The sequence below is a fragment of the Centipeda periodontii DSM 2778 genome (assembly GCF_000213975.1).
In the GTDB taxonomy this organism is placed as follows: Bacteria; Bacillota; Negativicutes; order Selenomonadales; family Selenomonadaceae; genus Centipeda; species Centipeda periodontii.
The window spans coordinates 1050905-1108575 of sequence record NZ_GL892076.1 but is presented as its reverse complement, the minus strand read 5'-3'; the positions used below and the strand labels follow the sequence as shown (position 1 = coordinate 1108575).

At 56.3% G+C, this 57671-nt stretch carries 48 protein-coding genes, 1 pseudogene and 1 riboswitch (1 of these 50 cut by a window edge); of the genes and pseudogenes, 15 read left to right on the top strand and 34 right to left on the bottom strand.

Annotation, left to right across the window (positions count from 1 at the left end):
• The 3 genes from uvrB to leuS form a co-directional block, all read right to left on the bottom strand.
• Nucleotides 1-1999, bottom strand: the 5' portion of a protein-coding gene (uvrB, locus tag HMPREF9081_RS04855) for an excinuclease ABC subunit UvrB (RefSeq protein ID WP_006305918.1). Its footprint begins 44 nt before the window's first position; only the first 1999 of its 2043 coding nucleotides appear in the window; it begins with the start codon at nt 1997-1999; its stop codon lies off the left edge, out of view.
• Between the two features lie 116 nt (nt 2000-2115).
• Nucleotides 2116-3264: an HD-GYP domain-containing protein gene (locus tag HMPREF9081_RS04850; protein WP_006305917.1), complete on the bottom strand. Its 1149-nt coding sequence runs from the start codon at nt 3262-3264 to the stop codon at nt 2116-2118.
• A gap of 42 nt (nt 3265-3306) precedes the next feature.
• On the bottom strand, nt 3307-5781 hold the full coding sequence (gene leuS, locus HMPREF9081_RS04845; protein WP_006305916.1) for a leucine--tRNA ligase: 2475 nt from the start codon (nt 5779-5781) through the stop codon (nt 3307-3309).
• A 252-nt stretch (nt 5782-6033) separates the two neighbouring features.
• On the opposite strand from leuS, the gene HMPREF9081_RS04840 reads away from it, so the two are divergent.
• Nucleotides 6034-6786: a sulfite exporter TauE/SafE family protein gene (locus HMPREF9081_RS04840; protein WP_006305915.1), complete on the top strand. Its 753-nt coding sequence runs from the start codon at nt 6034-6036 to the stop codon at nt 6784-6786.
• A 52-nt stretch (nt 6787-6838) separates the two neighbouring features.
• On the opposite strand, the gene HMPREF9081_RS04835 is transcribed toward HMPREF9081_RS04840, so the two are convergent.
• Together HMPREF9081_RS04835 and HMPREF9081_RS04830 are read right to left on the bottom strand one after the other, a co-directional pair.
• A complete protein-coding gene (locus HMPREF9081_RS04835; protein ID WP_006305914.1) occupies nt 6839-8941 on the bottom strand; it encodes a methyl-accepting chemotaxis protein in 2103 nt (700 codons plus the stop codon).
• A 62-nt stretch (nt 8942-9003) separates the two neighbouring features.
• On the bottom strand, nt 9004-10353 hold the full coding sequence (locus HMPREF9081_RS04830) for an amino acid permease (RefSeq protein ID WP_006305913.1): 1350 nt from the start codon (nt 10351-10353) through the stop codon (nt 9004-9006).
• 153 nt (nt 10354-10506) lie between these two features.
• Here HMPREF9081_RS04830 and HMPREF9081_RS04825 point away from each other — a divergent pair, with 153 nt between their 5' ends.
• Both HMPREF9081_RS04825 and HMPREF9081_RS04820 read left to right on the top strand, forming a co-directional pair.
• A complete protein-coding gene (locus tag HMPREF9081_RS04825) occupies nt 10507-11133 on the top strand; it encodes a polysaccharide deacetylase family protein (protein WP_006305912.1) in 627 nt (208 codons plus the stop codon).
• A gap of 2 nt (nt 11134-11135) precedes the next feature.
• Nucleotides 11136-11786, top strand: coding sequence for an IMPACT family protein (locus HMPREF9081_RS04820; RefSeq protein WP_006305911.1), 651 nt, complete (start codon nt 11136-11138; stop codon nt 11784-11786).
• Nucleotides 11787-11833: 47 nt separating this feature from the next.
• Here HMPREF9081_RS04820 and HMPREF9081_RS04815 read toward each other — a convergent pair whose 3' ends face one another.
• Nucleotides 11834-12514, bottom strand: a complete 681-nt coding sequence (locus HMPREF9081_RS04815; RefSeq protein ID WP_040395501.1) for a Crp/Fnr family transcriptional regulator — start codon at nt 12512-12514, stop codon at nt 11834-11836.
• A 196-nt stretch (nt 12515-12710) separates the two neighbouring features.
• Between HMPREF9081_RS04815 and HMPREF9081_RS04810 the strand changes: the two genes are divergently transcribed.
• The 11 genes from HMPREF9081_RS04810 to aroH all read left to right on the top strand — a co-directional run bounded on the left by HMPREF9081_RS04810 (nt 12711) and on the right by aroH (nt 27399).
• Nucleotides 12711-14060: an MFS transporter gene (locus HMPREF9081_RS04810; protein ID WP_040395500.1), complete on the top strand. Its 1350-nt coding sequence runs from the start codon at nt 12711-12713 to the stop codon at nt 14058-14060.
• A 140-nt stretch (nt 14061-14200) separates the two neighbouring features.
• Nucleotides 14201-15526, top strand: a complete 1326-nt coding sequence (locus tag HMPREF9081_RS04800; protein WP_040394547.1) for a threonine/serine exporter family protein — start codon at nt 14201-14203, stop codon at nt 15524-15526.
• A 121-nt stretch (nt 15527-15647) separates the two neighbouring features.
• Nucleotides 15648-16976, top strand: coding sequence for a threonine/serine exporter family protein (locus HMPREF9081_RS04795; protein WP_040395499.1), 1329 nt, complete (start codon nt 15648-15650; stop codon nt 16974-16976).
• Nucleotides 16977-17271: 295 nt separating this feature from the next.
• Complete coding sequence (gene ald / locus HMPREF9081_RS04790; protein WP_006305906.1) at nt 17272-18393, top strand: alanine dehydrogenase; 1122 nt, start codon at nt 17272-17274, stop codon at nt 18391-18393.
• Between the two features lie 152 nt (nt 18394-18545).
• On the top strand, nt 18546-19925 hold the full coding sequence (locus HMPREF9081_RS04785) for an amino acid permease (RefSeq protein ID WP_006305905.1): 1380 nt from the start codon (nt 18546-18548) through the stop codon (nt 19923-19925).
• 333 nt (nt 19926-20258) lie between these two features.
• On the top strand, nt 20259-21365 hold the full coding sequence (alr, locus tag HMPREF9081_RS04780; protein WP_006305903.1) for an alanine racemase: 1107 nt from the start codon (nt 20259-20261) through the stop codon (nt 21363-21365).
• A 199-nt stretch (nt 21366-21564) separates the two neighbouring features.
• Nucleotides 21565-22851 (top strand): hypothetical protein, encoded by a 1287-nt coding sequence (locus tag HMPREF9081_RS04775; RefSeq protein ID WP_006305902.1) that lies wholly within the window; start codon nt 21565-21567, stop codon nt 22849-22851.
• 23 nt (nt 22852-22874) lie between these two features.
• The gene (locus HMPREF9081_RS04770) at nt 22875-23651 is read left to right on the top strand and encodes a glucosaminidase domain-containing protein (protein WP_040394544.1); all 777 of its coding nucleotides are present in this window, start codon (nt 22875-22877) and stop codon (nt 23649-23651) included.
• A 17-nt stretch (nt 23652-23668) separates the two neighbouring features.
• A complete protein-coding gene (locus tag HMPREF9081_RS04765) occupies nt 23669-25294 on the top strand; it encodes an ABC-F family ATP-binding cassette domain-containing protein (RefSeq protein ID WP_006305900.1) in 1626 nt (541 codons plus the stop codon).
• 143 nt (nt 25295-25437) lie between these two features.
• Nucleotides 25438-27036, top strand: a complete 1599-nt coding sequence (locus HMPREF9081_RS04760) for an ABC1 kinase family protein (RefSeq protein ID WP_006305899.1) — start codon at nt 25438-25440, stop codon at nt 27034-27036.
• Nucleotides 27037-27039: 3 nt separating this feature from the next.
• Nucleotides 27040-27399: a chorismate mutase gene (gene aroH, locus HMPREF9081_RS04755; RefSeq protein WP_006305898.1), complete on the top strand. Its 360-nt coding sequence runs from the start codon at nt 27040-27042 to the stop codon at nt 27397-27399.
• 69 nt (nt 27400-27468) lie between these two features.
• Here aroH and HMPREF9081_RS04750 read toward each other — a convergent pair whose 3' ends face one another.
• The 25 genes from HMPREF9081_RS04750 to dapB all read right to left on the bottom strand — a co-directional run bounded on the left by HMPREF9081_RS04750 (nt 27469) and on the right by dapB (nt 54584).
• Nucleotides 27469-28506 carry a zinc-binding dehydrogenase gene (locus HMPREF9081_RS04750; protein WP_006305897.1) on the bottom strand — a complete coding sequence of 346 codons (1038 nt, stop codon included), beginning with the start codon at nt 28504-28506 and terminating at the stop codon, nt 27469-27471.
• A gap of 83 nt (nt 28507-28589) precedes the next feature.
• A complete protein-coding gene (locus HMPREF9081_RS04745; protein ID WP_006305896.1) occupies nt 28590-29864 on the bottom strand; it encodes a PTS galactitol transporter subunit IIC in 1275 nt (424 codons plus the stop codon).
• Nucleotides 29865-29942: 78 nt separating this feature from the next.
• Nucleotides 29943-30236: a PTS sugar transporter subunit IIB gene (locus HMPREF9081_RS04740; protein ID WP_040394541.1), complete on the bottom strand. Its 294-nt coding sequence runs from the start codon at nt 30234-30236 to the stop codon at nt 29943-29945.
• Nucleotides 30237-30265: 29 nt separating this feature from the next.
• Nucleotides 30266-30736 carry a PTS sugar transporter subunit IIA gene (locus HMPREF9081_RS04735; protein WP_040394539.1) on the bottom strand — a complete coding sequence of 157 codons (471 nt, stop codon included), beginning with the start codon at nt 30734-30736 and terminating at the stop codon, nt 30266-30268.
• Nucleotides 30737-30922: 186 nt separating this feature from the next.
• Nucleotides 30923-32842 carry a BglG family transcription antiterminator gene (locus HMPREF9081_RS04730; protein WP_040394536.1) on the bottom strand — a complete coding sequence of 640 codons (1920 nt, stop codon included), beginning with the start codon at nt 32840-32842 and terminating at the stop codon, nt 30923-30925.
• 232 nt (nt 32843-33074) lie between these two features.
• The gene (locus HMPREF9081_RS04725) at nt 33075-33728 is read right to left on the bottom strand and encodes a class II aldolase/adducin family protein (RefSeq protein ID WP_006305892.1); all 654 of its coding nucleotides are present in this window, start codon (nt 33726-33728) and stop codon (nt 33075-33077) included.
• A gap of 96 nt (nt 33729-33824) precedes the next feature.
• Nucleotides 33825-34007: an HTH domain-containing protein gene (locus HMPREF9081_RS04720; protein ID WP_006305891.1), complete on the bottom strand. Its 183-nt coding sequence runs from the start codon at nt 34005-34007 to the stop codon at nt 33825-33827.
• Nucleotides 34008-34204: 197 nt separating this feature from the next.
• Nucleotides 34205-34648, bottom strand: coding sequence for a ribose 5-phosphate isomerase B (gene rpiB, locus HMPREF9081_RS04715; RefSeq protein ID WP_006305890.1), 444 nt, complete (start codon nt 34646-34648; stop codon nt 34205-34207).
• A 38-nt stretch (nt 34649-34686) separates the two neighbouring features.
• On the bottom strand, nt 34687-35940 hold the full coding sequence (gene ftsZ / locus HMPREF9081_RS04710; protein ID WP_006305889.1) for a cell division protein FtsZ: 1254 nt from the start codon (nt 35938-35940) through the stop codon (nt 34687-34689).
• Nucleotides 35941-36052: 112 nt separating this feature from the next.
• The gene (locus HMPREF9081_RS04705) at nt 36053-37330 is read right to left on the bottom strand and encodes a PepSY-associated TM helix domain-containing protein (protein ID WP_006305888.1); all 1278 of its coding nucleotides are present in this window, start codon (nt 37328-37330) and stop codon (nt 36053-36055) included.
• Nucleotides 37331-37445: 115 nt separating this feature from the next.
• Nucleotides 37446-39692, bottom strand: a complete 2247-nt coding sequence (locus HMPREF9081_RS04700; protein ID WP_006305887.1) for a TonB-dependent receptor — start codon at nt 39690-39692, stop codon at nt 37446-37448.
• Nucleotides 39693-39883: 191 nt separating this feature from the next.
• Nucleotides 39884-40058, bottom strand: a riboswitch (cobalamin riboswitch).
• Nucleotides 40059-40148: 90 nt separating this feature from the next.
• A complete protein-coding gene (locus HMPREF9081_RS04695; protein WP_006305886.1) occupies nt 40149-40499 on the bottom strand; it encodes a small basic family protein in 351 nt (116 codons plus the stop codon).
• Nucleotides 40496-41197 carry a DUF881 domain-containing protein gene (locus HMPREF9081_RS04690; protein ID WP_006305885.1) on the bottom strand — a complete coding sequence of 234 codons (702 nt, stop codon included), beginning with the start codon at nt 41195-41197 and terminating at the stop codon, nt 40496-40498. Before HMPREF9081_RS04690 ends, HMPREF9081_RS04695 begins: the two co-directional genes overlap by 4 nt.
• Nucleotides 41198-41929, bottom strand: a complete 732-nt coding sequence (locus HMPREF9081_RS04685; RefSeq protein ID WP_006305884.1) for a cell division protein FtsQ/DivIB — start codon at nt 41927-41929, stop codon at nt 41198-41200. It lies immediately after the preceding gene.
• Nucleotides 41926-44256 (bottom strand): UDP-N-acetylmuramate--L-alanine ligase, encoded by a 2331-nt coding sequence (gene murC / locus HMPREF9081_RS04680; protein ID WP_006305883.1) that lies wholly within the window; start codon nt 44254-44256, stop codon nt 41926-41928. The genes HMPREF9081_RS04685 and murC overlap by 4 nt, the downstream gene beginning before the upstream one ends.
• Nucleotides 44257-44310: 54 nt before the next feature.
• Nucleotides 44311-45423 (bottom strand): undecaprenyldiphospho-muramoylpentapeptide beta-N-acetylglucosaminyltransferase, encoded by a 1113-nt coding sequence (gene murG, locus HMPREF9081_RS04675; protein WP_006305875.1) that lies wholly within the window; start codon nt 45421-45423, stop codon nt 44311-44313.
• Nucleotides 45420-46802: a UDP-N-acetylmuramoyl-L-alanine--D-glutamate ligase gene (gene murD, locus HMPREF9081_RS04670; protein WP_006305873.1), complete on the bottom strand. Its 1383-nt coding sequence runs from the start codon at nt 46800-46802 to the stop codon at nt 45420-45422. The genes murG and murD overlap by 4 nt, the downstream gene beginning before the upstream one ends.
• A 31-nt stretch (nt 46803-46833) precedes the next feature.
• Nucleotides 46834-47817, bottom strand: coding sequence for a phospho-N-acetylmuramoyl-pentapeptide-transferase (gene mraY, locus HMPREF9081_RS04665; protein ID WP_006305871.1), 984 nt, complete (start codon nt 47815-47817; stop codon nt 46834-46836).
• Nucleotides 47817-49223 (bottom strand): UDP-N-acetylmuramoyl-tripeptide--D-alanyl-D-alanine ligase, encoded by a 1407-nt coding sequence (locus HMPREF9081_RS04660; RefSeq protein ID WP_006305870.1) that lies wholly within the window; start codon nt 49221-49223, stop codon nt 47817-47819. The genes mraY and HMPREF9081_RS04660 overlap by 1 nt, the downstream gene beginning before the upstream one ends.
• Nucleotide 49224: 1 nt before the next feature.
• Entirely contained in the window at nt 49225-50709 is a 1485-nt protein-coding gene (locus HMPREF9081_RS04655; protein ID WP_006305867.1) for a UDP-N-acetylmuramoyl-L-alanyl-D-glutamate--2,6-diaminopimelate ligase, read from the bottom strand.
• Between the two features lie 6 nt (nt 50710-50715).
• On the bottom strand, nt 50716-51084 hold the full coding sequence (locus tag HMPREF9081_RS04650) for a cell division protein FtsL (RefSeq protein ID WP_006305866.1): 369 nt from the start codon (nt 51082-51084) through the stop codon (nt 50716-50718).
• A gap of 35 nt (nt 51085-51119) precedes the next feature.
• On the bottom strand, nt 51120-52055 hold the full coding sequence (gene rsmH, locus HMPREF9081_RS04645; RefSeq protein ID WP_006305865.1) for a 16S rRNA (cytosine(1402)-N(4))-methyltransferase RsmH: 936 nt from the start codon (nt 52053-52055) through the stop codon (nt 51120-51122).
• The gene (gene mraZ / locus HMPREF9081_RS04640; protein WP_006305864.1) at nt 52052-52495 is read right to left on the bottom strand and encodes a division/cell wall cluster transcriptional repressor MraZ; all 444 of its coding nucleotides are present in this window, start codon (nt 52493-52495) and stop codon (nt 52052-52054) included. Before mraZ ends, rsmH begins: the two co-directional genes overlap by 4 nt.
• Nucleotides 52496-52751: 256 nt before the next feature.
• Nucleotides 52752-53783 (bottom strand): aspartate-semialdehyde dehydrogenase, encoded by a 1032-nt coding sequence (locus HMPREF9081_RS04635; protein WP_006305861.1) that lies wholly within the window; start codon nt 53781-53783, stop codon nt 52752-52754.
• A gap of 12 nt (nt 53784-53795) precedes the next feature.
• Nucleotides 53796-54584 carry a 4-hydroxy-tetrahydrodipicolinate reductase gene (gene dapB, locus HMPREF9081_RS04630; RefSeq protein ID WP_040394530.1) on the bottom strand — a complete coding sequence of 263 codons (789 nt, stop codon included), beginning with the start codon at nt 54582-54584 and terminating at the stop codon, nt 53796-53798.
• Between the two features lie 109 nt (nt 54585-54693).
• On the opposite strand from dapB, the pseudogene HMPREF9081_RS14430 reads away from it, so the two are divergent.
• Nucleotides 54694-54859: pseudogene (locus HMPREF9081_RS14430) on the top strand (secretion protein HlyD).
• Here HMPREF9081_RS14430 and HMPREF9081_RS04625 read toward each other — a convergent pair.
• The 3 genes from HMPREF9081_RS04625 to recG all read right to left on the bottom strand — a co-directional run bounded on the left by HMPREF9081_RS04625 (nt 54830) and on the right by recG (nt 57587).
• On the bottom strand, nt 54830-55249 hold the full coding sequence (locus HMPREF9081_RS04625; RefSeq protein ID WP_006305859.1) for a type II toxin-antitoxin system HicB family antitoxin: 420 nt from the start codon (nt 55247-55249) through the stop codon (nt 54830-54832). The pseudogene HMPREF9081_RS14430 and the gene HMPREF9081_RS04625 overlap by 30 nt on opposite strands.
• Before the next feature lie 10 nt (nt 55250-55259).
• Complete coding sequence (locus HMPREF9081_RS04620) at nt 55260-55454, bottom strand: type II toxin-antitoxin system HicA family toxin (protein WP_040394528.1); 195 nt, start codon at nt 55452-55454, stop codon at nt 55260-55262.
• Between the two features lie 66 nt (nt 55455-55520).
• Nucleotides 55521-57587 (bottom strand): ATP-dependent DNA helicase RecG, encoded by a 2067-nt coding sequence (gene recG / locus HMPREF9081_RS04615; protein WP_006305857.1) that lies wholly within the window; start codon nt 57585-57587, stop codon nt 55521-55523.
• Nucleotides 57588-57671 lie beyond the last annotated feature (84 nt).

Genomic DNA, 57671 nt, shown 5'->3' with positions numbered 1-57671 from the left:
TGTCGCGCAGTTCTGCCGCACGCTCGAACTCGAGCGCACGCGATGCCTGCTGCATTTCGCGCAGGAGGCTCTTGACGAGGTTCTCGCGCTCCTTCTTGCCGAGTTTCTTCTTCGCCTTGCCGTCCTTTTTGCCGTAGGGTGCGGTACTCTCGGCGGCGACAAGCGTCATCTCAATCAGCGGCACAATGGGTTTTTCGATGGTCTTCGGCGTGATGCCGTGCGCCTCGTTGTATTCGTTCTGTATCGTGCGGCGGCGCTCCGTCTCGTCGATGGCGCGCTGCATCGAGCCCGTGATCACATCGCCGTACATGATGACATGACCGCCTGCGTTGCGCGCAGCACGTCCAATGGTCTGGATGAGTGCGGTATCGGAGCGCAGAAAGCCCTCCTTGTCCGCGTCGAGGATGGCGATGAGCGACACCTCGGGCATGTCCAGCCCCTCGCGCAGGAGGTTGATGCCGACAAGCACATCAAACTCGCCCGCGCGCAGGTCGTGAATGATCTCCGCGCGCTCGATGGTCGCAATGTCCGAATGGAGGTAGCGCACCTTGACGCCCGCCTCGCGCAAGTACTCGGTCAGGTTTTCCGCCATCCGCTTCGTGAGTGTCGTAACGAGCACGCGCTCGTTGCGGTCAATACACACGCGAATCTCCGAGAGCAAATCGTCGATCTGTCCGTCGAGCGGGCGCACCTCGACCACGGGGTCGAGAAGTCCCGTCGGACGGATGATCTGCTGCGCGACCTGCTGTGCCTGCTGCATCTCGTATTTGCCGGGCGTTGCGGAGACGTAAACGATCTGGTTGACACGCGCGGCAAACTCCTCAAACGTCAGCGGTCGGTTATCGAACGCAGACGGCAGACGGAAACCGTTGTCGACGAGCGAGACCTTTCGGCTGCGGTCACCGCCGTACATGGCGTGAATCTGCGGCAGTGTCACATGGGACTCGTCGATCATGATGAGGAAGTCCTCAGGGAAGTAGTCGAGGAGCGTGTACGGCGTGTCGCCCGCCTTGCGGTGCGTCAGGTGACGCGAGTAGTTCTCGATGCCGGAGCAGTATCCCATCTCCTCGATCATCTCAAGGTCGTAGTTCGTGCGCTGCTCAAGCCGCTGCGCCTCAAGCAGTTTGCCCGCGCCCTTGAGTTCGCCCAGACGCTCTGCAAGCTCTGTGCGGATGTCCGCCATCGCAATCTTCATGTCCTCATCGTCCGTGACATAGTGGGACGCGGGAAAGACCATGGAATGCAGGCGCTCGCCGTAGACCTCGCCCGTCATCGCGTCAAACTCGATGATGCGCTCCACCTCGTCGCCGAACATCTCGATGCGCACGCCACGATTGTTGTAGCCCGCAGGAAAGATTTCAACAACATCGCCGCGCACGCGGAAGCGCCCGCGCTCGAATGCAATGTCGTTGCGCTCGTAGCGGATGGAAACGAGCTTTTGGAGAATCGCCTCGCGCGGGATCGTCTGTCCCTTGTGCACGGAGAGCACCATCTCGTGATAGCTCTCAGGTGAGCCGAGACCGTAGATGCATGACACGCTCGCAACGATGATGACATCGCGCCGCTCGAACAGCGAACAGGTCGCAGAGTGGCGCAGTTCATCGATCTCGTCGTTGATGGACGCATCCTTCTCGATGTAGGTATCTGTCTGCGCGATGTATGCCTCCGGCTGATAGTAGTCGTAATAGCTGACAAAGTAGCCGACGTAGTTGTCGGGAAAGAACGACTTGAACTCGCTTGCGAGCTGTGCGGCAAGCGTCTTGTTGTGCGCAATGACGAGCGTCGGACGCTGCACGCGCTCGATGACCTTTGCCATCGTATATGTCTTGCCCGTACCCGTCGCGCCGAGGAGCACCTGCGCCGTCATGCCGTTCTCGATGCCGCCCGCGATGTCCGCAATCGCCTGCGGCTGATCGCCCATCGGCTCAAAGGGCGCAATGACCTTGAACGGGATCTCCTTCTCGAAGATCGTCGTATTCAGTTTCGGAACCATCGCCATCGCGCACCCTCCCTGTCATTCTCGAAAAATCATTCTGTCATTATAGCGCATTCAACGTGGGTTGGAAATACTCACGCATAAAAAAGCACCCCGCAGGGTGCTTTTTATCATTGCAATTAGAGCTTGCTGACCTCTGCCGCAGTCATGATCTCAACGACGGTAATGTCCTTCACCGTATTGAGGTCGATAAAGCCGCCGTCCACGAGCTGCACAACGGGCATCGCCGTAACGCGCGACTCGTCGATGTAGACGATGCGCCCTGCAGTACCGTCGGAGAGACGCAACCAGCAGCCATTGAGCGCAGCATTGAGCTTACGCATAAAGAGCACAGCGTATTCGGAGTCGAGTTTTCCGTCCAGAACGTCGGCATAGAGAATCTTGAAGACCTCGAACGGCGAACGCTTCTCCGCATAGCTGCGGCTCGATGCCATCGCATCGTAGCTGTCGAGCACGGCGAGCACTCTGCCAAACGTCGAGATCTGATCGCCCTTAAGTCCGGACGGATAGCCAGAGCCGTCGTTGCGCTCGTGATGCTGGATGACTCCGTTCATGAGGTCGGTCCGTCCCGAGAGTTCGCTGCCCTCGAGGAGCTTGAAGCTGTCCACCACATGATTTTTGAGGATGTCGAACTCCTCCTCCGTGAGGCGTCCCTTCTTCTCAAGCAGCTCCTTATCGATGAACTGCTTGCCAATGTCGAGAAAGAGCCCTGCGAGCACGAGGTTCTGGCGGTCAATGCCGCCCAGCCCCATCCACTTTGCCATAAGTCCGCTGAGGATGGCGAGATGGACGCAGTGATGGAGGTTGTAGTCACCCTCCTGATTCATCGTGTAGATCATGGAAACCGCCGTCGCGCCCTCCTTGTAGAGATCGCGCAGACGTCCGCCCGCCATCACGGGCTGCAGAATGTCCATGTTGAGTTTTCCGGTGACGGCTGCCTCCTGAAAGAGTTTTTCCATCTCGCTGTAAACGTAACGATAATCCTCTGCATATTTGTCGTCCAGCTTCGCATCGCGCTCCGGAGCCGGTGCAAAGAGATCCGTCGATTCTGCTGCCGTTTTCGAACTTTTTTCCTTCTCCACGGCAGCAAGGATGCTGTCCTCATCGACATAGACGGATGCAATTCCCTTCTCATTGAGCAGCTTGATCGTCTCCCGATCCAGAACCGTACCGCCCTCAACGAGAACAACTTCCGTTTCCCCATCGTAGACCGTACGCCCGATGAGCATTTCCGGCAGGAGGCTCCGAACAGCAAACGCTTTTAACATAATGTTTTCTCTCCCTTTTCTTCCTTGAACAGAGTGTCCTGATTATCCCTTGACAACGATATTGACGAGCTTGCCCGGAACGCAGACAACCTTCACGATCGTTTTTCCCTCTGTGAGCTCCTTCGCGCGCGGCAGTTCGGTGACCAATTGCTCCATCGCCGCCTTGTCAAGATCAGCGGCAATCTTCACACGGTCGCGTACTTTTCCGTTGATCTGCAGTACCACCTCGATTTCGTCCTGCGTGAGCGCAGACTCGTCATATGTCGGCCATTTCTGAACGTGAACGCTGCCCGTAAAGAGGCGCGCCCAGAGTTCCTCCGTGATGTGCGGCGCAAACGGCGCAAGTAGGCGCAACAGCACACTTGCCGTTTCACGCGCAAGCGCGGGGCTGAGTTCCTTATCTTGAAATGCGTAGAACGCATTGACCAGTTCCATGATGGCAGAGATTGCCGTATTGAACATGAAGCGGTCGCGCACATCCTCGGTGACCTTCTTCGTAGTCATGTGCAGGACGCGGCGCAGTTCGCTCTCCTCCGACGTGAGCACTGCGGGATCGTAGGATCCCGGCGCGCCCTTGATCGCATCCTCGAACTGAAGCAGGATGCGCCAGACGCGGTTCAGGAAGCGGAACGCCCCCTCGACGCCCTGATCGCTCCAATCCAGATCGCGCTCCACGGGAGCCGCAAACAAGATGAAGAGGCGCGCCGTATCCGCGCCGTACTTTTCGATGATCTCCTCAGGCGATACGACATTGCCGAGCGACTTCGACATCTTCGCCCCGTCCTTGATGACCATGCCCTGCGTGAGGAGGTTCGTGAACGGCTCATCGAAGTCGAGCATCCCCGCATCGCGCAGCACCTTTGTGAAGAAGCGGGCATAAAGGAGATGCAGGATCGCGTGCTCGATGCCGCCGATGTACTGATCGACGGGTGCCCAGTAGTTCACCTTGTCGCGATCAAATGGACGCTCCGTATTGTGCGGGTCGGCGTAGCGGTAGTAGTACCACGAAGAGCAGATGAAGGTGTCCATCGTATCTGTCTCGCGTATCGCCGGTCCGCCACACTTCGGGCATTTACAGTGGAGGAAGTGTTCGCTCGAGGAGAGCGGCGATACCGCCCCCTGCTCGAAGGACACATCCTCTGGCAGACGCACGGGCAGCTCCTCCTCGGGGACGAGCACCTCACCGCACTTCTCGCAGTTAATGATCGGAATGGGTGCGCCCCAGTAACGCTGACGTGAGATGAGCCAGTCGCGCAGGCGGTAGTTGACACGGCGTTTGCCGTACCCCTGTGCCTCCGCCTCGTCGATGATCGCGCCCATCGCCGCGTGCATCTCCATCCCTGTGAACTTGCCGGAGTTGATCAGGATGCCTTCCTTCTCAACGTATGCCGCTGTCATGTCCTCGAGGCGAAGTTCTCCTTCGGGCGGGCGGATCGTGAGGATCTTGCGGATGCCGTATTTCGTCGCGAACATCCAGTCACGCTGATCCTCGGACGGCACTGCCATAACTGCGCCCGTGCCATACTCAAAGAGCACATAGTTCGTTACCCAGATCTCGACCTGCTCCCCATTGAACGGATTCGTGCAGTAGAGCCCCGTGAAGATGCCTTCCTTCTCCGACTCACTCGAAGCGCGCTCAATGTCGGACTGCTTGCGGACACGCATGCAGAACGCGCGAATCTCGTCTGCCTTGTCGCTGACCGTGCAGATCTTCTCCACAAGCGGATGCTCGGGCGCAAGCGCGACGAAGGTCATGCCGAAGACAGTATCGGGGCGCGTCGTATAGACGGGAATCTCCGTGTTGAGTTTGGGCAGGGGCAGACGGAACTCAAGACCCTCGCTGCGTCCGATCCAGTTCTCCTGCATCGTCTTGACGCGCTCGGGCCAGCCCGGAAGTTTGTCAAGGTCTTCAAGAAGTTCGTCCGCGTAGTCCGTGATCTTAAAGAACCACTGTGCGAGATTCTTCTTGTGAACCTCGGACTTGCAGCGCCAGCACTTGCCGTCTTCGACCTGCTCGTTCGCGAGCACCGTGCCGCAGGTATCGCACCAGTTGACGGACGCCGCCTTCTTATATGCAAGGCCCTTTTTATAGAAGAGCTCAAAGAGCCACTGTGTCCAGCGGTAGTAGTCCTCACGGCAGGTGATGACCTCGCGCGCCCAGTCATACGCGAGCCCGAGCGCACGCTGTTGCCGCTCCATGTTCTCAATGTTCGCATACGTCCACTTCGCAGGGTGCACCTTGTTCTGGATTGCCGCGTTCTCTGCGGGCATGCCAAAGGAATCGAACCCCATCGGGTGCAGGACGTTGTAGCCTTCCATCGTCCGGAAACGCGCGACTACGTCTCCAATCGAGTAGTTGCGGACATGACCCATGTGGAGTTTTCCTGACGGATATGGAAACATCTCAAGCACGTAGTATTTCGGCTTCGTGTCGTCCATCTCCGTATGGCAGCTGTGCTCTGTTTCCCAGATCTTCTGCCACTTCGTCTCGATCTCCTGCGGGTTATATCTCTCCACTATACTCCTGCTCCTCCCAATATTTCAATCATCATACGGTTATTTCACATAATCTATCCTTAATAATTATCCCAATCTATTATACATGAAATGTGAGGAACGCGTCAATCATTATTCATATTTCCTGCGAATTGTTACATCCTTATTTCTTAGCGTTCTCCACAGGTCCGAGTCGCATTTCAACCTCGTGCGCTTTATGTTGTTTCGTGCTAAAATAATCGTGTAGCTGCAATTTATAAAGGAGGCATCTCGTTGGAGCACTATCTTTCCGGCGTCGCAGCGCACATTGGGCCGACGCTCGCCGTTTTCTTTGCGGCGTTCATCCAATCGATCACAGGATTCGGTCTCGTCATCATCGCCGCGCCTCTTCTCATGTTCTTCTACGCGCCGAAACTCACCGTCCCGATCATGCTGCTGCTCGCGTGCAGCGGCAACGCCGTGCAGGGATTTCTCATGCGAAAACAGGCGAATCTTCCGCTTGTGCGCCTAATGTACCTCGGCATGCTTGCGGGACAGCCGATTGGATTTTTCTTTTTCACCTATATCTCGAATGATGCGCTGAAGGTCTTCATCAACGTTGTCGTCCTCCTGACCCTCCTCCTCATGCAGATCTCGCACCGCCACATTCCGGAGTGTCGGCGCAACACGATCATCACAGGGGCGCTCTCGGGTTTCACGGCGATCACGACGGGCATGGGCGGACTGCCGTTCCTGATCTACCTTGCATATACCTCCATGCCGCCCAATGTGTTTCGTGCAACCTGCTTCGTTTACTTCTTCCTCGGGAACGCAACCTCGCTCATCAGCTATCTCATCGGCGGTTTCCCTCTCACGGGGGCATTCAACGAGTTCATCTACCTCCTGCCCGCACTCGCCGTCGGCATCATTGCGGGACGCAAAAGCATGCGCTTTATGCCCGCGGCGCTCTTCCGAAAATTTGTCTTTGTGATTCTCTACGTCGCCTCCACCTATACGATTGTATCGATTTTGATAACGTATTTTTGAGATAGAAAAAGCGCAGCACTCGCACCGCGCTTTTTCTATGTCATGAAATTTCTTACCGAATGGAGCGAAGCACTGCCTCAAGCTCGTCATAGCGGCGCGTCAATCGCGCCCCGAGTTCTGCCACGCGATCGACGGATGCTACCCCGCGACGGATCGCCGTTAAACCGACGTCCAGATTCTTCTTGAGATCCTCAATCCGCCCGTCAAATCCATGCTCGAAGTCCTCGACCCGATCCTCAAACGCCTGATTCGTCGCGAGCATCTTGTCGATCTCCTGCACATCACGCAGGAGCTCACTGATCGCCTCATCGGATGCCTCAAGGCGCTCGCGCGTATTCTCTGAGAGCTTGCGCACCTCGCCCGCAACAACGGCGAAGCCGCGCCCCGCCTCTCCGGCACGCGCCGCCTCGATCGCGGCGTTGAGCGCGAGGAGGTTGATCTGCGCCGAGATCTCCGTGATCATGTTCATGACCTGCTCGATCTTCTTTGTGCTCTCCGTGAGCCGTTCGAGCTTCGGGGTAATCTCCGCGTTGCGCCCGAGGAGCTCCTTTGTCATGTCGCCCTGTCCACCGAGACCGCTGCTCAGATTGTCGATGAGTCCGCCAACGCTCTCCGCGCTCTCCCCAATGCGCGCCATCGTTTTTGACATCCCCGCCATCGCGCTGCGATATTCGCTGAACTCACTCATAATGCCGTCCTTGAGTCTGCCAATGATCTCAAGACGTGCAATATCATGTTCGAGGAAGGATTTCTGACAGAGTGCATAGACGGACGGAAAGCGATTCATATAGCCGTCGTAGAATGTTCCTCCGGAAAGCCGGTAGAAGAAGATCGCCGTCAGGGTTTCATTGATGTGCATCCCCGCGATCTCACCGAGCGCCGAGTAGCCGGCGATGGAAATGCCGTCAAAGAGATCTGCGCCCGCGAGCTCCTCCGCAAAGGTCAAGCGACGCAGGATGCAGTCATTCATGATGGCACCGATGGGCGCAGGCTTGCCTTTGGCAAAGCCCGCATAGTCCGCCTTGAGGATTTCGAGGAAGCGCACGCGGCGCATGAGATAGAGTTCCTCACCTGCCGTGATATCGCAGAAGAAGTGCATCCGCTTCGCAGATTCATCAATCCTTTGCAGGGAGCGGATATAGAACTGATTGCCAACATGTGTCGCAAAGGTATATTCCGCAAGCGCGTCCGCGAGTGCCGCAATGTCCGATACGTGCATATACTCCATCAACACATCGGTGAGCAGGACGGGTCGTCCCTCGGCATCCGCAACGGTGTCCACCGTCCGGAATGTCGCATCCGAACCGATCACCGTCCAATGCGCCCCCATTTCCTCCGCTGCCTGTGTCTTGAACACAGAGTAGCGGTAATCTGCGGCGAGTTTGACGACAAGGACGACGGCATGGTTCTCGAGTACCTCTCTGCCGTTGTAGATATAGGTGTGGGAAAAGTCGAGTGCACCGCCCGCACTCCCGCCGATATAGGGGCAGGGCAGGCTCTCTGCGTCATAGAGAGCCTTGAGTACAAAAGACTCGCACGCACTCACCCCGTCGACATAGACGAAGGCAAAGGTGTCGTCAAAGCGCACGGGAAAGGGAATGTGCTCGGCACGGACATCTGCGGTGATCTTTTCCACGCGCTCGGCGGGTGTGAGTGTCACCTCACCGCGCCGCATATCCTCGTTGTGGAGGGGCAGCGTCATCATATGCGTCTGCGCGATCATGCGCTTGCTGAACACTTGTAGCAGAACCTTGGCACGCCCGTCCTCCGCGTCCATATAGTAGGAACGCGAATCCTTCGTACGTGTGAGCTCGCCGCATGTTGTCATCAAGAGGAGCTGCACATCGGGCGGCGAAACGGACTGAACTGCACGCGCAACATCATCCATTCCGAGGTCGGCGGAGATAAACCCCATGACGATGGCGGGACCGCCCGGCACATCGTAGAGTTCGCGCAGGCGCTCTGCTGTCAGCTCACTCCGCGAAAGATATGCAGACTTCATGTCGCTGCCCCCCACGGTGCCGAGTCCTGCAAACGGAGCGCGGGTCTTCGGCGGCTCCGTCTGCGCGGACGTTTTTACGACAAGGGGCTTCGCCTGGATGTGATCCGTGGGTGATACTTCATCTTTTTTCTTATTCCCGAATAGCCCAAACATATCAATTCCTCCCTATCGGCAACCTCGATTCAGATTCAATTTAATTCAATTATAACACGCAGCTATCCCCGCCGCAAGAATCTGTAAAGGATCATCGGCACAACGAGCATAGGCACGCCGATATAGAGCGCAGAACGCAGCTCCGGCACGAAGATCATGAACGCGAGGCAGAGCACCTGTGCCCAAATTCCAAAAAGTGTTACGTACGGAAAAAGGGGCATACGATAGCGCAGGAGGGAAACCTGTCCGTCCGCTTCAAGCTGCCTCCGACGGCGGTACTGGCTCCAACAGATCGAGATCCACGCCATGGCACCCGAGAAGCCCGAGAGTGCGAGCAGGTACGTATAGAGCTCGCTGTGCGGATTCATCGCGTAGATCGCGATGACACCCCAGCAGAAGATGATGGAAGCATAGATGGCACGCGAGGGTACGCCCTTTCTGCTCAGTCCTTCGAGCACGCGGGGTGCCATGCCCATCGTCGCAAGCGCATGCACCGTCCGTGCTGCACCGTAGAGTCCGGAGTTCGAACAGGAGATCGCCGCCGTCAGCACGACGAATGAAAAGAGTGCGGCTAGCTCCGTAAAACCGTGCTCGGTGAGTGCTGCCGCAAAGACGCTCTCGGAGAGCGAGGCATGATCCCACGGCAGGATGGAGATAAGGAGTGTAATGGGCACGATATAGAGGGAAATGATGCGCCATGTGACGTTGCGCACCGCCGTCGGAATGCTGCGTGCGGGATCGGCAGTCTCTCCCGCTGCAAGACCGATGATCTCCGTCCCTTGAAAATTCACGAGAATGATGACCATGGTGAGCGCGATGCTCGCATAGCCGTTTGGCGCAAAGCCGCCGCTGCCAAGGAGGATGCGCGTACCGATATAGCCCTCATCGCCGATGAAACCGAGGCAGATGAGGAGAGCGACCACGCTGAACGCCACGAGCGCCGTGACCTTGACGAGGGAGAGCCAAAACTCACTCTCACCGAATTTATCGACACGAAACAGATTGAGAATGGTGACGATGAGTCCGAAGAACACTGCCCACCAAACCGTTCCGATCTCCGGAAAAAAACCATTCATAATGATGCCTGCGGCGATCATCTCCGAAGGCACGTAGGAGACCCACGTCACCCAGTACGACCAACCGACGCCGCACGCCCATGTTGCGGAGATGTTCTCGCGCGCATAGACGACAAAAGAGCCGGAGAGCGGTTTTTCCACCGCGAGCTCGGCGAGGCAGAGCATGACCGCAAGGACAATGATGCCGCCGAGAAGATAGGAAATCATAGCCGCAGGTCCTGCCTGCTCGAGCACATAGCCCGTCCCGAGGAAGTATCCGCTCCCGATGACCCCGCCGAGAGAGATAAACTGAAGATGTCTGTGCTTCAGCTTCCGTTTCATTGTCGATTCGCCCATGGGCTTCCTAACACAACCTTTCTGCCCAATTTTATTTCATCAAAAATGCGCTCTCATCATACTACAAGAGCGCATAGATTACTACGATTTATTTGACAAAGTCGGAAATTTTTATTATCATCGTAACAACTACACAAAGGAGGAGCTAACATTATGAAATTCAGAGCCTTGCTGCTCGCCATTGCCCTCGTCATTACGGTGTCAGGCACCACGAGTGCCGCCGTCACCGAACATCGGGAGTCGACGACGAATCTTTCCATTTCCTATCCCGTCCTCAGTTTGGACAATGCTGCCATCGCAAATCTCATCAACGCCGATATCGAGGCGCTTGCTGCGAACATGCGCGCACAGTATGAGAGCGGCGCATTCTACCGCGGCGAGTTCGGCTATCGCGTCCATCTCGACGACGACAACTTCCTCTCCGTGACGTTCACGGATCTGCGCTACGAGCTGCGCGGCAATCAGCCGACGCGTCATGACTACGGCTTCGTCTACTACAAGAAAACCGGTCAGCGCCTGCCGCTTGCCTTCTTCGTTCACGTCACGCCGTCCGATCTCGACGGCGAGGCGATAAACGGTCATCTCTACAACGAGCAGGGACGCAATACGCCGATTCAGCCTGAAAAGACTGTGCACGAGGTGCCGACGAACTACTTCCTCGGCGGGCGCGGCTATGTCTGCCCCATCTTTCAGGCGGGCGAGCTGACGGCGAGCACGGGACCGACCTACATTCTGCTTGACGCGAGCATCGTCGACTACTTCAACCGCAAGAACAAATAACAATGGAGGCCTACACGACCATCACAGGGGAGATACCGGAGGGCGGTGTCTCCCCTGTTTTGTATGAGATTCAACGCTCGCGTTTCCTCGCCTACGTGATTCATGCGGAGGATGAGGAAGAGGTACGCACATGGCTACAGTCCATAAAGAAGGAACACTATGAGGCGCGTCACGTCCCCTATGCGATGGTGCTCGGTGCACACGCCGACCGTCAGCGCTCAAGCGACGACGGCGAGCCGGGCGGCACGGCGGGCAGCCCGATCCTCGAGGCGATCAAGACACGCGGGATTACAAACGCCGCCGTCGCCGTTGTCCGTTACTTTGGAGGAATCAAACTCGGCGCAGGCGGACTCATCCGCGCCTATGCCCACGCGGCAGGCCTTGGACTCGACGCAACGGCAAAGATCCGCATGACGCCCCTGCATACGATGTACGTCACGATCGACTATGACCTCCTCGCCGCTGTCGAACGCTATATCCGCGACACGGGAGTACAGACCGAAGCGACAGACTATGCGGATACAGTGAGACTCACCCTGCTCATTCCAACCGGCGACATCGATCTGCATCAGCGCGCACTCACCGACCTCACAGCAGGACGCGCGCGGTACAAATTAGGCGGGCATAAGTATGTCGCCGTGCCTCTTGCATAGACAAAGGCTGTTGCACGAAGTTTTCCAGCTTCGTGCAACAGCCCCTTTTATTCAATATTGCAAATTTCCTTGCCGCAGTTCTCGCAGTGAATCTCTTCCTTCAGGAAGTCGATGTCCTTGATGAGGATCAGGTGCCCACGCATCGCGATCACTCCGCTCTTCCTAAGGTCGGCGAGCATGCGGTTGAGACTTTCGCGCGCGGAGGCAGAGTAGTTCGCGAGCTCCTGATTCGTGAGCGGTACGGAGATCAGAATCCCCTCATCGGTCTCCATCCCGTAGCTGTTCGCGAGGCGGATGAGTGTCGAGTAGAGTGCGCCCTTCTTGCCGTAGAGCACGAGATCACGAAATTTCAAATGCTGCTTTCGCATGTGCATCCCGATCAGCTTGATGAGTGCGATCGAAAGGTGGGGGTGTTTCTCTAAATATGCCTGCAGAACGGGAAACTCAATCGCGTAGACTTCCGAGGCGCTGCGCGCGACTGCGCTGAAGATGTAGGTCGGCTCTTCCTCATAGATCGGCAGCTCACCGATGAGGCTCCCCTTGGTCGCGAGGCGCAGGGCAAGCACGCGTCCCGACGCACCGTATTTCACAATGAAGATATGCCCCGAGCGCACAATGTAGAAATAATGTGCCGCCGTGCCCTCGCGAAACAGGTATGCGCCGTCATGCAGCGATATCACCTTGCCCGGAATCGACATCAGCTCCCGAATAAGCGTCTCCTGATCCACGACCTTCGCCTCCAGTCTCACCATAAGGATTTCCTATTGCATTCTTTAATATTATCGAAAAAACTGTTAAAAACCTGTGACATCGGTCACATCCAAAGTAAATTTTTTTCATTATAATTTTTTTGTATCAATGTTATAGGAAACTCTGATGTATCACGGACACGTCTCAGAGTTTCGCGAAATCATCATAGGAGAGATGCAAATGGCAAGCAAGGACATTCTCGCCGCGCTCGGCGAGAACCCGTCGCGGCGCGAGATCCTCGCGCATTGGGATCCGGAGAACGAAACATTCTGGAAAAAATATGGCGAGCGCGTCGCCAAGCAGAACCTCTACACGTCAACGTGGGCGCTGACACTCGCCTTCGTCGCGTGGACAATGTGGGCGACGATCGCCGCCCAGCTCAATCAGGTTGGCTTTCACTTCTCGGACAACGAGATCTTCACGCTCGCGGCACTGCCCGGACTCGTCGGTGCAACAGGGCGCCTCGTCTACACCTATCTCCCCGCCATCGTCGGCGGGCGCAATTGGACGTTCATCTCGACGGCGCTGCTGCTCTTTCCGCTCATAGGACTTGGGAACGCACTCACGGACACGACAACGACCTACGATACTTTTGTCCTGCTTGTCGCTGCGATCGGCATTGCAGGTGCAAACTTCTCCTCGTCCATGGCAAACATCGGCTTCTTTTTTCCGAAGTCGCAGAAGGGACTTGCGCTCGGCATCAATGCCGGCATCGGCAATCTCGGCGTTTCGCTCATCTACCTGACCGCCCCCATGCTGCTTGGTGCGAGCTTCGGCGGACTGTTCGGCGATCCGCTCATCAATGCTGCCGGCAAGGAAGTCTACCTCCAGAACGTCTGCTACTTCTGGGCGATCCCGACGGCACTCACACTCATCCTCGTCTGGATGTTCATGGACAATCTGCCCATTCCGAAGCAGAGCCCGCGCAGCATGATGTCCATCTTCGGCAACAAACACACATGGCTGATCACGGTCATTTACACCTGCGGATTCGGCTCGTTCATCGGTTACTCCGCAGCGCTGGCACTCCTTGTCAACCGCGAGTTCCCTGAGGTTTCGTTCGCCTACGCGGCATTCCTCGGACCATTCATCGGCGCGGGTGTGCGCCCCATCGGCGGCTGGGTCTCGGACAAGGTCAACAGCGGCTCGAAGGTCACGTTCTACTCGTTGCTCCTCATGCTCGTCGCGTGCATCGTCACGGTGCTCGGCATTCAGGCACATAACTTTGCGCTCTTCTTCGGCGCCTTCCTCGTACTCTTCTTCTCGACGGGCTTCATCAACGCAGCGTCCTTCCGCATGATCCCGTTCGTCTTTGATAATCCCGTGCACGCATCCCTCGTCACAGGCTTTACGGCGGCGATCGCGGCATACGGTGCATTCCTCATCCCGAAGATCTTCGGCTGGTCGTACGGTACACAGGGCAGCGTCATCCCCGCATTCTACATCCTGATTGCGTTTACCGTCATCACCATCATCATTACATACTACTTCTACGCACGCAAGGGCTCCGGCATTAAGTGCTAATCGACGGTAAGCAAAGAGGCTGCTCTCAAAAGGGCAGCTTTTTTATTTGGAAAAGCGATATGCCGTTCACATCCTTCATTTCACCCAAACAGCGAACTATGGTATAATGGGTGGAGAATAGGGAGGTTATAGGGGGAATCATGGAAATCGAAACAATCAAAAATGCATCGCAGGACAGCAATAAAATGCTGAACCACAAGATGAAGGTTCTGCTCGACATCGGACAGACACTGATGGAGAACGGCGCGGACTGCGCGCGCATCGTGCGTGATATGCGGCGCGCGGCAGTGCATCTGCGCATCCCTGCCGAACAGATCCAGTCGCATGTCACCTATACGACACTCATGCTCTGCGTCAGTGACGGGGAACGCTCCTTCACGCAGTTCCGCAAATGTCTGAAGCACGGGGTCAACCTTGCCGTCCTCGCTGCCGTCAGCAAGCTCACCTGGCGCATTCTGCGCGGCAACACGCCGCTTGCGCCGATCGAAAATGCAATCAACCGCATCCGTGAACGCCCCCTCTGCTATCCCGACTGGATCATCGCGCTTGGTGCCGCCGTCGGTTCGGGCGGTTCATGCAAGCTCTTCGGTGGAAGCTGGCTTGAGGCGCTCGTCGCCACCATCGCGGCTCTTATGGGATTTATTGCTCACCGTATGAGCACAAAGTACGCATTCAATCCCTATGCCTGTGCCATGATTACGGGCTTTGTTGCGACGGTCGCGGCGTGGATCATCCCCGCCGCACTTGGTCTTCCGATCATGTGGTACGCACTCGTTGCCTGCACCATCTTCCTCATGCCCGGCTTCCCATCCATCAATGCGGCAAGTGACACGCTGAACCGCTTCACCACCTCCGGCATGACGCGCGCGATGGACACCATGCTCATCATCGGCGGCATGACGTTCGGCATCGCCTTTGCCATTCTCGTTGCAGGGGTTCACAACATCTCCGACGTGCACATCCAGCCGACAGACACCTATCTCAATCAGGCGATCGCGGCAATCCTTGCTGCGGGCGGCTTCTCCGTCATGTTCAACACGCCGAAGAAGCTGCTCGCCGTCGTCGCCCTCGAAGGCATTGTCACCATGCTCATCCGCAACGTCATCATGCTCGAGTTCGGACTGCCGCAGGCGATCGGCTCCTTTGTCGCGGCCGCCGTCGTTGGCATCGCAGCGCTGAAGATCATCCACATCGTCCATACGCCGAACACCCTGCTCATCATTCCGCCCGTCATTCCGCTCATCCCCTGCGTTCTCCTTTACCGGCTTCTCTTCGCCGTCCTGCACATTCATACCATCTCCGCCGGGGAGCTCTTGGATGCTCTGCGCTTTGGCGTCGACGGCATGACCATCATCCTCGCCGTCGTCGTCGGCGTCTCCATTCCGAACATCTTTATCCAAAAACGTATCGAGGCACAGCAGCAGCGTGAGATCGATGCCATTATTGCAGCACGAGCCGATACGTAAGTATTTTCTATAACCGCCGCATGGCGGTTTTTTATTGGCATAACACCTCCTTTCTTTTACATATATATCATTTATGATATAATAAACGTGGCAAGAACATAGGAAGGTGGACTGCATGCTCATGAATACTGCACAAATCAAAAAAGCCTCAGCGGATGACAACCGGACACTCAACCACAAAATGAAGATCCTGCTCGATATTGGACAGGCGCTCATGGAAAGCGGTGCAGACTGTACACGCATCATACGGGATATGCGGCGTGCTGCAGCACACTTGCGCATTCCTTCCGATCAGCTCCAGTCCCACGTTACCTATACGACACTCATGCTGAATATCACAGATGGAGAACGCTCCCTCACACAGTTCCGCAAGTGCATGAAACACGGCGTGAATCTCGCCGTGATTGAAGCCATCAGCAAACTGACATGGCGTATCCTGCGTGACAACACGCCTATAAACGCCATCGAAAACGCCGTCACCCGCATCCGACATCGTCCGCGCAGCTATCCGACATGGGCTGCATCTCTTGGTGCTGCAATTGCTTCAGGCGCATCGTGCTCGCTTTTTGGAGGAAGTCTGTCAGAAGCACTCATCGCAACCATTGCGGCACTCGCGGGATTCATCGCCCACCGCCTCAGCATCAGTAATGAATTCAACCCCTATGCCTGCTCCATGATCGCTGCCTTTGTCTCCACCATCTTCGCGTGGTTCATCCCGCTTATTCTCGGCTTCCCGACCATGTGGTATGCGCTTGTTTCCTGCACCATCTTCCTCATCCCCGGGTTCCCGATCGTCAACTCCACTAGCGATGTCATCAATCGCTTTATCTCCTCCGGCATGACACGCGCGATAGATACCATACTCATTATCGGCGGTATGACCTTCGGCATTGCCTTTGCCATCCTATTCACAGGCATCGAGAACATCTCCGATGTCCAGATTCGACCGACCGATGCCTACCTCGGTCAGGCACTTGCCGCAGCGCTTGCCGCAGGTGGTTTTTCCATCATCTTCAACACACCGAAAAAGCTGCTCGCTCTTGTCGCTCTTGAGGGAATACTCACGATGCTCATCCGCAACGTCCTCATGAACGAATTTGGTTTATCACAGGCGATTGGCTCCTTCGCTGCCGCTGCCGTTGTCGGCATTTCCGCACTCAAGGTCATCCACATCGTCCACACGCCGAACACACTGCTCATCATTCCTCCCATCATTCCTCTCGTGCCCGGTGTCCTGCTCTATCGCCTTCTCTTCGCCATCCTCCACATTCAGACCATCTCCGCGGAGGAACTACTGCAGGCGCTGCGCTTCGGCGTTGACGGCATGACCATCATCCTCGCCATCGTCATCGGTGTCTCCATCCCCAACATATTCATCCAAAGCCGTATCGAAATGCAGCAGCAGCGTGAAATAAATGCCATCATCGTCCGCCGTGAGGCAGAAAGATAAAAAAAGACAAAACACCATCCGTACGGGAAGTTTGTTCGGATGGTATTTTGTCTATTGTATACATGTCAATGTTATAGAATCATAATTTCTATAAATATTATAAATACGTGTATTTGCTTGTTTTCTCTAGTGTTGTGCGAGCCAACATGCATATTGGTCCCCCAAAAATTACTTTTACTACTTGACAAAAGTGTCTGAATTATATTAAAATCCCAAATAGGGTATACCTTTAGAACTCCCCTAGCCGTTTCAAACCTTCTGTATTTTTATCTATCTGTAGTAGGAGGAAAAAAACATGATTGTTGGCGTTTCGAAGGAAATCAAGAACAATGAGTTCCGCGTCGGTATGACTCCCTCGGGTGTCGAGGCGATGCGCCGTGCTGGTCACACGGTCCTGATCGAAGAGGGTGCCGGCGTTGGCAGCGGCTTCACGGATGCCGATTACAAGGCTGTTGGCGCTGAGATTCTCTCGGACAAGAAGGCTCTGTTTGATCGTTCGGAAATGATTGTTAAGGTAAAAGAGCCGCTTGAATCCGAGTATGACCTCTTCCATGAGGGGCAGATTCTCTTCACCTACCTCCATCTCGCAGCTGAACCCGCTCTGACGGAGGCTCTCCTCAAGAAGAAGGTTGTCGGCATTGCCTATGAGACCGTTCTCGGCAAGAGCGGCCGCGGACTTCCCCTGCTTGCTCCGATGAGCGAAATCGCAGGTCGTATGTCCGTCCAGATCGGTGCACAGTTCCTTGAGAGCCGCTATGGCGGAAGCGGCGTCCTGCTCGGCGGCATCGCAGGTGTTGCAGCGGGTCAGGTCGTCATCATCGGCGGCGGCAACGTCGGCACGAATGCAGCGAAGATCGCTGTCGGGCTCGGCGCACGCGTCACGATTATTGACCTCTCGATCGAGCGTCTGCGTTATCTCGATGAGATCTTCGGCGGTCGTGTCGTCACGGAGTACTCCTCGAGCTACAACATTGCAAAGTGGGTCAAGGAAGCAGACCTCCTCATCGGCTCGGTTCTCGTTCCGGGCGGTCGTACGCCGACACTCGTCACCGAGGACATGATCAAGACCATGAAGAAGGGTTCCGTCGTCGTCGACGTTGCCATCGACCAGGGCGGTTCGATCCAGACCTGCGACCACTGCACGACGCATGAGAATCCGACATTCGAGAAGCACGGCGTTGTCCACTACTCCGTCGCGAACATCCCGGGTGCCGTTTCCCGCACCTCCACGCTCGGCATCACGAACGCAACCATCGAGTATGCTCTTGCGCTCGCAAACAAGGGCTACAAGGCAGCACTCAAGGAGGTCCCCGGATTCAAGTCCGGTCTCAACACCATCGACGGACATCTCACGAACGAGCCCGTTTCCAAGGCTCTGAACATTCCGTTCAAGTCCATCGATGAGGTCCTTGGGTAATTCTTTTCTCTGACTGCTGAGGGGCTGTTTCACTCCCATATGCTTCCCATATGTGCTGTGAAACAGCCCCTTTCTTAGGGAAGCACTGATAAATTCAGCTTATCAGCGATTCCTTAGATAAAAACTGAAAAGAAAGGCTTGGAGGTCTTTGTATGTTTTTTAAGAAGAAAACACTGGAGGACTTCAGTGCACAGCGCGAAGGCAGCGGAATGCTCCGCACGCTGAGCACTCTTGACCTTACCTTCCTGGGCATCGGCGGCATCATCGGCTCTGGCGTGTTCGTTCTGACCGGTATCGGGGCTGCACGGTATGCCGGTCCCGGTATTGTATTATCGTTCATTGCCGCAGGTCTTCTCTGTATGCTGGTGGGACTTGCCTATGCGGAGCTCGCATCGCTCATCCCCGCAGCGGGCAGCGCGTATGCTTATACATTCGCATCGCTCGGTGAGGGCATGGCGTTCCTCTGCGGATGGTCACTGATCATCGGCTACATCGTTACCGCAAGTGCGGTTGCCGTCGGTTTCTCCGCCTACTTCTCAGGAATGATGGCGTCCCTCGGGATGGAGATACCGAAGGCACTCCTCACAACGGCGCCCGAGGGTGGCATCATCAACCTCCCCGCTGTCATCATTACCATGCTCATCGGCGTCATCCTCGCACACGGCACGAAGGAGAGCTCGCGTCTCAACACGATCCTCATCTCGCTCACCCTGTGCGCAATCGTCGCTTTCGTTGTTGTCACATCCCCCCATATGGACATGGCAAAGAATATGGATCCGTTCCTGCCCTTCGGCGCCGGCGGCATCATGACGGGCGCTGCGGTCGTGTTCTTCTCCTTCATGGGCTTCGATACGGTTGCAACCTCTGCTGAGGAGTGCAAGACGCCGGAGAAGAGCCTCCCGATCGGCATTATCGCATCGGTCTTTGTCTGCCTCTGCATCTATTCGGTCGTGGCATTCGTCCTCACGGGCACAGTCAACTACACGGATCTCGATCGCGCAGATCCGGTGGCATACTGCCTCCGTCTCATCGGCTACACAGGACTGGCAAACCTCGTCACCGTCGGCATCCTCTTCGGTATGATCACGACGCTGATCGTCTACATCTTTGGTCAGGCGCGCGTCTTCTATGCGATGTCGCGTGACGGCTTCCTGCCCAAGGCAATGGCGAACATCCATCCGAAATACGGCACGCCGTACTTCATCACTCTCGTTGGCTCCGTTATCATTGCCTTCATTGCCGGCTGTGTCCCGATGCTCTACATCGTCGAGCTTGCGAATACCGGTGTTCTTGCAGCATTCTTCATCGTCTTTGTCGGTCTGATTGCTCTGCGCCGCAACTCCCCTGATCTGCCGCGTACGTTCACCTTCCCGCTGCTCTACATCCTCGCTCCGATCGGTATGGCAGTCTGCCTCTACCTCATCTGGGCGCTCTCCCTCGTGACGAACATCACGTTCATCGTCCTGATGATCCTCGGTTTCTTCTTCTACAACAGTTATGCGCCTTCGCATCGCTGTTGGGAAAGAAAATAATCGGCAAATGCCATAAACAGCTTGACAGCCCGTCCACATGGACGGGCTGTTTTCATCTGCAAGCCATATGAAATGTCTTGGGAAGCACTGATAAATTCAGCACCATCATCTTGGCGCATCTTTTTTGCCCGCTTTTCGTCGGCAAATCCTCCACAGAGCACCACTCTGCGTCCGGTTTGCCTCCTCAACCGGACGAAAAAATCTACGCCAATCTGACGGACTTCATTTTATCAGCGATTCCCTTGGACAAAGAAAAATATTGCGTAAATGGATGCGATGCGCTAAAATGACATGGCTAAACAGACAACCATGTGATTCGAAAGGAAGTGCCCTATGCCCAGTCGTGCGGCGTGGGTCGAGATCGATCTCGGAGCGATTGCCCACAACTATAAAGAGATTCGCAGATATACGCGAAAAGATGCAAAACTCTGTGCTGTCGTGAAGGCGGATGCGTACGGACACGGCGCAATTGCCGTTGCGCGCAAGGCAATTGCCGCAGGTGCGGAGTATCTGGCGGTCGCCACGATCTCTGAGGCACTGAAACTGCGTGAGGCGGGATTCACAGCACCTCTCCTCATCCTCGGTCTGACGAAGCCGGACAGTTCCTTTGACATCGTCGACGCCGATCTCACGCAGACCGTCTGCCGTCTCGATCTCGTGCAGGCGCTCTCAGCAGAGGCAGTTACGCAGGGAAAGCGCGTCAAGGTTCATCTTGCGATCGACACGGGGCTGGGGCGCATCGGCGTCCATCCTTCCGAAGCTGCCTCCTTTGCAAAGGAGATTGCTGCACTGCCCGGAATTGAAATCGAGGGGATCTTCTCTCACTTTGCAATTGCCGATATCGAGGACAAAACATTCTCTTGGGAGCAGATTCGTCTCTTTCAGGAGGCATATGAATCCATCGAGGCGGCGGGCATTCACATCCCGATTCGCCATATCGCCGAGTCGGCAGCGATCCTCGATCTGCCGGACGTGCACTTCGATATGGTACGCGCGGGCATTCTGCAATACGGACTGTGGCCGTCGGATGAGGTCACACGTCCGCTGAACCTGCGCCCCGCGATGAAGTTCTGCGCCCGCATTGTCTACATCAAGACGATTCCTCCGGGCACCTCCATCGGCTACGGACGCAACTTTATTGCAGAACGCGAGAGTCGCATTGCAACCATTTCGGTTGGCTATGCAGACGGTTATCTGCGTGCCTATGCGGGCGGCTATGTCGAGGTACGCGGCAAACGTGCGCCAATTGCAGGGCGCATCTGCATGGATCAATGCATGATCGACATCACAGACATCCCGGACGCAAAACTCGGTGACATCGTGACGCTTTTCGGCTCGGAAACACTCACGGCAGATGATCTTGCACGCTGGGCAAACACGATCAGCTATGAGGTACTCTGCCTCGTATCAAAACATGTCTCGCGCATCTATATGGCCTGATATACAGATCCTGGGGCTGTTGCATGAAGTTTTCCAGCTTCGTGCAACAGCCTCTTTTTAGAGCTTGAGTTTACAATCTAAGTGCAACACTTTCTAGATTGAATGAACATTTTCCGCATGAGCTCCATCATTCCCATTTGTGAAATTCACCTATTTATGATAGAATGAAAATGTTTTGGGATGTTTCGGGAGGGCGTGTATGAACGGCAGAAAGAACACTCCGTGGATCGCCCTCGGAAATGCATTCGTGCTCGTCTCGGTCGCTGCCTTGACACTTGTCCTGACGGCGTTACTGCTTGCGCGGGTGGGAATGCCGTTCACAGAGGCATATACGGTGAGCATGATCGCCTGTATTGCAGGAACACTTGCCGTCTCACGCAAGGAAAGAACGCTCATTGCCCTCCCCTCACCTGCTATCACAGCATGGCTCGTCTACGAGGAAATCATCGCGCACGGTCTCTCGTGGCAGGAAGGGCTCGGCATTGCAGCTGTCATTTCTTTGATCGGAGCATTCCTCACACGCACAAAGTGCATCCATTCATTGACGGATGCACTCCCACCGATTGTCCGTATAGGTCTTGTGCTGAGTCTTGGGGTTGCGATGTTCCTGACTGCGGCGCTCTATGCGCGCATACTTCTGCCGTCGCCATGGGCGCTGACCATGGGCGGCACGCTCAGCGATCCCCTCACCTACTTTACGCTGATGGGCATTCTGCTGGTATTGCTCCTATGTGCACGAAACGTAAGTGCAGCTCTGCCGCTCGGCATGCTCGCAGTCGGAGTGCTCACATGGGCAGAGGGCTTCTGGGAGATTCCCGCAGCGCCCTTTCTCGAACCCGAACTCAGTACAGCTGCATTCGCCCTAGTGCTCCCACAGTCCGATCTCCTGTCGGCTGCGGCACTCGGACTGACGCTGCTGCTCGCCCTGATGATCGAGAGCACGGCAGTGCTCACCGCACGGGGTGATGCGGCAGATCAGCGGTCCACATTTACGCGGCTCTTTGCCGTCAGCGGCTGCATGAGCTTTCTCGGCGCGTTTCCACTGACGGTCGCGCCGATCTCTGCCGCCCTCCCGGAGGGAGGAGAGGAGCATACGATTGCGGGCATTCCACTGACAGCACTGCTCTCTGCATTGCTTATGCTCCTGCTCCTGCCCTGTGCAATACTTATGCAGGCGCTTGCGGATTTTCCCGCCGTTCCTGCAATCGCACTTGCCGTTATGGGGCTCCTTCTTCTCATGCGTGCTTTGTGCATGCTGAGAGATGTCCGGGATTTCACCCTGCGTGAGGGCGCCGTCATTGTCGTGTTCCTGCTTGCGGCATATGATATCAAAACGGGCCTGACAGCGGCACTTCTCATATGGGTGCTGCTCACGGCATCTCGTGGCGAATACCGTCACATTTCCCACTCCACATGGGGAGTGACAGCGTTGCTTGTCACTTTTTTCCTGCTGAAATGGATTCTTATAGAGGCTTTTCGCCTCTAAATATAAATTGGGAGGTTCATCTTTTGCGAAAAGCTACTATTCTGCGCGGCTCTCTTGCCGCAGCCCTTACGGGATGCTTCATTCTGACAATGACCGGCGGCGAGGCACGCCGCGCACACGATCCGAACACGACGACAAAGGTTCGCACCGAACGCGGTGCGCAGCCGGAGGAAAAAAAGGATTTCCGTATCCGCATCGACGCACTCATCAAGGAGGCGGAGGCGGCAAATGCGGTGACTGTGGAAAAGGCGAAAACACAGCCGCTCTTCAGCGTCCCTCAGACGCTCTCGGAATACGACACAGCGATCATTGGTACACCGCTCGCAAGTCAGGAGCAATGCGTAGACTATCTCCTCAGCGTGAATCCATATCCCGAAATCTCCGTGACGCCGCGTGAGCTTGTTGCTTACTACTACGAGGAGGGTGAGCGCGAGGGCATCCGCCCCGATGTTGCCTTTGCGCAGGCACTCAAGGAAACGGGTTTCTTCCGCTACGGCGGCACGGTAACGCCCGATCAGAACAACTACTGCGGACTCGGCACGACAAGCGCAGAGGTGAAGGGTGCCTATTTTGCCACCTCGCAGATCGGTGTGCGTGCACACATCCAACATTTGCTCGCCTATGCATCGACGCGTGAGCCCATTACGCCCGTCGTCGATCCCAGATATAGCCTCGTACGGGGCGTCTACGGCACAAATACACTCGGAAACTGGCAGGATCTCAACGGACGTTGGGCAGTCCCCGGCGACTCGTATGGGCAGAGCATCCTGTCGATGTTCCGCGCAATCCTGCGCAAATAGAGAAGGAGAACCGAAAGATGATCACCGTCAACAATCTGAGCCTGCAATTCGGCAAGCGCGTCCTCTATAAGGACGTCAACCTGAAATTCACTCCCGGCAACTGCTACGGCATCATCGGTGCGAACGGCGCGGGAAAGTCCACCTTCCTCAAGCTCCTCTCGGGCGATATCGAGCCGACAGGGGGCATTGTAGACATCACACCGGGCGAACGCCTTGCCGTCCTGCAGCAGGATCACTATGCCTACGATGAAGTCGAGGTATTGCGTACGGTCATCATGGGACATCCGCGCCTCGTGGAGATCATGGATGAGAAGGATGCTCTCTACGAAAAGCCGGACTTCTCCGACGAGGACGGCATGCGCGCCTCAGAGCTTGAGGGGGAGTTCGCGGAACTCGACGGTTGGAACGCAGAAACCGAAGCAGCGCAGCTGCTCAACGGTCTCGGTGTGCCCGATGCAAAGCACAATCTCAAGATGAATGAGCTCTCCCCCGCAGAGAAGGTGCGTGTTCTCCTCGCCCAGGCGCTCTTCGGCTCACCTGATATTCTGCTCCTCGACGAGCCGACGAACCACCTCGATGTGACCTCGATCAACTGGCTTGAGAACTTCCTCGCGGACTTCCCGAACACGGTCATCGTCGTCTCGCATGACCGCCACTTCCTCAATCAGGTCTGTACCTACATCTGCGATGTGGACTTCGGCAAGATCTCCCTCTTTGCCGGCAATTACGACTTCTGGTACCAGTCCAGCCAGCTTGCGCTGCAGATGGCAAAGGACGCGAACAAGAAAAAAGAGGAGAAGATCAAGGAACTTCAGACCTTCATTCAGCGTTTCTCGGCAAATGCGTCGAAATCCCGTCAGGCGACCTCGCGCAAGAAACTCCTCGATCGCATTACCCTCGACGACATCAAACCGTCCACGCGCCGCTATCCGTACATCGCCTTTACGCCGGATCGCGAGGCAGGCGATCAGCTCCTGACCGTTGAGGGACTCTCGAAGGAGGTCGACGGCCGCCAGCTTTTCAAGAACGTCAGTTTTACACTCAAGAAGGGCGATAAGGTCGCCTTTGTCGGGCCGAACGGCGCAGCAAAGACCATGCTGTTCAAGATCCTCATGGGTGAGGAGGAGCCAGACGAAGGCACCTTCAAGTGGGGTGTTACAACGACACAGACCTACCTCCCCTCCGATAACAACGCCTATTTCGACGGCGTTAAGCTGAACCTCGTCGACTGGCTGCGCCAGTACTCGAAGGATCCGGACGAGACCTTCGTGCGCGGCTTCCTTGGGCGTATGCTCTTCTCGGGCGAGGAGAGCCAGAAGCGCGCCGAGGTGCTCTCGGGCGGCGAGCGCGTGCGCTGTATGCTCTCGCGCATGATGCTCTCGGGCGCAAACGTCCTGATCTTTGATGAACCGACGGATCACCTCGACCTTGAGTCCATCACCGCACTGAACAACGGGCTCATGTCATTCACAGGCACGATCCTCTTCGCCTCGCGCGACCACGAGTTTACGCAGACCGTCGCGAACCGCATCATCGAGATCACTCCCGTCGGCGTCGTCGACCGCATCTCCACCTATGACGAGTATCTCAGCAACGAGACCGTAAAGCAGCAGCTCGCAGAGAAGTATAAAGCTGCGGAATAATTTTTTGTAGTGAACAGATAGCCGCATGTGCCGCATGTTGCTCCTATGATCAGTGATTCCTTAGCACGATCACTTGCGTAACGAGACGTTCGCGTGGAGCACATCGGCAAAAGTTCTATGCCATTCGGTCGGGAGGTGAGATCATGCTGGGGACACTATTACAAGGGACAGAGAACAAGAACGCCGCCCTGCGTCTGCGCGAGATCGTCACTGTCCTGCGCCGTCACGACATCGTGCATGGTCTGACCCCTGAGAAGCTGCGCGCGATCTTCGAGGATCTCGGTCCTACCTTCGTCAAGTTCGGGCAGATCATGAGCATGCGCCCCGACTTTCTCCCGACCGAGTACTGCGACGAACTCATGAAGCTGCAGACAGGCGCACGCCCGCTCCCCTTCCCCGTCATTCTCTCCATCGTGGAGCAAGAGTACAATAAGGAATGGAACAAGGTGTTCCGCATCATCGACAGCACACCGCTCGGCTCGGCAAGCATTGCGCAGGCGCACCGTGCGACCCTCACCTCGGGTGAGGAGGTTGTCATCAAGGTGCAGCGTCCCGGCATCCACGAAGTCATGCGTATGGACCTCATGCTCATGAAGCGCGCCGCGACCATCATTCGCCTTGTCAACCGTGACAATAATGTCGTGGACTTCCGTACGCTCATGGACGAGATGTGGAACATCGCAAAGCAGGAGATGGACTTCCTCATCGAGGCGGGACATATCGAGGAGTTTGCCCATCTCAACCGCGAGAACCCGTTTATCTCCTGCCCGCGCGTGCTGCGTGACCTCTCCACCCAACACATCCTCGTCATGGAGTACATCGACGGCATCCCTCTCGATCAGACCGATGCCCTGCATGCAGCGGGCGTCAACATCACGCAGATTGGGCGCCGCCTCGGTGAGAACTACGCGAAACAGATCATCGAGGATGGCTTCTTTCACGGCGACCCGCACCCCGGCAACATCCGCGTGCGGAACGGCACGATTGTCTGGCTCGACCTCGGCATGATGGGACGTCTCAGCAACCGGGACCGCACGGCACTGCGCCGTGCGATTTTGGCGCTTGCAACGCATGACACCTTCGAGATGAAGGCTGCCGTCCTCGCGCTCGGCATTGTCAAGGGGCGCATCAACCACGCCCAGCTCTATCAGGACATTGACGTCATGATGGAGCAGTATGGATCCCTCGATTTCACCGATGTGCACATGGGCGTCCTAACGAATCAAATCCTTGGCATCCTGCGTATGCACCACATTGGCTGTCCGAGCGGACTTGCCATGTTTGCGCGCGGCGTTATGACGGTCGAAATTGTCATGCGGCGCTGTGCCCCCGATGTCAGCTTCCTCGATATTTTCGCGCGCAGTCTCTCCTTGGGGCTTGTGCAGGGCATGACATGGCGCGAAGGAATTGCAAAGGCACGGCAGGAGGGCATCATGCTCCTGCGCAAATCCGTTCAAATTCCCGAGCAGTTTGCCGATCTCCTCAAGATGACGCTTGGCGGTCAGGCGAAGCTCAACATCGATCTCACAGGATCGGAGGAACCCGTTCAGCGCCTCGACAAGATGATCAACAAGCTCATCATCGCTCTCCTATGCGCGGCACTCCTCATTGCCTCAAGCACCATCTGCACGACGGATATGAAGCCGCAGATCGGCGGCATCCCCTTTCTTGGCATCCTCGGCTATCTCATTGCATTCATACTAAGCCTGCGGCTCATCTGGGACATTCATAAGGGAGTGTAGCATATGCGTGGTATACGAGGCGCCATCACGGTCGGGCGCAATGACAAAGAAGAAATCTGGCAGGCGGCGCAGGAACTCGTCGGTGAACTGCTGCGCACAAATGATATTACCGCCAATGATATCGGTGCGGCGATCTTCAGCGTGACCGAGGATCTGACGGCGGCATTCCCGACGGCAGGCGTGCGCCGCATTGCGGGCTTTGACCTCGTTCCCCTCTTTGATGCGCGTCAATGCGCCATCGAGGGCAGTCTCCCGCGCTGCATCCGCGTCCTCCTCCTCGTCAATACAGATCTGGCGCAGTCGGCCATCCATCACGTCTACCTGCGCGCGGCGGCAAATCTCCGCCCCGATCTTGAGGGATAACGACACACAAAGAGGCTGTTGTACGAAGCAAGAAAACTTCGTACAACAGCCTCTTCGCATGCGTATCTTTTATCCGATCGGGTGCATGACGATCTTAGTCGCCTCACCGCCCTTGAGCAGATGATACGCCTTATCCCACTCGTCGATGCCAACCTCGTGCGTGATCATCTTGTCCGCGTCAATCTTGCGCTCGCTCATGAGCCTGAGCGTCGGTTCCCAATCATGCGTGTTCTGGCTGCGGCTGCCGACAACGGTCAGTTCCTTCTGGATGATCTTGGAGAAATCGACCGTCACTTCGTTCTTCGCAAAGAGCCCGACCTGCACATACTGTCCGCCCTTCTTGAGGAGATCCATGCCAAGCTGCATGGAGGGAACCGCGCCCGTGCAGTCATAGCAGACATCGGCGCCATAGTCCTCGGTGAGGGAGTTTACAATCTCCTTGACATCTTCCTTCTGCACGTCCACAATGCGCTCCACACCGAATTTTTCCTTCGCAATCGTGAGGCGTCCCATATCCTGCGTCAGACCGGTCATCACAACGCGTCCACCGTATGCCATGACGACCTGCGCTACGAGCAGTCCGATGGGACCGGGTCCGAGGACGAGGACAATATCCCCTTTCGTGATCTTCGCTTTATTGACACTATGATACGCGCACGCCGCCGCCTCCGTGATGGATGCCTGCCGCGTCGTCACGTTCTCCGGCAGGATGTGCAGACTCTTTGCACGCGTGAGAATGTACTGCGCCATGGCGCCGTCCTGCTGCGTACCGAGCCCCTTGCGGCTCGAGCAGAGATTGTACTCCCCGCGCTCACAGTAGCGGCAGTGTCCGCAGATCTCAAAGGTTGTCTCGGAGGTCACACGGTCACCGACCTTCACATTCGTAACGCCCGCGCCAACTTCGGCGACGACACCGGCAAACTCATGACCGATCGTCAGCCCTTCGGCATCCACGTTGTAATGCCCCTCGAACGTGTGAAGATCACTGCCGCAGATGCCGATGTATTCCACGCGAATCTTGACCTGTCCCTCGCCGACAACGGGCTCCGGCTTATCAATCACATTCCAGTTGCCCGCGCCCTTCGCGACCTTGACCAATGCCTTCATGATAGTTCCTCCTATCGCCTGTGTAAAGGGCAGGGACGCCTGTTCTCACGAACCTGCTCCCTGCCCCATGAAATAATATCTGCTCAAGCGAACAGCGATATCAGCTTAAAGATAATGAAATTGACGAGATTACCCGCTTGGTCGATGCTTGAGATGAGCGCAGCACCTTCCGGCATCTTGAAGTTCGCCGTGACGCCCATCGATGTCTGAAACTCTGCCAGTGCTGTACCCATCAACAGGCAGACGCCGATCACAACCAAACCGCTGAGAACTGAGTGAATGATGTTGCCGCGTGCAGCCGCAACGATCATTGCGACAAAGAACGGGATCGTTGCCAGATCGCCGAAGGGCAGCATATTGTTCCCCGGCAGAATGACGGCGAGCAGCAGCGTCAGCGGAACGAGGATGAGTGCAGTTGCGATGACGGCAGGATGCCCCGTCGTCACAGCAGCGTCAAGACCGATGTAGAGCTTGGAGTTCTCGGAGTCCTCACCGAAGCGCTTCTGAAGGAAGTTGCGCGCTGCCTCGGAAATGGGAATCAACCCTTCCATGAGGAGCTTCACCATGCGCGGCATGAGCACCATGACACCCGCCATCGCCATGCCGACCTGAATCGTTTTTCCTATATCATAGCCGGCAAGAGCGCCAAGAATACATCCGAGAATCAAGCCCATAAAGATCGGCTCGCCGAAGATTCCGAAGCGCTTCTGGATCGTCTCGGGATCAGCCTTGAGATCCTTGATGACAGGAATCTTCTGAATGAGCCATATGAGCGGGATACCAATGAGGGAGTTCGCCATTGTCGAGCCGGTCGGGACGGAAACACCCGGCAGGTCATAGTATTTCTCCATGTAGGGTGCCGTCCAGTCCGCAAGCTTCAGCATGGCAATCTCAAAGAGCACCGCTGCCAGAATGGCAAGCGGAATGCTGCCGTTGATCGCATACACACATGCGCCGCAGAACGTAAAATGCCAGTAGTTCCAGATATCGACGTCCATCGTCTTGGTCGTCTTCGTAATGAGCATGATGAAGTTGACAAGGAGGCCGATGGGCAACATGATCGCCGCAATCGGAGAAGCCCACGCAAGACTTGCAGAGCCCGGCCAGCCGATGTCAATGATCGTGAGATTGATGCCGAAGCGCGCAACCATGGCCTGTGCCGCGGGACCGAGATTATCGACGAGCAGTGCGACGACGAGACCGATTCCGACAAATCCGACGCCGATGGTAAGTCCGGAACGAAATGATTTCGCAGGACCAAGACCGAAGCCAAGACCGATAAAGAAGATGAAAACCGGCAGGATGACTGTGGGACCAAGTGCCAAAAATGCCTGCACCAGTGGAGTCAAAGTTTCCATGAAATATTCCTCCTTCTTTGGACGCAGAGATGAACAAGCCCCTGCTACACCCGTGCGCCCGAACAGACCGTCTTTGTACTATTTTTGAAGCTCAGCGAGAATCTCCGCCTTCGTCTTGTCGAGACCCATTCCTGTGAGGAAGGGGCGTCCATTGATGACCGGGAACTTGTACTGATCCTTATCCACGACTGTCGTCGTGATGAGCAGATCCGCGCGATCCGCGTAGCTCGGCACTTCCATGATCTTGCACTGGATGACCTCAATCTGGATTCCGTTGTCCTTCGCCAGACTCTCAAGTGCGGTATTCACGACCGTCGATGTGGCAATGCCCGTTCCACATGCGACCAATACGACCTTCTTGTCATTTGCCATGATGCTCACTCTCTTTCTACAATCAATAATCACTCTTCTACCTTCGACAGACGCTCTCTGACGAACGTACAGATCTTCCGCGCCGATTCACCCGTTTTTACGAGCTTCAATGCATCTGCATCCTGCAAAATCCCCATCAAGTTTTGCAAAAGGGTCAGCTGTGCGTGTGCCTCCTTCATCGCCAGCATGAAGATGCAGTCCACGGAAACCGTCTCCGTATCGTCCCCCATGACGATGAAATCCACTGGCTTCTTGAGACGCGCAATGCAGACCGCAGGTGTATTTACATGCTCCACATCCGTATGCGGAATTGCGACGCCGCCCATTACCGTCGGCAGACCTGTTGCAAAGACCTTCTCTCGCGCAACAACCGCATCTGCATAACTGTCCTTTACATAGCCCTGCTCATGCAGTCGCTGTGCCGCCTGACGCAGCAGATCGAAATTGTCCTCTGCCTCCACATCCAAGAGTACAAGGTCCTCACTGAGTGCAACATCCATGATCTCCCCTCCTTTCGACGTATCCTTCAGAAGCAAATTCATTATACCGAGCAGCAAATTCCCATCATAGGCATATCTCTTTCCTGAAATATTCCTGAAAAGAGGAAATATTAGAAAGGCTTTCCGTTTTCCATTTCCGCAATGATCCATCTGTATGACATTCACTGCGGCAATAAAAAAAGGCGGTCATAAGACCGCCGTGAACTCCTCGAGAAATCTCTCATAGGATTTATGTTTGAGCAGGGATTCCAATCCATGATGTTCTTTGATGAACTCGTAGAGTTTGAGAAAGAGCTTCTCCCAAAGAGCTGCTTTCGTCTGCTCAATATTGAGCAGAAAGACGACACGCACGGGGAAATCCTCCCAATGTACCGGATCTTTTAGGATGAGCACGGAAATATTCGAAACGACACATTCCGTAGAGATCGCATGCGGTATCGCAGCAAAATTTCCAATACTCGTCGAGGACATACGTTCGCGTTCAAATACGGAACTCTTTCCTTCTGCATCCATCCATCCATTTGCAACCGCTTCATCCGTGAGAAACTCCAAGCACTCTTCGCGTGTACGGAATTCTCGATCCACATAGAAGCTCTCTTCACGAAAGAATTGCCGAACGATCTCCGCATCTAGAACATCCTGCTTTTGGAACATGATGCGCTGGATCTTCTCAATATCATCCGTGCGCAGCATATGGTTGACGCGGATGATTTTCGGGGAATCCATCATAAGCGGAACGGTGGAGATAACATAGTCTGCCTCCTCCACCATCTCTGCCGTCAGCTTGTATGCGGGAAGAACACTGATGACGTGGATGCTGCCGCGAAAATGCTCTTTCAGCTTTGCCTTCATGAGGACGGAGACGCCAAGACCTGCCGAACACACGACATAGACATTCTTCGGATGTTCCTCCTCGGCCATACTGTTCCGACTCATCGAAGCACCGAAATGCAGGGCAATGTAGCCGATCTCATTCTCGTTAAACTCAATATGGTCGATTTCACGTACCATCTTTGCCGCATATACGGCAATCTGAAAGGCAAGGGGGTAATCCTGCTTGACCGAACTGAGCAGTTCATTGCGGATGTTGACGCGAAATTTCACCCGTGCAATCGCAATGCGCAGGTGAAGCATGAGACCATCCTTTAGGTACTCATCTGCCGTAAAATCAAGCCCAAACTTCTTATCTACAGCAACGAGAACCTTTTCGACAAGCTCCTTCACATGGGCATCATTGACGGTACTGCCGATATCCAGCAGCTTCTTGCCCGTCAGAAGGCACTGTGTGATATAGAACACCTCGCTGTATGGGATGTCCATGCCGGTATAACGAAAGATTTCGTTTGCAACCTCTTTCGCCGCACTGTACTCAAAGGTTTCCTCCAGCTTCTGCGCCATACTGGTACGGCATTCGATTGTGTGTTCCATAGTGGATCTTTGAATGGCAAGTGCTGTCTGTACGGCGAGATCATGACGCGCTGTATCCGTCAACTGGAGATTGCGGATGCTCGCCGTCTGCGACAAAATCTTGTCCATTGCTTCACAGCTGATCTTGTCAAACAGCAGACTTCGCACCCTTTCATCCCGCACTTCATGCAGATAGTCCACGATAAAGCTGCGCAGATCTCCCTCCGCCCCCTCGATGCGCAGACCTTCCGTCTTATACAACACAACCTTGATATCATACTCCGCAAAGCGTTCCCGCGTCGTACTCAGGTAGTTTTTGATGGTCGAGAGCCCAACATACATCTCATCGGCAAGCGTCATCTGCGTAACGGATGTATCCTGCAGCAGGCACTCCAGAAAGCGACTGATGATATAGTTCTGCTGCTCACCTGCACTCGTCAGACCGACGGATTTTCCCTTTCCGTCCACAATGCGCAGCAGATTTTCCGCAGTCTCCTCTCGCTGCAGTTTATAGCCGCGATTGGGCGCAGCGAGAATCTGACACTGCTGATCTGCGAGCATCTCCTGCAGCGATTTGATATCTGAGCGAATCGTTCGAGAGGAGACAGCCAGTCGACGCGCAAGCTCCATGCCGGTCATGCCTTCCGGATTCTTGAGCAGCATTTCTAAAATCTTTTTACACCGTTCCTGCTTCTGCATCGCCATCCCTCCCGCAAATAGGATAATGTAAATAAATTAATTATAGAATCTCTCTGCGGGACTTCATAGATTGATTTACTTCCTTAAATTACGGAAATCCGCTCATACTCTTCCGCATTCCCCTCTCTGAAACAAATTCATCTCCACCGGAAAATGAACAAGACGTGAAAACCTGACATACGAAAAGCGCCGCCGTTTTTCACAGCGACGCCTTTTGTTATGGTGAACAGATTTATCGATTTACAGGCTTATGTCGATTCCGCACACTGCCCGCATGTTCGTTGCACATGCGCTCCCATGCCTCTTCCGGAATATCGCTGACCGCACCGATTGATTTCGCCAGAGAATAGATCTTCATGACCTCCTCCCCCGCCTCGAGAATCGCAACCGCCGCTTCCAGCGTCGGTCCTACCGTGAGGCACCCGTGATTTGCCAAAAGCACGAGATCACGGTTCGCCATCGCGTCCTCGATGCCAGCCGCAATCGCAGCAGTTCCCGGCTGCCCGTACGGCAGACAGGGGATATCCTCGAACAGGAGTCCAAACGTCGTCGAACAGCGCAGGCGAACGTGCTGATTGCAAAACGCAAACGCCGTGAGATACGGCGCATGTGTATGCACTGCCGCATTACAATCGGGACGCGCACGCAGCGCCGCCTGATGCAGAAGGTACTCACTGGAATACTTACAATTCCCGCCGATCTGCGTGTCCCCATCCATCACAGCGATCATCTCCGGCGTGAGCAGGGATTTTCTCTTGCCCGAGGGCGTGATGTAGAGTTTTCCCGTCTCTCGGTCAAGTATGGAGATATTGCCCTCCAGAGAGTTGACCAGCCCCTTCTCATCCAGAATCTTTGCGTAAAATACAACCTCTTCTTCTTTCGTCATGAGATCACCCCATAATATTCACTTTAACAAATATAATATGATACATTCTGATATTGTCAAGAACAGTTGACAAATTTCTCACAAGGGAACGAACGTTTAAGTGGTTGCGGCAATGCAGGCACCGCACTTTTTCAACAAGTTGCTCAGTTCTTTGATGTCACTGCGTACCGTTCTCGTACTGACGCCAAGCACTTGCGCGAGGTAATGGCTCGTGACGAGATTTGTTTTCTCGTGAAAAATTTTTAACAGCGAGATGACACGCCGATTTTGAACCTTCATATGCTCACCTCCTGACATTTTCTATTGTAAACAGAATACTTTTACATTTCCAGTTCGACATTTTCCACAAAATGTGGAAATAGATAACACAAGGTGAAAGCCGCAGAGGCACTCCGAAGCAATCCTCTTCTTTCCGCATAGAAAAAGCGCAGAAGCTTATGCCTCTGCGCTTTTTCTATCATGAATCGTATAAGGTTTTAGGTTCTGGTTTTCTCGTAGTCCATTATTTTCGTCACGCGGTTCGCATACTTTCCGCCAAGCGGCTCTGATGCCAACCAGACCTTTGTGATTTCCCACGCCATCTGGTTTGCAATGACACGGGCACCTAGGCAAAGAATATTTGCCGCATTGTGCTCCCGTGTCATCTGTGCGGAGAAGAGATCCGAAACCAAGGAAGCACGGATGCCGTTGACCTTGTTGGCCGACATCGACATACCGATGCCCGTGCCGCAGATCAAGATGCCAAGTTTATCCTGTGCCGCAGCGACTTCCTCCCCCACTGTGACCGCATAGTCATGCGAGTCTACGGATTCCTCACTGTCTGTTCCCTTGTCAACAATCGTATATCCCTCTTCTTGAAGTTTTTCTTTGAGGAACTCCTTCATGCTCCAACCGGCATGATCTGCCCCCATAACAATCATCGGCTTCACTCACAGTCCCTCCTCACGTCATTCTCTTTTCAGCGCTGACGCATCCACGCGGGAATATCGATGATATCCGTACCGCCAGGGCCTGCATTTGGCTCGACGACGTTCATGCGGCGATTGTTCACTGCATTGCTCCCCGTATTCGGCGGAACAATCGCCGCAGCGGGACGCGCCTGTGCCTGCGGCTGTGCAGTGGGCTTCGGTGCAATAGACGCCGCGCCGCCCATCCCCGGCATCGAGATCCAGTCTGCCGTGAACCCCGTATCGGACGCTGAAGATGAGGCGGCAGATGTGTCGTTCTCCGTCAGACCAAAGCCCGTCGCAACGACGGTGACGCGCACGCTGTCCTCAAGGTTCTCGTCCACACCGATGCCCCAGATGATATTCGCCTGACGTCCGTTCGTCGCATTCATGATGACGCTGTTCAGCCACTCGGATGCCTCGTTGACCTCGAACATGCTGAGTGTCTTGGAGCCCGTGAAGTTCATGATGACGGAGGTTGCACCCTCGATGCTCGTCTCGAGCAACGGCGACTCGATCGCTGCCTTTGCTGCTGCAACGGACGCCCCCTCGCCGCGCGCCTCGCCAATGCCCATAATCGCCGCACCGCCGTTCGCCATTGTTGTCTGAACGTCTGCGAAATCGAGATTGACGACGCCCTGATTCGTGATGAGGTCGGTGATGCCCTTGACGCCCTGCCAGAGCACATTGTCCACCTTGCTGAACGCCTCTGTGACGGGCGTGCTCTTGTCGATGATCTTCATAAGGCGATCGTTCGGAATGGTGATGATGGTATCGACGTGCTGCTGCAGATTCGTGATGCCGGAGTCCGCGTTGCGTGCACGCGTCATCCCCTCATAGGAGAAGGGGCGTGTAACCACGGCAACCGTCAATGCGCCGAGTTCACGCGCACACTCCGCAACGACAGGCGCTGCACCCGTGCCCGTACCGCCGCCCATGCCTGCGGTGATGAACACCATGTCCGCGCCGCGCAGCGCCTCGACGATCTTCTCGCGGCTCTCGGTCGCTGCCGCCTCACCAATCTCGGGACGTGCACCGGCACCGAGTCCGCGCGTACGCTTCTCACCGATCTGAATGCGCAGAGCTGCCTTCGACTGCAAAAGGGCCTGTGCGTCTGTATTGATTGCAACAAATTCGACGCCCTGCAGACCGGAATCGATCATATTGTTTACTGCATTACCGCCGCCGCCGCCTACACCGACAACGATGATCTTTGCAAGTTCTTCAAAGTTATCATCCATTTCGAACACAGCTTCAGCCTCCATATTATATCTGTATTATATTCTTCTTTTCAATAAATAATAATTGTCGTTGCATATTTTACCATGAAACTTACTATTTTTCTATAGCAGAGAAAAATTTTTAGTTGGCTTTGATCTACTTGTGCCGTCCTTTCTTCCAGCAAAAAGCTGCAAGCACTAAAACGAGAATCCATACAGCTGTCCCGATAATATCACCAATGCCGGTGTCAAAAAGAGGAGCCGTCATTCCCACCAAAGACAGGAGCGAAAAAATTATCGGCATACGCCATGTCGCAACACCTCCGCCTGCGCCTTCCACGTACACAAGAGGGCGTTCCTTTTTGCGTCGACTGCGCTGAATCCATCCGGAAAATCCACTGATGATAACAGCGATCACTGCCAAATCGAGAAGCACCCATAGGAGTTTCAGGGGCATTGTGCCGTGATTACGGAGATGGAGCTCACGCAGAAAATCACAAAACGAAAGCCAGCGCGGCATTGTTTTTGTAATATGTGTCAATCCGCTCTCATTGCGGATGAGATAAACCTCCTGCCCGCGGAACATCGTGGGCCGTTCTGCATCCGTCAATGTCATGACGGCAGGTTCTGTCTCACTCCCTGAGGCAAGATAGAGGAGATCCTGTCTTGGGAAATGCATTTTTGCATACGCAAGCATTTCCTCATATTCGATGGGTGATACGTTCTGTATATTGTTTGGAAGTTCCCGCTCCACATCTTCCAAATAACTGTCGTACCCGATGATATAGGCAGCAATCGCTGCGCCGCTCAGTGTCATCACGACTGCCCATATGGCAGTAACCATGCCGAGGAAATTATGCCAGTCGAAAAAACTCCCCGCAGACGTTCCACCGCGCGTTCCGCCAAAAAGTCGCCGCCGCATAAAGGAGAGATAAAGCAAAATGCCGCCTAGTATAGAGAGGAATGCAAGGAAGCACATGACCGTGAGAAAGATCATCCCGCCGCGTCCCATCGACATTCTGATATGCAGATTGTGCATTGTGCTCATAAAATCAGCAAGCGCGGGCGATTTGACATAGGAGGCACGCCACGGGACGAGTGCATCTGTTTGCGGTGCATAGGCAATCCGTATCCTGCGTACGCTGCCGCTCTCCTCCCAACTGAGACTGTAGACCAGTGCGCCGCGCTCCGGATAAGCAGAAATTGCATCCACCTTCCGCCCGGGCATCTCTGCCGCAATTCGATCCAGCCCCGCTTGCGAAGCATCCCATAGCTCGCGCGAGGGCAGCGCGCCAAAATGCGGGCGATCATTAACTTCGTTCCAGCGATAGATGTCCCCACTAAAGATGAGCGGAAGCCCGGTCAAGCAGAGCAGCAGAAAAAAGGCGGCACAGATTGCGCTGATCCAACGGTGAAGACGATAGAGATATTTCATACGAACAATCCTTTTCCAATCATCGGATCACACACATGAGAAAGTACCTTATTCTTTCGTAAATATAATAGCAACAAAGCCCCGCCGGATGGCGAGGCTCCGAACAATCCGCAGATTAGAACGAACACGTTGTACCAAAGGTGTAGGTTCGCTCACTTGCCGCTTCATTTGCATAGAATTTGCGATTGAGGAGGTTCTCGATGCCAAACTGCAGCTTAAAGTTCTCATTGATTTTGTAATTGAGATACAGATTTGTAACGAAGAAGCTGTCCTCTGAGCCATATTCACCCGTAACGGTGTCAACATGCTGGCGCGCGGCGATGTACTGCGCATCCAGCGTGCCGTTAAAGCGATCACGGTTGTACTCGAAGCCGAACCGCATCATATGTTTCGGCAGATACCAGTTCCGGTACGTCACGCCGCCGCTCGTATCCTCCCCGGACTCAAAGGTATAGTTGAAGTACGTCCGCCAGTCGCGATGGAAACGGTGCTTCACCTCGAACTCCGCCCCCTTGATCATCGATCTGTTCATATTATAGTATGCGCGCACGCGATTGCGCGTCGCAATCGTAATCTTGTCCGCAGTATCCACACGGAAGAGTGTCAGCCCGTAGGACGTATTCTTATCAATTTTCTGCTTAAGACCGATCTCATAGGTTCTTGAGATCTCCGGCGTCAGCTCGGGGTTCGCCTGAATCGAGCGCGGACTGTCCCCCGCGCGACGATAGAGCCGGTAGATGGAGGGAGGGTTGAACGACTTTCCGTAGCTCACATAGAGCATCGTATCCTTCTGCGGCTCATAGCTGACGGCGAGCTTCGGGCTCCACGCATGGAACGAAGCATCTTCGTAATCCTTGCGGACAGCATCGATGTAGGAGTACCCATTCTGCTTATCGAAGCGGTCATAGCGCATACCAAGCTGCAGTTTCCATCGCGCATCAAGCGCCAGCTCATCCTGCACAAAAAGCGCAGTAGACATCACGGAGCCGCCGCTCTGCTGGTACGGCTCAGCATAGGTCGAGCCCCAATCCTTCCAACGCAGGAGGTCATACCTGCGGTAGCGCATCTTATCCTTCATCCACGAAAAGCCGGCAAGCAGGGTATTGTTCCCGAGCGTCCACTTTTTCTGCAGATCTGCATTGTAGTTCTTTGTCGGGTATTCTGCGCGATCTCCGGCACCTGTCCAGTCGATACTGGTCGGACGATAGGCGCTGGAGTAACCGTCCTTCCATGTATCGCTGTAACCAATCCCCGCCTTGAAATCGTTCTTCGTGTCCTCGTAGCGCAGCTTGTGAATATCCTGCTCCCGCCTGCCGAGATATCCGAGGAAGTCATCAGGCGTAACACTGATATAGTTGCCGTTCGGCAGCTGCGCAATGCCCGAAAACGTGGGAATGCCGGCAGCGTCACGGAAATAGGTAATGGGATCGTGATAGGAGTACTCGTAGGAGGCGTGCATATAGGTATAGCCAAGCGAACGGTTCTGATCGAATGCATAATTCAAGTCGACGTAGGTATTCTCGCTCTCTTTCTTCTTTGCGCCGCGGCTGCCCACAACGTATTCACCGTAGGACAGCTTCTTAAACGAGCCGGTCGCATCCGGCGTGTAGCCCGTATCATACCATTCCTCTGCGGTGACGGCATGTCCGACCCAGCCGTCCGAGGTGCGATTTTCATAGCCGAGACGGAAGGAAAGATTTTGATCACCGCCCGTGACCTGAAGTCCCCGCTGCCATGTATTGTTGCTGCCGCGCAGAACATCGATCTGCCCGTGAATTTGCTGATGTTTGGCGTCCGCCGCACCTTCCGCCTTCTTGGTGATGATGTTGATGACGCCCGCAACGGCATGACCGCCGTAGAGTGAGGAGGCGGCACCGCGCACGATTTCGATGCGGTCAATGTTGGCAAGAGGGATGGAGTCCCAGTTCACGCCGCCATCAAAAGCGGTATTGAGCATCTGCCCGTTATACATAACGAGGATGTCCGATCCCGAAAAGCCGCGCAGAGTAACGCCGTCCTTGACCTCTGCCATTGGAGAAACATAAATGCCTGCCTCACGCGCCAATGCTTCGCGCAGACTGAACACATGGCGTTTTTCAAGCTCCTTTGATGTGATGACCGTGACATTGGCGGGAACTTTCATGAGCGGCTCCGAAATTCTGGTTGCCGTCACAATCGTCTCGCCAAGATCGCGTCCACTCCGCGAAGAACCGGTGGAGACATTGGTTCCGTTTTCCATGTCATCGGACGATGACGCCTCGACAGCAGGATCACTTTCGGCTGCGCTCGCAATGGAGGTATTGGCTCCTGTCAGAGCGCAGAGAACCGCCAGTGTAAGACATTTCTTTTTCCATGGATACATTTGTGAGAGACTTCCTTTCTTCTCCTAAGAATAAAACGATAACAGAGATCTTTGCATAGAAACAGCCTCCTTTCTCCCAGACGAGAAAAGAGGCTTATTCTTCATCGCATTATGACAAAAGTACAATAGGAAACTTGATGCACCGCAAAATTCGATGCACCGCAATCTCCTCCCCATCGCTCGTAGGTCAATCGGTGATTCTAAATCAGGCAGTTCTCCTGGCTCCAGTTCATCGTTTCTCTGCGCCTTCCCGGGGTTTCCCCAGTGGCACCATGCAGAGGCACTCGCTGTTACAGTGGCGGGACCGCGTCGGCTTTGACCGACTTCCCTATTAAGTCTTGCAACACCTGACCGAACACTATGCTGTTTTTAAGATGCAACCATCTCTTTTAAGGAGAATATCACTCAGGGGTATCCTTGTCAATTATTTCATCGTAAATTTCCATTTCCTTTACACTACTGCGCGCCGTCCCGGTAGTCCTTGAGCAGAAAGCGGCGCAGGATGGCAAGGTTCTTGAAGATGCGGAAGCCGAACGCGAGCAGGGCGACGTAGTAGAGGTCGATGCCGAGGCGGTCGCCGATAAAGACGAGCGCCGCCGCCAGCAGCGTATTCGAGAAGAATCCTGTGACAAAGACATGCTTGTCAAAGCGCTCCGCAACCGCCGCACGCAGGCCGCCGAATGCGGCATCGAGCGCTGCGACAAGCGCGACGGAGAAAAGCTTCGAATACGCGAGCGGGATGACGATCGGACTGTTATAGCCGATGAGGAGGCCGATCGCAAGGCTGACAATAACGATGTAGATCATTTGCTTCCCTCCTCGCGCTCCGTGGTTTCGCGCGCATAGCTCTGGCGGATGCTCCCGCGGTAGGGCGGAATGTAGACATCATCGCTCACCTTGATATCGAGCTGGATGCCCCAGACGCTCAGTGTCTCGACAACACCGCCACGCATGCGCAGGGAGTTCTCAAGCGACTTCTTGTCCCCGATGGCGCGAATCTCGAAGGGAGCGGACGAGCGCACGTTGTTCACCGAGAGCGTCGGTCCCGCGCAGCGAATCTCGGAGATCCCCGTGAGGCGCTGTCCGTTGACAGAGATCGCCTCCGCACCCGCCGCGCGCAGTTCGTTGATGACGCGCAGGAGATCGTCGTCGTGGATGATATAGAGGTTTGGATTCTCCCCTGCTTTCACGGGTTTTGCGCTGTCATCCATGCGCACGATGACGCCCTCACCCTCAAGCGGAACGAGCGCGGCACGATAGCGCAGCATGTCCTGATCCTCTTTGTTCTCTACGTCGGCGGCGGCTGCCTGCATCTTGCGCAGTTCCTCACCGAGTTCGTCACGCTCGTGCTCGGTCTGGAGCAGGCGATCGGAGATCTCTTCGATGCGCTGCTGCGAGAGTGTCCCCTTCCCATCCTGCGCCGTGCGGAACTGCACGGCGATCATGAATCCGATCAATACGCAGACGAGTGCAATGAGCCAGCCGCCCTGCCAGAATTGTTTCATTTATTTTCCCTCTGTGGTTGTCTTATCTGCAAGTTTGATAAACGGTGCATCGTAGCTGAAATCAACGAATTCCACCGTATGACGCGTGGTCTTCTGATCCTGTAAGAAATCCTGTGTGAGTCCCGCCTTCTCCGGTATGCGCTCAAGATCACCGAGGCGGATGGGCAGCGCCGTCTTTGTATAGGCAACGACGGCGGTCGGCACTGTGATGTTGACTTCGGAAATCTGCCCGATGTCCGCCGGATCGATCTTCGCAAGAAACATAATGACCTTCCCAACGCGGGCGTTGTTATTATCATCCCCGATGTAGAGATCGCGCAGTTTGACCCCCGTGATGATGGGGATGTCGGCTCCCTTGAGCGAACGATAGCTGGCAATGACCTTCCCTTGCCGATCAAAATCCAGATAGCCGTAGTCACATGCGACGGTAGCGACAGGAATCCGCTCGACGATATCCATTTCGATCTTATTCGGCAGCTGTCGCCGCACGACGGCGGACTCAATGCGCAGGTCATGGAGCAGATTCGTCGTCATGACATCCGTCTTGAGTTCAAAGAGGCGCTGTCCGTACTGAATGCGCGCAATCTCGCAGAGCTCCGCCTCATCCAGATGGACGTTGCCGCGCACGACAAGCTGCTGAAAGGTGAAGAGCGGCGAGTAGATGAGCGCGGCAATGACGGCAGCGATGCATAGGAGGTAGAACGCCCCCTTCAGAACGCGGCGAGAGCTCATCGACGGTACCCTGCCATCGCGAGGATCTTCTCACAGAGCTCGGGGAACTCGATGCCGATCGCATGTGCTGCGTCGGGCACGAGGGAGGTCGCCGTCATGCCCGGCACGGCGTTGACCTCGATGGCATAGGGCTCTCCCGTGTCACTCAGCATAACGTCGACGCGCGCAACACCTGCACATCCGCACGCTTGAAAGGCGCGAACGGAGAGCTCCTTCACGGCCGCCGTGCACTCTGCGGAAATCTCTGCGGGTACGATGTGTGTCGATGCACCCGGTGTATACTTGCTCTCATAGTCGTAGCGCCCCGAGGTGGTTGTGATCTCGATGACGGGAAGAGCCTCTGCCGATGCAGGTGTTCCCCACACAGCCACGGTCAGCTCGCGCCCGTGAATAAATTCCTCAACAAGCACCTCGTTGCCGTAGGAGAACGCCTCATCGATGGCGGGCTGCAGATCTTCCTCCCGCGTGACGATGTAGACGCCGATGCTCGACCCCTGTTCGGGGGCCTTGACGACGAGCGGGAGATCGAACTCCGTGCGAATACGCTCCGCTGTGTAAACATCACGTTCCCCCGCATGAATGCAACGGAAACGCGGCGTCGCGATCCCCTCCGCGCGGAAGATCCGCTTTGCCGTCATCTTATCCATCGTGAGTGCCGCAGCACGGACGCCCGATCCCGTATAGGGAATCCCGAGCATATCAAGCGTTCCCTGCAGCACGCCATCCTCACCGTACTTTCCATGCAGCGCATTGAATACGATCGCGGGATGGATTTTTTGAATTTCCTCGGCAAAGTTCTGGGGCTCCAGTTCCATCCCAATGGCAGGATAGCCTTTCGCGCGCAGCGCATCGAGAATCGCACCGCCCGAGCGGCGCGATACCTCCGCCTCAGTAGAGGGTCCGCCCATGATAACAACAATGGGCTGTTCGCCAGTGGCTGCCGTCCCCGCCTTCAGCTGCTCCACGAGAGCCTCTCCGACCTCGAGGATGTTGCCCGCGCCCATTGTGATGACGAGATCTCCCGCACGCACATGCTGCGCGAGGTAGCGCTCGAGATCGGCACGCTCCGGCAGGTAGACGGCGTCCTGCCCCGACTGCTTTGCGACCTCCTCCATCAGTGTCTCGCCGCTGATGCCCGGGATCGGCGTTTCACCCGCCGCATAGACATCGGTGAGGATGAGCAGGTCGGCGGCGGCAAAGCACGCGCCGAATTCCTCGCGCAGCAGCTGTGTACGTGAGTAGCGATGCGGCTGAAATACGCAGACGAGCCGACTGGGGTTCGTCTGACGCGCCGCCGCAAGCGTTACGGCGATCTCCGTCGGATGATGGGCGTAGTCGTCCACCACCCAGACACCGCGCTCCTTGCCCTTCGTCTGAAAGCGGCGCTTCGCCCCGTGGAAACCGGCAAGTGCATCCTGAATCTGCGCGAATGCGACATCCGCAAGGCGTGCAACGGCAATGCAGGCAAGCGCGTTCAGCACGTTATGGCGTCCGGGGATGTTGAGGGAGATACGTCCCAGCTCCGTGCCGCGCTCAAAGACGGTGAAGGAGATAATGGAACCGTGCGTCTCAATGTCTGCCGCACGATAGTCCGCCTCCGTGTCGATCGCATAGGAAATAACGCACCGCTTCGTTTCGCGCGCGATCTGCCGCAGGATCTCATTTTCAAAGCAGAGGATCGCCGTGCCATCCTCATCCACCTGATCGACAAACGTACGGAACGCTGCGATGATCTTCTCCATCGTGCCGTAGTGATCCATATGATCGTCCTCGACGTTTGTCACGACAGCAATGTGAGGACGCAGCTTGAGGAAGGAGCCGTCGCTCTCATCCGCTTCGGAGACGAGGTAGCGTCCTGTGCCGAGCTTCGCATTCGTACCGAGGTCGGGCACCTCGCCGCCGACGATGATGGTCGGCGATACGCCCACGCGGTCAAGAGTCACACCGATCATAGAGGTGGTCGTCGTCTTGCCATGCGAGCCCGCGACGGCGATGCCTTCATACTCATTGACGAGCGCCGCATTGATGTCCGAGCGGTGCAGCTTCGGGATGCGCAGATCCCACGCCGCAATCACCTCGGGATTGTCATACGGGATCGCCGAGGAAACGACGATGGCATCTGCGCCGCGCACGTTCTCCGCATGCTGTCCATCCGTCCACACACGCGCTCCGAGGCGCACGAGTTCCTCGATGATAGGCGATGAGCCCTGATCGGAGCCGGACACCTTGTAGCCGAGCAGGAGAAGAATCTTCGCGAGCGGACTCATTCCGGCGCCGCCGATGCCAACAAAATGTATGTTATGAATCCCCTTCAAATCCTTGAGCACAGTCCTCACCCTTCTCGTTTTCACAGAATCACCGGTATATCGAATTTCATTTTATCATTGATTCCTTACAATCCGCAGCGCAAGCGCCGCAATTTCCTCTGCCGCCTCCGGTTTTCCGAGGCGCTTCATCGCCGCCGCCATAGCCGCACGGCGCGCATCATCCGCGAGCAGGTCGTGCAGCATCTGCTCGAGCACGGCGCCGCTGAGATCTCGGTTGAGGATCACCTCTGCCGCCCCCGCTGCCTCCACGGCGCGCGCGTTCTTCTCCTGATGGTTCTCCGCCGCATACGGATACGGAATGAGGATCGCAGGTACCCCCCGTGCCGCGAGCTCGGCAAGCCCCGTCGCGCCCGCGCGAAAGACGGCAATATCCGCCATCGCCATTGCCTCGGGCATGTTGTAGAGATACGGCAGGACGCGCAGATGCGAATGCTCTTCGAGCCGCACGCCCGCATTCCGAATGCGCGCAAGCGTATCTCCGTGCTCGTCCGCGCCCGTCACATGGAGGTACTGCACATCTCTTTGCTCTGCCGCGTGCGCGATGACCTCGACCATTGCGCGGTTGATCGAGCGCGCCCCGCGGCTGCCGCCCGAGACGAGCACAGTCTTCTTCGCAGGATCGAAGCCGAAGGCCCTTGCCCCCGCTTCGCGCGTTGCCGTCAGCACCTCGGGGCGGATCGGATTGCCCGTCACATAGGTCTTTTCCCTCGGAAAAACGCGCTGTGCGTCCTCCATGCCCACGGCGATCGCCGTGGCAAACTTCGCGAGGATGCGGTTCGTCACGCCCGCAAAGACGTTCTGCTCCTGCACGAGCGTCGGTACACCTGCGAGGCTCGCCGCGAGGAGGATGGGTCCGGCGACATAGCCGCCCGTCCCAATCGCGACGTTGGGCTGAAAGCCATGCACAATGCCGCGCGCACGCGCGACCGCACGCAGAGCCCGCCACACACGTCCGATGTTTTCGAGCGAGATTTTCCGCTCGAAGCCTGCGAGATCCATTGCGATGAAGTCGATGCCCTCGCGCGGTACAATGTCTGCCTCGAGTCCGTTCTTCCCGCCGACATAGAGGATACGCGCGGATGGTTCACTCCGCTGAATCGCGCGGATGATCGTGAGCGCGGGATAGATGTGTCCGCCCGTCCCACCGCCGGATACGATGATGTTCATAGCTCGTTCACGATCCTCTTGAAGTCACGCCCGCGTTCCTCATAGCCGCCGTACATGTCAAAGCTCGCGCAGGCGGGCGAAAGCAGAACCGTCTGCGGAGGCGCGGCAAGCTCATGCGCGATCCGTACCGCCTCCTCCATATGGTAACTCGCACGGTGGATCTGCTCTGCCGAAACGCCGGCGTCCAGAGCCGCCGCTGCAAAGCGCTCCGTGGCATCGCCGACGAGGATCAGCGCATCGACACGCGCACGCACGAGCGCCATAAACTCCGTGAGATCGGTCAACTTGTCGTCGCCGCCCGCAATCAGGATGATATGCCCATCGAACGCCTCGAGCGCCTTGATCGCCGAATCCGTATTCGTTGCCTTGGAGTCGTTGTAGTAGCTGACGCCGTCCAGTGTACGCACGAACTCGATGCGATGCTCCACGCCCTTGAACGCGCGCAGGACCGGACGCATCTCAGCGGACGTCACGCCTGCAAGAAACGCCATTGCCGCCGCTGCAAGTGCATTCTCGACATTGTGCCCGCCCGGAATGCCAAGTTCATGCGTCGCAATGAGTACATTCTCCTCGCCATCCCAGCGAATGACGATCATGCCGTCCGCACGCACGGTCGCCCCCTCTGCAAGTTCCTCGCGGCGGCTGAAGAAGCAGACACGCCCCTTTGCGCGCTCTGCCATGCCGCGCGTATGCGGATCGTCATAGTTCAGCACGAGGAAGTCCTCCGCTGTCTGCGCAGCGAAGAGCTTCTCCTTCATCGCCTGATAGACCTCCATCGAGCCGTGACGGATGATGTGGTCGGGGGTCACGTTCAGCTCCGCGACGATTGCCGCGTGAAAATGCGTGGTCGCCTCCATCTGATAGCTCGAGATCTCTGCCGCGATCGCGCCATCCGCCGGGATCTCCTGTGCCACGTCGATCAGGGGCACACCGATGTTGCCGCCGACGCCGACCGATGGAAAATGCGCGCGCAAAAGCTCGCCAAGAAGCGTTGTGGTCGTGGTCTTGCCGTTCGTCCCCGTGATGGCATAGATGGGTGCGCGTGCGATCTCACCCGCCAGTTCCACCTCTGTGGTGACGCGAATACCGCGCGTTCGTGCGCTGCGAACGAGCGGGATACGCTCGGGGACGGCAGGCGAGAGCACAATGAGATCGGTACCGTCCAGCAGTTCTTCCCTTTGTGCACCAAAGACGCAGGAGATTCCCTGCGTCCGCAAATCCTCAATATGTTGCTGTGTCAGCGGATCCTTTTCCGCGTCCGCCTCTTCCTTTGCGTCCGAGAGCGTCACACGCGCGCCCGCCGCCGCAAGGTATTTCGCCGCCGCAAAGCCGCTGATGCCCGCCCCGATGACGAGCGCAGACTGATTCTGATAGGACAATTCCCTGTGTCCCCCTTATCGGTAAAAATATTTATGACATAAGTACGACAAATCCAGCGAGAAGCGCCCCCGCTGCGCCGACTGCCCAGAACGTATAGACCACGCGCGTCTCGCTCCATCCGCCGAGCTCAAAGTGATGATGAATCGGGCTCATGCGAAAGATGCGCTTGCCGCATGTCTGGAACGAGATGACCTGCAGGATCACGGATAGTGCCTCGCAGACAAAGACAAAGCCGACGATGGGCAGCAGCGCCTCCGTATGCGAGAGGATCGCCACGCCCGCAAGCGCTCCGCCGAGTGCGAGCGAGCCCGTATCGCCCATAAAAATGCGTGCCGGATGATGATTATACCACAAAAAGCCTACGCATGCACCAATTATTGCCGCAGAGAACACCATCAACCCATTGTCCGTACCGTACATGAGCGCCGCATAGAAGAGCGCTGCCACGGCGACCGTGCCGGAGGCAAGACCATCGAGCCCATCCGTCAGATTGACAGCATTCGACGTGCCCACGAGGACGAATACGACAAGCAGATAGTAGAGCGCGCCGATGTCCCACGTTTCTCCGAGAATCGGTACCCATACGCTCGTATCGTGTCCCAAGAGAACGCGCCCGATCAGTATGGTGACGAGGGAGATGCCGAGCTGCCCGAGGAGTTTTTGATAGGCGCGCAGGCCGAGATTGCGCTTCTTGACCACCTTGATATAGTCATCTGCAAAGCCGAGCAGAAAATGACCGAGGAAGATGAAGAGTGCGAGCAGTGTCGTTACCGTGAGTGGTGCAAAGAGGAGTGTCGCTGCGGTCACGGCAAGCACGATCATCACACCGCCCATCGTGGGCGTCCCACTCTTCTGCCGATGACTCGCCGGTCCCTCCTCACGGATGCTCTGTCCGTATTTCAGTCGGTGCAGGAACGGGAGGAAGTAGACGCCGCTGAAAAGCACGATAGCAAGTGAAGTCACAACACTTAAAAGGATACTCAGCTGCGGCGAGAGATCCGAGATATGTCCCATCAGTGCCCCGCTTCCTCTTCGGTCAGGAGCGCAATGATCTGCTCCATCTTCATGCCGCGCGACCCCTTGAAGAGAACAGTGTCACCATCCACGAGCATCTCGCGCAGATATTTCGCCGCCGCCTCATGGCTCTCTGCATGATAACAGACGGAGCAGCCCGCCGCCTCTGCCGCCTTATGCATCCACCGTGCCTGTTCGCCATAGGTCACCAGTGCCGCAAAGCCGAGCTCTGCAACGCGTTTTCCAATTTCCCTGTGCGCCTCCTCGGCTGCCGCGCCGAGCTCGAGCATATCGCCGAGCACGGCGATCCTGCGCCCATGATAGAGCGAAGCCGTCGTTTCGATCGCGGCGCACATAGATGAGGGGCTTGCATTGTAGGCATCGTTGATGAATCGCCGTGCGCCGATCTCATGCACCTCATAGCGCATCTTGGTCGGGGTGAGTGTACGCAGCCCCGCCTGCATCTCCTGCGGCGTGCATCCGAGGACGAAACCTGCCGCAAGTGCCGCAAGTGCATTGCTGACATTGTGCCGTCCCGCCAGCGGTATGCTGTAGTCATGCCGCTCGTTGCCCCACGTCACCATGAACTGCGAGCCGCCCGCCGCAAGACGCAGTGCCTCGGCACGGATATCCGCATCTGCGCCGATGCCATAGGTGAGAATGCGCACGCCGTCTGCCGCCATCGGACGCATCGCAGCGACGCGTTCATCGTCCGCGTTGAGGAGCACGGTTCCGCCCGCAGGGATCGCCTCTACGAGTTCTGCCTTTGCCTTTGCAATATTTTCGATGGAACCGAGCAACTCCATGTGCACCTCGCAGACATTCGTCACAATGCCGATATTCGGCGCAGCAACGGGTGCGAGCGCGGCGATCTGTCCCAGCCCGCGCATGCCGATCTCCACGACGGCGGCGGTATCATCCTCCGTGATGCCGAGCAGTGTCAGCGGCAGTCCGACCTCGTTGTTATAGTTCGCCGCCGTGCGGCAGACCGCGCCGCGCCCCGAGAGGACGGCTGCCGTCAGGTCCTTCGTCGTGGTCTTGCCGTTCGAGCCCGTGATTGCAACGACGGGGATGTCGAACTTCATGCGCCACGCATGCGCGATCTCTTGGTAGGCCTTCAGTGTATCCGGCACTGTGAGGACTGTCCCCTTTTCCTTCTTCAGATCCTTCTGCACGGAGGCAGACAGAGGCGCATTGACGAGGACTGCCGCAGCGCCCTTGTGAAGCGCATCCGCAGCAAAATCTGCACCATCAAAATTCTCCCCGCGCAGGGCAATGAAGAGGTCACCTGCCGCGATCTTCCGCGTATCCGTCGTGATATGGGGGATCGTATCATTCCCACGCAGTTTTCCACTGTGTACCTCGGCATCCGTTGCCGCAAGCACCTCATCCCATGTCATCGCCATATCACAGCCCCCCGATCGCTTCGCGCGCCGTCTCGCGGTCATCGAAGTGAATTGTTTTGTCCTTTAAGATTTGGTAGTTTTCATGTCCCTTGCCGAGAATGACCACCGTGTCGCCCTTCTGCGCCCTTTGGACGGCGTGAAAGATTGCCGTACGGCGGTCGACGAGCTTTTCGTACGGCTTGTCACCGATGACGGGCAGAACGCCCGTCTCGACCTCATCCAAAATCGCTGCCGGATCCTCCGTGCGCGGGTTGTCGGATGTCAGCACGACGATGTCCGCCAGCTCCGCCGCCATACGCCCCATGATCGGCCGCTTCGTCCGATCGCGGTCGCCGCCGCAGCCGAAGACGGCGATGATACGCCCCGCCGTCACGGCACGCGCCGTGCGCAGCACATTTTCCATGCCGTCCGGCGTATGTGCATAGTCCACGATGACGGAGAAATCCTGCCCCGCGCGCACGAGTTCGAATCGTCCCGGCACACCCGCGAAGTCCATGAGCGCAGCTTCGATGTCCGCCGCCGCCACCTTCTCCGCGAGCGCCGCGCCCGTCGCTGCGAGCACGTTATAGACGTTGAACAGGCCTGTGATGCCGATATGCAGACGGGAGAGCTCCGCGCCATCATGAACGAGCACCAGCTCCATGCCATCCTGCGCCAGATGCACATCGTGCACCATCAGAGCAGCATCATGCTCCACGCCATAGGAAATGATCGGACAGAGCGCATGTGCACGCATCGCTTTGCTCCATGCATCATCTGCGTTGAGCACCGCTGTCTTGCCCGTCTTTGCCCCCTCTGCCGACACGAGGTCGAAGAGCCGTGCCTTTGCGCGCGCGTAGTTCTCCATCGTCTTGTGGTAGTCGAGATGATCCTGTGTCAGATTCGTGAACACCGCCGTATCGAACTCGATGCCCGCAACGCGCCCCTGATCGAGTGCATGCGAGGAAACCTCCATGACGACAGCATCCATTTTGCGCGTGCGCATCTCAGCGAGCAGCTGCTGCATGACGATGACATCGGGCGTCGTGTTTGCCGTGGGGAACACCTCGTCCTCCATCATGACTTGGATCGTTCCGATGAGTCCGACGCGCCTGCCCGCATGGCGCAGGATCGCACGCGTGAGATAGCTCGTCGTGGTCTTGCCGTTCGTCCCTGTGATGCCAATCACGCGCATTGCGCGCGCGGGATAGTCATAGAAATAGGGAACAATCACGTCCAGTGCCTCCTCGATGTTCGGCACATGGAGGACAGAGATCCCGTCGGGCACATCGACGCTTTCCCGCTGCGTCAAAATAGCGCGAGCTCCTGCCCGCGCCACATTCGGTATAAAGCTGTGTGCATCGACATGAGCGCCCGCGATGCAGGCAAAAAGCGCCCCATCCCCCACCTGCCTCGAGTCTCGCTCGATGCTCGTGATCACGGCATCATCGCCCGCGATACGCGCACCCGGCACAAGGGCAGCGAGTTCCTTCAGCCGCTTCGTCATTGCCCATCATTCCCCTTCATGCGAAAAATACATATTCTGCGGTACCTGCATGTGCAGCTGCTCCACCGCAATCGACTCGATCCGCGCAGGCGATTTCAACTGTGCGATCTCGATCTTGAGCCGCTCGTTCTCCTGCTCGAGCTGATCGGCGGTCTGCTGCGTCTCAAGCAGTGTATAGCCGTTCTTTGCCCCGATACCGCCAAGCAGCGTCACGACCATCGCGCCGAACGCAATCAGGAAGAAGATCGCGCGCAGGCAGTTGCGCAGATTCGTATTCACTTCCCGTCGGATCAGCGGTTCCTTCGGCGGTTCCACCTGTGGTGCGGGCGCTGCCACTTCCTCGTATTCGTACGTATACAGTTTACGTGCCGCCACGCGCCCTCACCTCCTTGATCTATTGATTTCCTCGTTTATAACTTCTCTGCCGTGCGCAGCTTTGCGCTCTTTGCCCGCGAATTCTCCGCACATTCTGCCGCACTTGCCGCGCGTGCCTTGCCGATGAGCCTCAGTTCCGCCGTATGACTGCAGATACAGACAGGCGTATGCGGCGGACAAATACATCCCTGCGCCAGTTGTTTCAATGTTTGCTTTACAATGCGATCCTCGAGCGAGTGGAACGTGATAACGGCAAGGCGCCCACCCGTGCGGAGCGCGTGCGCAGCATCCACGATCGCATCCGCGAGAATCGTCAGTTCCTCGTTGACCTCGATGCGAATCGCCTGAAAGATACGCTTGGCGGGATGGCCGCCCTTCGCACGCACCTTCTTCGGCACGGCGCGGTCGATGACGGCGACGAGCTGCCCCGTTGTTTCAATAGGACGGGACTTTCGTTCCTCTTCAATGAATGCGGCAATGCGCTTTGCCCAACGCTCTTCCCCATAGTTGTAGAAGATCTCCGTGAGCTCTGCCGCTGTGTATTCGTTGACGACGGTGTAGGCGCTTCGTACGGCACGCCGGTCCATGCGCATATCGAGCGGTGCATCCTGCATATAGGAGAAGCCGCGCTCCGCCGTATCGATCTGCGGCGAGGAGATGCCGAGATCAAAGAGAATGCCGTCCACCTTGGATACACCCTTATGCGCGAGGATGTCCCGCAGATGACGGAAGTTATTGTGCACAAGCGTGACCTGACAGGCTGCGTCCGCAAGACGCTCACGCGCTGCCGCAATCGCCAGCTCGTCCTGATCGATGCCGATCAGGTGTCCCTCAGAGGAAAGTTTTGCCGCGATCCGTCCCGCATGCCCTGCGCCTCCGAGCGTACAGTCCACATAGATGCCATTCGGACGGATGCAGAGCGCCTCGATCGTTTCCTCGGGCAGAACGCTCACGTGGTGAAAGTCACTCATATCGTAATCCCATAGCCCGCGAGCTGCGTCGAGATCTCCGTGATGTTCGGATCGACCTCACCCGCATAGCGGAGCCACTTCTCCTTGTCCCACACCTCGATGCGCGCGTCTGCGCCCGTGAGAATGACGTCCTGCTTGAGCCCGATGTTCGCATAGGCACGCAGATTCGCGGGCACGAGAAAACGCCCCTGTTTGTCGCATTCGAGCGTGCGTGCACCCGCGATGAAGAAGCGCGCAAAGGCGCGTGCATTCGGATCGGCGATCGAGAGCGTACGCAGCTTTGCCGCGAACTCGTCCCATGCCGCCTGCGGGAAGAGGAAGAGACTGCCGTCGAGCCCCTTTGTGATGATGAACGAAACGCCGAGCTCCTGCCGGAAATCGGCGGGCAGGATGACGCGGCCCTTGGCATCAATGCTGTGGGCGTATTCCCCCATGAACATCCGGCCGCACCACCCTTCTGGATTTGCTCGCCACTCTGTGGCACATTCCACCACAATCCACCACTTTTACTAACAGTTATAGCAAAAACCCCCTTTCTTTTCAAGAAAACAGGCATTCCCTTTTACTTGTATATGATTTTTAGACCCCTGCTCATACCGCGAAATAAAAGGGACGTTCCATATTGTTTAGTTGTGTATTAAACATAAAAAAGGGACTTACCTCCTATACGGAAATAAGTCCCTAAGTACGTTGTTTTCAGACAAGTTCGTGTGCGATCATGTACTCCGCAATCTGAAGTGTATTCAGCGCCGCGCCCTTGCGAATCTGATCGCCGCAGATCCAGAAGTTCAGCGCATTCTCCGTCGACTCATCAAGACGCAGGCGACCGACCTCGACGTCCGTCTTACCTGAGGTAAAGAGCGGCATTGGGTACTCCTGCTCTGCGGGATTGTCACGCAGGATGACGCCGGGAAATGCCGCAAGCGCCTTTCGTGCATCCTCAAGCGAGACCGCGCTCTCGAACTCGACGTTGACGGATTCGGCATGGCTGCGGTAAACGGGCACGCGCACGGTGGTCGCCGTGATGCGCAGCGTGTCGTCCCCCATAATCTTCTTCGTCTCATTGATCATCTTCATCTCCTCTTTGGTATAGAGGTTGTCCATGAAGACGTCAATCTGCGGGATGAGGTTGAATGCGATCGGGTAATGTTTCGGCAGAGAGCTCACCGGCAGAATATTTGCCTCGGCTTCCTTCCCCTCAGACAGTGCCGCAACCTGCATTTCAAGCTCCGCCATGCCCTCCTTGCCTGCACCGGAAACCGCCTGATAGGTGGAGACAACGATGCGGCGAATCTTCGCGAGGTCGTACAGCGGCTTGAGTCCCATGACCATGATGATGGTCGAGCAGTTCGGGTTCGCGATGATGCCCTTGTGGTTCTTGATCGCCTCTGGGTTGACCTCGGGCACGACGAGCGGCACCTCCGGATCCATGCGGAACGCACTTGAGTTGTCCACAACGATGGCGCCCGCCTTGACGGCGTGGGGAGCGAACTCCTTGCTCGCCGCACCGCCCGCGAAGAGTGCAATGTCGATCCCCGCAAAAGAGTCCGGCGTCGTTTCCTCGACCGTATACTCCTTGCCCATAAAGGCAATCTTCTTGCCCGCCGAGCGGCTCGACGCGAGGAGGCGCAGCTCCGAGAACGGGAACTTCCTCTCCTCGATAAGATTCAGGAACTCCTGACCGACAGCGCCCGTTGCGCCGAGAATGGCTACGCGATATTTCTTCATGATGAACGCCCCTTACAACAATTTATCCAGTCCAACCGTGAGCGATTTGAGGTCGTGCACCTTCTTCGCGGCAAGCACAACGCCCGGCATAAAGGACTCACGGTTCAGTGAGTCGTGGCGAATGGTAAGTGTCTGCCCGAGTCCGCCGAAGATGACCTCCTGATGTGCAACATAGCCCGGCAGACGTACGCTGTGGATGTGCATCCCCTCGTAGTCCGCGCCGCGTGCGCCCGCGATCTTCTCCTCTTCGCCCGGATGTCCTTGTGCATGCGCTGTGCGCACCTCCGCGATCATCGCCGCCGTCTGCACCGCCGTACCCGAGGGTGCATCCAGCTTGTTGTCATGGTGGAGCTCGATGATCTCGACCTCGGGCATGTACTTTGCCGCCATGCGGCTCATCAGCATCATCAGGACCGCACCGATCGCGAAATTCGGTGCAATGAACGCGGGCGTATCGTTTTCATCCGCTGCCGCCTTGATCGCCGCCTTCTGTTCCTCGGTCAGCCCCGTTGTGCCCACCACGGGTGAAACTTTGTGTGCGAGCGCCGTCAGCACATTCCCATAGACCACATCGGGACGCGTGAAGTCAATCATCACATCGGGCTTCAATCGCTCGAGCGCGGCGGCGAGATCTGTTTCCACACAGATGCCGTTTTTCGCCGTCCCCGCGAGTTCTCCCGCATCCGCACCGCCCGTGATGTCCACCGCACCGACGAGTTCCAGATCCGCATCGTCAATCACAGCTTTCAGCACCGCGCGCCCCATGCGCCCTGCAGCACCGTTTACCAAAACCTTGGTCAAGGCTATCTCCTCCCAAATACAGTATGCCGTTATTCTAGCCCAGAGAATCCCCATGTGTCAAGGAATACAAACAGAAAGGAATTTCACTTTGCAGGGAATCGCTGATAAAATGAAGGCCGTCCGATTGGCGTAAATTTTTTCGTCCGAACAAGGAGACAAACCGGACGCATAGCAAGGGCTATGTGGATGATTTGTCGACACAGTACGGGCAAAAAAGATACGTCAAGATGGCGTGGCTGAATTTATCAGTGCTTCCCAAGTTCCAACTTCTGTAGAATTGCATTTTGCAGTGTCTGAGAGAAATTCAGTCCAATGCGTTCTGCCTCGACGTTCATCCAGTATGGTACAGACAGCGTTTTCTTGACAAAACGCTTGCTCTGTTTCTCACGAAACGCAGGCATAAATGCCTCTATCAGTATAAACATCTCATTCTTCTGCAGTTCCTCCTGCTCTGCGAGCATCTTCATCGAAGACGGCCTCGGAATCTCCTCCTCGTCCTGTTCCATGCCATAAAGGTGCAGGGTAAGAGCCTCACGTGCCATGCGCACGGCTTCCTCCTCATCGCTCCCGAATGTGACACACCCCGGCAAATCCGGAAACACGATATGCACCCCATCTTTTTCGTAACTGAAAATCGCAGGATAGCGATAAAAGTCCGGAAACATATTGTCCTCCTTAAAACTTAAGCCCCGATTGCTTCTCGATGCTCTTCAGATCACGAACACCCATATCCTTGACCGGATGTCGAAGCGTCACCTTGCCCGGCTTCGTTGGATGCTTGAATTGGTGATGATCGCCGACACAGTTTACCTCAAACCAGCCGTCTGCCAAAAGCATTTTCAGAACATCTCTTGAGGAATAGCTTTTCATATCCATCCTCCTTGCCCTTACCACGCATTTTACTACGCATCAACATAGAGTTCAACTATCGTGGTCTCAAACCTCCCGCATATGCTCGAAGCGTTCACGGTACTGGCGCATGAGCGTCGGCAAAACAAAGGAAAGGGCGGCGGGATCGTCCACTGTGGCAAGTGCCGCACGACGTGCGAGGAGCAGGAGGTCCATGTCGGCGAGCACGTCCGCAATCTTCAGGTCGCCGAGGCCGTGCTGCATCGCGCCGAAGAACTGTCCGGGACCGCGCAGACGCAGATCCTCCTCGGCGAGGCGAAAGCCGTCGCTCGTCTGCTCGATGACCTTGAGCCGCTCCTCGGACGCCGCGCTCCGTCCGGCAATGAGGATGCAGTAGGAGGCATAGGAGCCGCGCCCGACACGCCCGCGCAGCTGATGCAGCTGGGAGAGTCCGAAGCGCTCGGCATGCTCCACGACGAGGATGCTCGCATTCGGCACGTTGACGCCGACCTCGATGACCGTGGTCGAAACGAGCAGCTTGATGCGATTGGTATAGAAGCCCTCCATCACGGCTTCCTTCTCCGCAGACTTCATGCGCCCGTGCAGAAGCCCGCAGGGAATCCCGCGAAAGATGCCCCGCGCCAGTTCCTCGTAGACCTCCTCGACGCATGGCAGGTCACTCTCCTCGCTCGCTTCAATGAGCGGGCAAACGACATATGCCTGCCGCCCGCTTTCGATCTCTCTGCGCACAAATGCGTAGATTTTTTCACGTGCTGTTTCATCGCGCAGAAACGTCCGCACGGGCTGCCGCCCCGGCGGCAGATGCTCGATGCGCGAGACATCGAGATCGCCGTAGACCGTGAGCGTCATCGTGCGAGGGATCGGGGTCGCCGTCATGACGAGCACATCGGGCGTCACCACGCTTTTTTTCTCGAGTGCCGCACGCTGTGCCACGCCGAAGCGATGCTGTTCGTCCGTTACGACCAACCCCAGTGCATCAAATGAAACGCCGTCCTGAATCAGAGCATGTGTGCCGACGACAATATCCACCTCATGTGCCGCAAGTGCCGCCGCAGCTTCGGTGCGCTCCTTCTTCGCGAGCCGCCCCGTAAGGAATCCAATGCGCACACCGAGCGGCGTGAGCAGCTCCCGTAGGGTATCGTAATGCTGATGTGCAAGGATCTCCGTTGGTGCCATCAGCGCCCCCTGATGTCCGTTCTCCACCGTCTTGACAAGCGCGAGCAGGGCGATTGCCGTCTTACCCGAACCGACATCCCCCTGCACAAGACGGCGCATCGGGAGTGGCGACTCCATATCGCGTGCGATCTCCCCCCACACCTTCGCCTGATCCTCTGTCAGGTCGAAGGGGAGTGCCGCAAGCACACGCGCGACAAGCTCGCCGTTCGCAGCATGTGCAATGCCTTCCTGCTCCTCTGCCGTACGCTTCTTGAGTGCGAGCAGTCCGCATTGGATGAGATAGAGTTCCTCGAACGCAAGCCGTCGCCGCGCCGCGCGCAGCTCCTCCTCACGCCTTGGAAAGTGAATCTGTCGAAAGGCGGCCATACGTCCGACGAGATGATATTCTTCACGAATGCGCTGCGGCAAATTCTCTGCAAGCTCCCCCCCAGCCTGCGCGAGAGCGTACTCCATCATCTGCCGCAGCTGTTTCTGCGTCAGCCCCTCCGTCGCCGCATAGACGGGCAGAATGCCGAGATGTGCCTCCGCCTCATCGCGTGCACCGAGCATTTCAAACGATGTGATGTTCGAAAGGGCGATCTGCCCGCCTCCGTTATAGGCATAGTCCGCCTTGCCCGTGAGGAGGATGCGCCGTCCCTCGCGCAGCTTTGATTTCAAAAAGCGCTGATTGAACCAGAGCGCCTGCGCATAGCCCGTCCCATCGCCGACGAGCGCCGTCAGCACGGTAAACCCGCGCCGCCGCGTCTGTCGCTCCGTCACCTGCTGAATGACGCCGAGCACAGTCGCACGTTCCCCTGCGTGTAGCTGCGCAATCGGGGTGATGCGGCTCTGATCCTCGTAGGCGCGCGGATAGTACGTCAGGAGATCGTAGACCGTCTGAATGCCGAGGCGTGTAAACGCCGCTGCCTTCTTGACGCCGACACCGCGCACCTTGTTGATGCTGTCCGTGAGATTCATCGCGCCTCCTTCCATTGATAAAAAAGGGGCTGTTGCACGAAGCTGGAAAACTTCGTGCAACAGCCCTTGTCGTTATGTCAGCAG

Coding starts and splice junctions, on each gene's coding strand:
- HMPREF9081_RS04850 (WP_006305917.1), bottom strand. CDS start 3,264: ATGTTAAAAGCGTTTGCTGTTCGGAGCCTCCTGCCGGAAATGCTCATC.
- HMPREF9081_RS04835 (WP_006305914.1), bottom strand. CDS start 8,941: ATGTTTGGGCTATTCGGGAATAAGAAAAAAGATGAAGTATCACCCACG.
- HMPREF9081_RS04830 (WP_006305913.1), bottom strand. CDS start 10,353: ATGGGCGAATCGACAATGAAACGGAAGCTGAAGCACAGACATCTTCAG.
- HMPREF9081_RS04825 (WP_006305912.1), top strand. CDS start 10,507: ATGAAATTCAGAGCCTTGCTGCTCGCCATTGCCCTCGTCATTACGGTG.
- HMPREF9081_RS04820 (WP_006305911.1), top strand. CDS start 11,136: ATGGAGGCCTACACGACCATCACAGGGGAGATACCGGAGGGCGGTGTC.
- HMPREF9081_RS04810 (WP_040395500.1), top strand. CDS start 12,711: ATGCAAATGGCAAGCAAGGACATTCTCGCCGCGCTCGGCGAGAACCCG.
- HMPREF9081_RS04800 (WP_040394547.1), top strand. CDS start 14,201: ATGGAAATCGAAACAATCAAAAATGCATCGCAGGACAGCAATAAAATG.
- HMPREF9081_RS04795 (WP_040395499.1), top strand. CDS start 15,648: ATGAATACTGCACAAATCAAAAAAGCCTCAGCGGATGACAACCGGACA.
- ald (WP_006305906.1), top strand. CDS start 17,272: ATGATTGTTGGCGTTTCGAAGGAAATCAAGAACAATGAGTTCCGCGTC.
- HMPREF9081_RS04785 (WP_006305905.1), top strand. CDS start 18,546: ATGTTTTTTAAGAAGAAAACACTGGAGGACTTCAGTGCACAGCGCGAA.
- alr (WP_006305903.1), top strand. CDS start 20,259: ATGCCCAGTCGTGCGGCGTGGGTCGAGATCGATCTCGGAGCGATTGCC.
- HMPREF9081_RS04775 (WP_006305902.1), top strand. CDS start 21,565: ATGAACGGCAGAAAGAACACTCCGTGGATCGCCCTCGGAAATGCATTC.
- HMPREF9081_RS04765 (WP_006305900.1), top strand. CDS start 23,669: ATGATCACCGTCAACAATCTGAGCCTGCAATTCGGCAAGCGCGTCCTC.
- HMPREF9081_RS04760 (WP_006305899.1), top strand. CDS start 25,438: ATGCTGGGGACACTATTACAAGGGACAGAGAACAAGAACGCCGCCCTG.
- aroH (WP_006305898.1), top strand. CDS start 27,040: ATGCGTGGTATACGAGGCGCCATCACGGTCGGGCGCAATGACAAAGAA.
- HMPREF9081_RS04750 (WP_006305897.1), bottom strand. CDS start 28,506: ATGAAGGCATTGGTCAAGGTCGCGAAGGGCGCGGGCAACTGGAATGTG.
- HMPREF9081_RS04745 (WP_006305896.1), bottom strand. CDS start 29,864: ATGGAAACTTTGACTCCACTGGTGCAGGCATTTTTGGCACTTGGTCCC.
- HMPREF9081_RS04740 (WP_040394541.1), bottom strand. CDS start 30,236: ATGGCAAATGACAAGAAGGTCGTATTGGTCGCATGTGGAACGGGCATT.
- HMPREF9081_RS04735 (WP_040394539.1), bottom strand. CDS start 30,736: ATGGATGTTGCACTCAGTGAGGACCTTGTACTCTTGGATGTGGAGGCA.
- HMPREF9081_RS04730 (WP_040394536.1), bottom strand. CDS start 32,842: ATGCAGAAGCAGGAACGGTGTAAAAAGATTTTAGAAATGCTGCTCAAG.
- HMPREF9081_RS04725 (WP_006305892.1), bottom strand. CDS start 33,728: ATGACGAAAGAAGAAGAGGTTGTATTTTACGCAAAGATTCTGGATGAG.
- HMPREF9081_RS04720 (WP_006305891.1), bottom strand. CDS start 34,007: ATGAAGGTTCAAAATCGGCGTGTCATCTCGCTGTTAAAAATTTTTCAC.
- rpiB (WP_006305890.1), bottom strand. CDS start 34,648: ATGATTGTTATGGGGGCAGATCATGCCGGTTGGAGCATGAAGGAGTTC.
- ftsZ (WP_006305889.1), bottom strand. CDS start 35,940: ATGGAGGCTGAAGCTGTGTTCGAAATGGATGATAACTTTGAAGAACTT.
- HMPREF9081_RS04705 (WP_006305888.1), bottom strand. CDS start 37,330: ATGAAATATCTCTATCGTCTTCACCGTTGGATCAGCGCAATCTGTGCC.
- HMPREF9081_RS04700 (WP_006305887.1), bottom strand. CDS start 39,692: ATGTATCCATGGAAAAAGAAATGTCTTACACTGGCGGTTCTCTGCGCT.
- HMPREF9081_RS04695 (WP_006305886.1), bottom strand. CDS start 40,499: ATGATCTACATCGTTATTGTCAGCCTTGCGATCGGCCTCCTCATCGGC.
- HMPREF9081_RS04690 (WP_006305885.1), bottom strand. CDS start 41,197: ATGAAACAATTCTGGCAGGGCGGCTGGCTCATTGCACTCGTCTGCGTA.
- HMPREF9081_RS04685 (WP_006305884.1), bottom strand. CDS start 41,929: ATGAGCTCTCGCCGCGTTCTGAAGGGGGCGTTCTACCTCCTATGCATC.
- murG (WP_006305875.1), bottom strand. CDS start 45,423: ATGAACATCATCGTATCCGGCGGTGGGACGGGCGGACACATCTATCCC.
- mraY (WP_006305871.1), bottom strand. CDS start 47,817: ATGGGACATATCTCGGATCTCTCGCCGCAGCTGAGTATCCTTTTAAGT.
- HMPREF9081_RS04660 (WP_006305870.1), bottom strand. CDS start 49,223: ATGGCGATGACATGGGATGAGGTGCTTGCGGCAACGGATGCCGAGGTA.
- HMPREF9081_RS04655 (WP_006305867.1), bottom strand. CDS start 50,709: ATGACGAAGCGGCTGAAGGAACTCGCTGCCCTTGTGCCGGGTGCGCGT.
- rsmH (WP_006305865.1), bottom strand. CDS start 52,055: ATGAGTGACTTTCACCACGTGAGCGTTCTGCCCGAGGAAACGATCGAG.
- mraZ (WP_006305864.1), bottom strand. CDS start 52,495: ATGTTCATGGGGGAATACGCCCACAGCATTGATGCCAAGGGCCGCGTC.
- HMPREF9081_RS04635 (WP_006305861.1), bottom strand. CDS start 53,783: ATGAAGAAATATCGCGTAGCCATTCTCGGCGCAACGGGCGCTGTCGGT.
- HMPREF9081_RS04625 (WP_006305859.1), bottom strand. CDS start 55,249: ATGTTTCCGGACTTTTATCGCTATCCTGCGATTTTCAGTTACGAAAAA.
- HMPREF9081_RS04620 (WP_040394528.1), bottom strand. CDS start 55,454: ATGAAAAGCTATTCCTCAAGAGATGTTCTGAAAATGCTTTTGGCAGAC.
- recG (WP_006305857.1), bottom strand. CDS start 57,587: ATGAATCTCACGGACAGCATCAACAAGGTGCGCGGTGTCGGCGTCAAG.